Annotated in this window: 54 protein-coding genes and 3 pseudogenes (2 of these 57 cut by a window edge); 42 read left to right on the top strand and 15 right to left on the bottom strand. The window is 38.9% G+C overall.

The window, feature by feature from the left end; all coding sequences use genetic code 11:
- Together ACFRAK_RS09045 and ACFRAK_RS09040 are read left to right on the top strand one after the other, a co-directional pair.
- A protein-coding gene (locus tag ACFRAK_RS09045; protein WP_387597380.1) for an amino acid permease crosses the window boundary here: on the top strand, positions 1 to 483 show its 3' end. 933 nt of this gene lie to the left of the window's left edge; the window shows 483 of its 1,416 coding nt (coding positions 934-1,416); its start codon lies off the left edge, out of view; its stop codon occupies positions 481 to 483.
- A gap of 207 nt (positions 484 to 690) precedes the next feature.
- Positions 691 to 1,029 (top strand): VOC family protein, encoded by a 339-nt coding sequence (locus ACFRAK_RS09040; RefSeq protein WP_394571640.1) that lies wholly within the window; start codon positions 691 to 693, stop codon positions 1,027 to 1,029.
- 287 nt (positions 1,030 to 1,316) lie between these two features.
- Here ACFRAK_RS09040 and ACFRAK_RS09035 read toward each other — a convergent pair whose 3' ends face one another.
- The gene (locus ACFRAK_RS09035) at positions 1,317 to 3,149 is read right to left on the bottom strand and encodes a sigma-54 interaction domain-containing protein (protein WP_394571639.1); all 1,833 of its coding nucleotides are present in this window, start codon (positions 3,147 to 3,149) and stop codon (positions 1,317 to 1,319) included.
- A 169-nt stretch (positions 3,150 to 3,318) separates the two neighbouring features.
- Here ACFRAK_RS09035 and ACFRAK_RS09030 point away from each other — a divergent pair, with 169 nt between their 5' ends.
- The 10 genes from ACFRAK_RS09030 to ACFRAK_RS08985 all read left to right on the top strand — a co-directional run bounded on the left by ACFRAK_RS09030 (position 3,319) and on the right by ACFRAK_RS08985 (position 15,582).
- On the top strand, positions 3,319 to 3,549 hold the full coding sequence (locus tag ACFRAK_RS09030; RefSeq protein WP_387597371.1) for a hypothetical protein: 231 nt from the start codon (positions 3,319 to 3,321) through the stop codon (positions 3,547 to 3,549).
- Between the two features lie 84 nt (positions 3,550 to 3,633).
- Complete coding sequence (locus ACFRAK_RS09025; RefSeq protein WP_387597368.1) at positions 3,634 to 5,046, top strand: purine-cytosine permease family protein; 1,413 nt, start codon at positions 3,634 to 3,636, stop codon at positions 5,044 to 5,046.
- A gap of 46 nt (positions 5,047 to 5,092) precedes the next feature.
- Positions 5,093 to 6,079 carry a heme-dependent oxidative N-demethylase family protein gene (locus tag ACFRAK_RS09020; protein ID WP_394571638.1) on the top strand — a complete coding sequence of 329 codons (987 nt, stop codon included), beginning with the start codon at positions 5,093 to 5,095 and terminating at the stop codon, positions 6,077 to 6,079.
- A 16-nt stretch (positions 6,080 to 6,095) separates the two neighbouring features.
- The gene (locus ACFRAK_RS09015) at positions 6,096 to 6,614 is read left to right on the top strand and encodes a hypothetical protein (protein WP_394571637.1); all 519 of its coding nucleotides are present in this window, start codon (positions 6,096 to 6,098) and stop codon (positions 6,612 to 6,614) included.
- A 5-nt stretch (positions 6,615 to 6,619) separates the two neighbouring features.
- Positions 6,620 to 7,585, top strand: coding sequence for a PDR/VanB family oxidoreductase (locus tag ACFRAK_RS09010; RefSeq protein ID WP_394571635.1), 966 nt, complete (start codon positions 6,620 to 6,622; stop codon positions 7,583 to 7,585).
- 50 nt (positions 7,586 to 7,635) lie between these two features.
- The gene (locus tag ACFRAK_RS09005) at positions 7,636 to 9,129 is read left to right on the top strand and encodes an aldehyde dehydrogenase family protein (RefSeq protein ID WP_387597356.1); all 1,494 of its coding nucleotides are present in this window, start codon (positions 7,636 to 7,638) and stop codon (positions 9,127 to 9,129) included.
- Between the two features lie 726 nt (positions 9,130 to 9,855).
- A complete protein-coding gene (locus ACFRAK_RS09000) occupies positions 9,856 to 11,460 on the top strand; it encodes a sigma-54 interaction domain-containing protein (RefSeq protein WP_394571634.1) in 1,605 nt (534 codons plus the stop codon).
- Positions 11,461 to 11,591: 131 nt separating this feature from the next.
- Entirely contained in the window at positions 11,592 to 12,743 is a 1,152-nt protein-coding gene (locus ACFRAK_RS08995; protein WP_387597350.1) for an iron-containing alcohol dehydrogenase, read from the top strand.
- A 14-nt stretch (positions 12,744 to 12,757) separates the two neighbouring features.
- Entirely contained in the window at positions 12,758 to 14,146 is a 1,389-nt protein-coding gene (locus ACFRAK_RS08990) for a hypothetical protein (protein ID WP_387597347.1), read from the top strand.
- On the top strand, positions 14,143 to 15,582 hold the full coding sequence (locus ACFRAK_RS08985; protein WP_394571633.1) for an NAD-dependent succinate-semialdehyde dehydrogenase: 1,440 nt from the start codon (positions 14,143 to 14,145) through the stop codon (positions 15,580 to 15,582). Before ACFRAK_RS08990 ends, ACFRAK_RS08985 begins: the two co-directional genes overlap by 4 nt.
- A gap of 331 nt (positions 15,583 to 15,913) precedes the next feature.
- Here the strand turns inward: ACFRAK_RS08985 and anmK are convergent, their stop codons facing one another.
- Together anmK and ACFRAK_RS08975 are read right to left on the bottom strand one after the other, a co-directional pair.
- Positions 15,914 to 17,074, bottom strand: coding sequence for an anhydro-N-acetylmuramic acid kinase AnmK (gene anmK, locus ACFRAK_RS08980; protein ID WP_387597342.1), 1,161 nt, complete (start codon positions 17,072 to 17,074; stop codon positions 15,914 to 15,916).
- A gap of 149 nt (positions 17,075 to 17,223) precedes the next feature.
- Positions 17,224 to 18,834 (bottom strand): glycoside hydrolase family 10-like protein, encoded by a 1,611-nt coding sequence (locus ACFRAK_RS08975; RefSeq protein WP_387598187.1) that lies wholly within the window; start codon positions 18,832 to 18,834, stop codon positions 17,224 to 17,226.
- A 329-nt stretch (positions 18,835 to 19,163) separates the two neighbouring features.
- Here ACFRAK_RS08975 and murQ point away from each other — a divergent pair, with 329 nt between their 5' ends.
- The 10 genes from murQ (at position 19,164) to ACFRAK_RS08925 (ending at position 27,699) form a co-directional block, all read left to right on the top strand.
- A complete protein-coding gene (murQ, locus tag ACFRAK_RS08970; protein ID WP_387707773.1) occupies positions 19,164 to 20,048 on the top strand; it encodes an N-acetylmuramic acid 6-phosphate etherase in 885 nt (294 codons plus the stop codon).
- 41 nt (positions 20,049 to 20,089) lie between these two features.
- Positions 20,090 to 20,395 (top strand): PTS sugar transporter subunit IIB, encoded by a 306-nt coding sequence (locus ACFRAK_RS08965; protein WP_061463755.1) that lies wholly within the window; start codon positions 20,090 to 20,092, stop codon positions 20,393 to 20,395.
- Positions 20,396 to 20,444: 49 nt separating this feature from the next.
- A complete protein-coding gene (locus ACFRAK_RS08960) occupies positions 20,445 to 21,734 on the top strand; it encodes a PTS sugar transporter subunit IIC (protein ID WP_387597337.1) in 1,290 nt (429 codons plus the stop codon).
- Positions 21,735 to 21,804: 70 nt separating this feature from the next.
- Positions 21,805 to 22,089 carry a hypothetical protein gene (locus ACFRAK_RS08955; RefSeq protein ID WP_387597334.1) on the top strand — a complete coding sequence of 95 codons (285 nt, stop codon included), beginning with the start codon at positions 21,805 to 21,807 and terminating at the stop codon, positions 22,087 to 22,089.
- Between the two features lie 40 nt (positions 22,090 to 22,129).
- Positions 22,130 to 23,476 carry a 6-phospho-beta-glucosidase gene (locus ACFRAK_RS08950; protein ID WP_387597331.1) on the top strand — a complete coding sequence of 449 codons (1,347 nt, stop codon included), beginning with the start codon at positions 22,130 to 22,132 and terminating at the stop codon, positions 23,474 to 23,476.
- Between the two features lie 80 nt (positions 23,477 to 23,556).
- Entirely contained in the window at positions 23,557 to 23,886 is a 330-nt protein-coding gene (locus tag ACFRAK_RS08945; RefSeq protein WP_076365914.1) for a PTS lactose/cellobiose transporter subunit IIA, read from the top strand.
- Between the two features lie 15 nt (positions 23,887 to 23,901).
- Complete coding sequence (locus tag ACFRAK_RS08940; RefSeq protein ID WP_387597328.1) at positions 23,902 to 24,987, top strand: DUF871 domain-containing protein; 1,086 nt, start codon at positions 23,902 to 23,904, stop codon at positions 24,985 to 24,987.
- A gap of 58 nt (positions 24,988 to 25,045) precedes the next feature.
- Positions 25,046 to 25,942, top strand: a complete 897-nt coding sequence (locus ACFRAK_RS08935) for an N-acetylglucosamine kinase (RefSeq protein WP_387597325.1) — start codon at positions 25,046 to 25,048, stop codon at positions 25,940 to 25,942.
- Positions 25,943 to 25,967: 25 nt separating this feature from the next.
- Positions 25,968 to 26,834: a MurR/RpiR family transcriptional regulator gene (locus ACFRAK_RS08930; protein ID WP_192205229.1), complete on the top strand. Its 867-nt coding sequence runs from the start codon at positions 25,968 to 25,970 to the stop codon at positions 26,832 to 26,834.
- Positions 26,835 to 26,961: 127 nt separating this feature from the next.
- Positions 26,962 to 27,699 (top strand): GntR family transcriptional regulator, encoded by a 738-nt coding sequence (locus ACFRAK_RS08925; protein WP_387597323.1) that lies wholly within the window; start codon positions 26,962 to 26,964, stop codon positions 27,697 to 27,699.
- Between the two features lie 174 nt (positions 27,700 to 27,873).
- Here ACFRAK_RS08925 and ACFRAK_RS08920 read toward each other — a convergent pair whose 3' ends face one another.
- Positions 27,874 to 29,079, bottom strand: coding sequence for an MFS transporter (locus tag ACFRAK_RS08920; RefSeq protein WP_260287690.1), 1,206 nt, complete (start codon positions 29,077 to 29,079; stop codon positions 27,874 to 27,876).
- A 25-nt stretch (positions 29,080 to 29,104) separates the two neighbouring features.
- Positions 29,105 to 29,686 (bottom strand): TetR/AcrR family transcriptional regulator, encoded by a 582-nt coding sequence (locus tag ACFRAK_RS08915; protein WP_387707380.1) that lies wholly within the window; start codon positions 29,684 to 29,686, stop codon positions 29,105 to 29,107.
- Between the two features lie 422 nt (positions 29,687 to 30,108).
- Between ACFRAK_RS08915 and ACFRAK_RS08910 the strand changes: the two genes are divergently transcribed.
- Positions 30,109 to 30,849: a VCBS repeat-containing protein gene (locus tag ACFRAK_RS08910; protein ID WP_387598185.1), complete on the top strand. Its 741-nt coding sequence runs from the start codon at positions 30,109 to 30,111 to the stop codon at positions 30,847 to 30,849.
- Positions 30,850 to 31,040: 191 nt separating this feature from the next.
- Here the strand turns inward: ACFRAK_RS08910 and ACFRAK_RS08905 are convergent, their stop codons facing one another.
- From ACFRAK_RS08905 to ACFRAK_RS08895, 3 genes and pseudogenes are all read right to left on the bottom strand, one after another.
- A complete protein-coding gene (locus ACFRAK_RS08905) occupies positions 31,041 to 31,661 on the bottom strand; it encodes an NAD(P)-dependent oxidoreductase (RefSeq protein ID WP_387597315.1) in 621 nt (206 codons plus the stop codon).
- A gap of 230 nt (positions 31,662 to 31,891) precedes the next feature.
- A pseudogene (locus tag ACFRAK_RS08900) lies at positions 31,892 to 32,413 on the bottom strand (transposase); the annotation flags it as partial.
- A 128-nt stretch (positions 32,414 to 32,541) separates the two neighbouring features.
- Positions 32,542 to 33,360: a histidinol-phosphatase gene (locus tag ACFRAK_RS08895; RefSeq protein ID WP_387597312.1), complete on the bottom strand. Its 819-nt coding sequence runs from the start codon at positions 33,358 to 33,360 to the stop codon at positions 32,542 to 32,544.
- A gap of 239 nt (positions 33,361 to 33,599) precedes the next feature.
- Here ACFRAK_RS08895 and ACFRAK_RS08890 point away from each other — a divergent pair, with 239 nt between their 5' ends.
- The 8 genes from ACFRAK_RS08890 to tnpB all read left to right on the top strand — a co-directional run bounded on the left by ACFRAK_RS08890 (position 33,600) and on the right by tnpB (position 41,155).
- Entirely contained in the window at positions 33,600 to 34,235 is a 636-nt protein-coding gene (locus tag ACFRAK_RS08890) for an FMN-dependent NADH-azoreductase (RefSeq protein ID WP_387597309.1), read from the top strand.
- Positions 34,236 to 34,765: 530 nt separating this feature from the next.
- Complete coding sequence (locus ACFRAK_RS08885) at positions 34,766 to 35,995, top strand: NAD(P)/FAD-dependent oxidoreductase (RefSeq protein WP_394571632.1); 1,230 nt, start codon at positions 34,766 to 34,768, stop codon at positions 35,993 to 35,995.
- A 703-nt stretch (positions 35,996 to 36,698) separates the two neighbouring features.
- Positions 36,699 to 37,328, top strand: coding sequence for a fumarylacetoacetate hydrolase family protein (locus ACFRAK_RS08880; RefSeq protein ID WP_387598182.1), 630 nt, complete (start codon positions 36,699 to 36,701; stop codon positions 37,326 to 37,328).
- Positions 37,329 to 37,575: 247 nt separating this feature from the next.
- Positions 37,576 to 38,004 (top strand): MarR family winged helix-turn-helix transcriptional regulator, encoded by a 429-nt coding sequence (locus ACFRAK_RS08875; RefSeq protein WP_260287702.1) that lies wholly within the window; start codon positions 37,576 to 37,578, stop codon positions 38,002 to 38,004.
- A 411-nt stretch (positions 38,005 to 38,415) separates the two neighbouring features.
- On the top strand, positions 38,416 to 39,369 hold the full coding sequence (locus ACFRAK_RS08870; RefSeq protein ID WP_394571631.1) for a sporulation protein: 954 nt from the start codon (positions 38,416 to 38,418) through the stop codon (positions 39,367 to 39,369).
- Positions 39,370 to 39,984: 615 nt separating this feature from the next.
- Entirely contained in the window at positions 39,985 to 40,212 is a 228-nt protein-coding gene (locus ACFRAK_RS08865; protein ID WP_260287704.1) for a hypothetical protein, read from the top strand.
- Positions 40,213 to 40,586: 374 nt separating this feature from the next.
- On the top strand, positions 40,587 to 40,907 hold the full coding sequence (gene tnpA / locus ACFRAK_RS08860) for an IS66 family insertion sequence element accessory protein TnpA (protein WP_387597298.1): 321 nt from the start codon (positions 40,587 to 40,589) through the stop codon (positions 40,905 to 40,907).
- Positions 40,904 to 41,155, top strand: coding sequence for an IS66 family insertion sequence element accessory protein TnpB (gene tnpB / locus ACFRAK_RS08855; protein ID WP_394571629.1), 252 nt, complete (start codon positions 40,904 to 40,906; stop codon positions 41,153 to 41,155). The genes tnpA and tnpB overlap by 4 nt, the downstream gene beginning before the upstream one ends.
- 284 nt (positions 41,156 to 41,439) lie before the next feature.
- Here tnpB and ACFRAK_RS08850 read toward each other — a convergent pair whose 3' ends face one another.
- A complete protein-coding gene (locus ACFRAK_RS08850; protein ID WP_387597292.1) occupies positions 41,440 to 41,979 on the bottom strand; it encodes an ECF transporter S component in 540 nt (179 codons plus the stop codon).
- A gap of 207 nt (positions 41,980 to 42,186) precedes the next feature.
- Between ACFRAK_RS08850 and ACFRAK_RS08845 the strand changes: the two genes are divergently transcribed.
- On the top strand, positions 42,187 to 43,035 hold the full coding sequence (locus tag ACFRAK_RS08845) for a pyridoxamine kinase (protein ID WP_387597289.1): 849 nt from the start codon (positions 42,187 to 42,189) through the stop codon (positions 43,033 to 43,035).
- Positions 43,036 to 43,236: 201 nt separating this feature from the next.
- Here ACFRAK_RS08845 and ACFRAK_RS08840 read toward each other — a convergent pair whose 3' ends face one another.
- Positions 43,237 to 43,371 carry a hypothetical protein gene (locus ACFRAK_RS08840; RefSeq protein WP_387597287.1) on the bottom strand — a complete coding sequence of 45 codons (135 nt, stop codon included), beginning with the start codon at positions 43,369 to 43,371 and terminating at the stop codon, positions 43,237 to 43,239.
- Between the two features lie 194 nt (positions 43,372 to 43,565).
- Positions 43,566 to 44,801 carry a beta-ketoacyl-ACP synthase II gene (gene fabF / locus ACFRAK_RS08835; RefSeq protein ID WP_394571627.1) on the bottom strand — a complete coding sequence of 412 codons (1,236 nt, stop codon included), beginning with the start codon at positions 44,799 to 44,801 and terminating at the stop codon, positions 43,566 to 43,568.
- A gap of 121 nt (positions 44,802 to 44,922) precedes the next feature.
- Between fabF and ACFRAK_RS08830 the strand changes: the two genes are divergently transcribed.
- The gene (locus ACFRAK_RS08830) at positions 44,923 to 45,777 is read left to right on the top strand and encodes a helix-turn-helix transcriptional regulator (protein WP_394571626.1); all 855 of its coding nucleotides are present in this window, start codon (positions 44,923 to 44,925) and stop codon (positions 45,775 to 45,777) included.
- 413 nt (positions 45,778 to 46,190) lie between these two features.
- On the opposite strand, the pseudogene ACFRAK_RS08825 reads toward ACFRAK_RS08830, so the two are convergent.
- Both ACFRAK_RS08825 and ACFRAK_RS08820 read right to left on the bottom strand, forming a co-directional pair.
- A pseudogene (locus ACFRAK_RS08825) lies at positions 46,191 to 46,436 on the bottom strand (3-hydroxyisobutyrate dehydrogenase); the annotation flags it as partial.
- 93 nt (positions 46,437 to 46,529) lie between these two features.
- The gene (locus tag ACFRAK_RS08820; protein WP_394571625.1) at positions 46,530 to 47,921 is read right to left on the bottom strand and encodes a cytochrome P450; all 1,392 of its coding nucleotides are present in this window, start codon (positions 47,919 to 47,921) and stop codon (positions 46,530 to 46,532) included.
- 106 nt (positions 47,922 to 48,027) lie between these two features.
- On the opposite strand from ACFRAK_RS08820, the pseudogene ACFRAK_RS08815 reads away from it, so the two are divergent.
- Positions 48,028 to 48,105 (top strand): annotated as a pseudogene (locus tag ACFRAK_RS08815) (cupin domain-containing protein); the annotation flags it as partial.
- Between the two features lie 425 nt (positions 48,106 to 48,530).
- Positions 48,531 to 49,277 carry a polysaccharide deacetylase family protein gene (locus tag ACFRAK_RS08810; RefSeq protein WP_387597275.1) on the top strand — a complete coding sequence of 249 codons (747 nt, stop codon included), beginning with the start codon at positions 48,531 to 48,533 and terminating at the stop codon, positions 49,275 to 49,277.
- A 473-nt stretch (positions 49,278 to 49,750) separates the two neighbouring features.
- Here ACFRAK_RS08810 and ACFRAK_RS08805 read toward each other — a convergent pair whose 3' ends face one another.
- Positions 49,751 to 50,368: a cell wall hydrolase gene (locus tag ACFRAK_RS08805; RefSeq protein ID WP_387597272.1), complete on the bottom strand. Its 618-nt coding sequence runs from the start codon at positions 50,366 to 50,368 to the stop codon at positions 49,751 to 49,753.
- 420 nt (positions 50,369 to 50,788) lie between these two features.
- On the opposite strand from ACFRAK_RS08805, the gene ACFRAK_RS08800 reads away from it, so the two are divergent.
- The 4 genes from ACFRAK_RS08800 (at position 50,789) to ACFRAK_RS08785 (ending at position 55,067) form a co-directional block, all read left to right on the top strand.
- A complete protein-coding gene (locus tag ACFRAK_RS08800; RefSeq protein WP_394571623.1) occupies positions 50,789 to 52,963 on the top strand; it encodes a DNA topoisomerase III in 2,175 nt (724 codons plus the stop codon).
- A gap of 102 nt (positions 52,964 to 53,065) precedes the next feature.
- Entirely contained in the window at positions 53,066 to 53,494 is a 429-nt protein-coding gene (gene mntR / locus ACFRAK_RS08795; RefSeq protein WP_192205202.1) for a transcriptional regulator MntR, read from the top strand.
- Positions 53,495 to 53,676: 182 nt separating this feature from the next.
- The gene (locus ACFRAK_RS08790; protein ID WP_394571622.1) at positions 53,677 to 54,372 is read left to right on the top strand and encodes a class I SAM-dependent methyltransferase; all 696 of its coding nucleotides are present in this window, start codon (positions 53,677 to 53,679) and stop codon (positions 54,370 to 54,372) included.
- Positions 54,372 to 55,067 (top strand): AIM24 family protein, encoded by a 696-nt coding sequence (locus ACFRAK_RS08785; protein ID WP_387597262.1) that lies wholly within the window; start codon positions 54,372 to 54,374, stop codon positions 55,065 to 55,067. Before ACFRAK_RS08790 ends, ACFRAK_RS08785 begins: the two co-directional genes overlap by 1 nt.
- A 106-nt stretch (positions 55,068 to 55,173) precedes the next feature.
- On the opposite strand, the gene metA is transcribed toward ACFRAK_RS08785, so the two are convergent.
- Positions 55,174 to 56,082, bottom strand: coding sequence for a homoserine O-acetyltransferase MetA (metA, locus tag ACFRAK_RS08780; RefSeq protein ID WP_192205199.1), 909 nt, complete (start codon positions 56,080 to 56,082; stop codon positions 55,174 to 55,176).
- A gap of 168 nt (positions 56,083 to 56,250) precedes the next feature.
- On the opposite strand from metA, the gene ACFRAK_RS08775 reads away from it, so the two are divergent.
- From ACFRAK_RS08775 to ACFRAK_RS08765, 3 genes are all read left to right on the top strand, one after another.
- On the top strand, positions 56,251 to 56,784 hold the full coding sequence (locus tag ACFRAK_RS08775; RefSeq protein ID WP_387597258.1) for a hypothetical protein: 534 nt from the start codon (positions 56,251 to 56,253) through the stop codon (positions 56,782 to 56,784).
- Positions 56,785 to 56,861: 77 nt separating this feature from the next.
- The gene (locus tag ACFRAK_RS08770) at positions 56,862 to 57,338 is read left to right on the top strand and encodes a glutathione peroxidase (protein ID WP_394571621.1); all 477 of its coding nucleotides are present in this window, start codon (positions 56,862 to 56,864) and stop codon (positions 57,336 to 57,338) included.
- 136 nt (positions 57,339 to 57,474) lie between these two features.
- Positions 57,475 to 57,671, top strand: the beginning of a protein-coding gene (locus ACFRAK_RS08765; RefSeq protein WP_260288169.1) for a DegV family protein. 649 nt of this gene lie beyond the right edge of the window; the window shows 197 of its 846 coding nt (coding positions 1-197); the start codon lies at positions 57,475 to 57,477; the stop codon falls past the right edge of the window.

Genomic DNA, 57,671 nt, shown 5'->3' with positions numbered 1-57,671 from the left:
ACAAGGTTGCTTTGGTCGATGGCTCATGACGGTATGGCACCCAAGGTGTTTGGTCTATTATCCAAGAGGAAGGTGCCATTGAATGCCCTTCTTTTTACAATCTGTTTTTCGCTTCTATCGTTATTGACTAGCTTCATTGCGGCCGATACAGTGTTCGTGATACTTATGTCCATAGCTGGTATTTCCGTCACGATTTCATGGATGGGAATTGCTTTATCGCAATATATGTTTAGAAGGAAATTTATAAAAGCGGGTGGTAAAACGGAAGATTTACAATACATGGTACCCTTTTACCCATTTGTCCCGTTGTTTTGTTTAGGCTTTTGTTTGCTGATTCTAGTATTCCTTGCCTTTGATCCTACTCAACGAGTCGGGCTGTTTTATGGGATAGGATTTTTGATAGCCTGTATATTATTCTATAAATTTAAATTGGCTAAGAAAGTGGAGTCAAATACCAGCCTTGAAAATGAAAAAATATTGTAGTTGAGTTGCACCAAAGGCTAGCCAGTTTTTACTGGTTGGCCTTTTTAAATCTTGTAAATGCGGTCGCTTGGATGATTATTCACTGAATCGGAAGGAAAATACCAACATTTTAACGAAGAAGGAATACCTTACAAAATAGGAAGGGAAAATTAACTTCTTTTACCGAGAGACGGAAAGAAAACAATAAAATTAAAATGGGGGGAAGTAATGAAGATCAATCATATAAATTTAACAGTTAATGATGTTACAGCATCAAGGGAGTTTTTAGAAAGATACTTTGGATTGTCATGTGCAGGAAGCCGGGGAGATGGGTTCGCTGCAATGAAAGATGATGATGGTTCCATATTGACTCTAATGAAAGGAAGCGATGTACAATACCCGAAGACTTTTCATGTTGGATTCATACAAGAAAATGAAGAGCAAGTCAACAGGATCAATCAACGGTTGAAGGATGATGGATTTATGGTGAAACCTCCACAACACCTACACAGGTATACGTTCTATGTAGAAGAGCCTGGAGGATTTAACATAGAAGTACTATGTTAAAGAATTACTTGGAGATAAATCGTAAAACTACTATAAAAGAGGATAGTGGAAGAACAAGATATACTATAGCCTATAAGTGTGGTCAATATGGAAACACCAGTTAGATCCGAAAAATGGGTGGCGTTAATGCCATTTTAACTCCTGTATAACATTCATGGTGTATATATGGTTTGATCATACCGATAAAGCTGAATGCAAAAGCCTGTTCAAGAAGGCTTTTGCATTCAGCTTTTCTTTTTTTGCTTTATTCCCCAAACGTTTTGATCCTGCATGACTGCATCCTGAAATCAAACATGTATATTGAGTTGTTTACGGAGACGTTGCATTTCCGAATTGAAATAGGCTTTGCTGTAATCACAACCTACAATAGCAACGATATTGCCCTCATCATCAATAATAGGCGCAAAGCTTGTTTTCCACTCACCGTACCTGTCTTCATATATCGGAGTCACACCAGCCTTACCATTAAATGCCTGGTATGCAACATTAACCATTTCAGGGGGGCCAATATATTCTTCCCCCGGTTCAATTACAAAGCCTTTGTCTGCAACGAGGTGAATCAGACGTCCATCCTCCGTCATGATAAATATAAAGACCCATTCAATTACGCCTTCCTTTTCTTGAATCATGGTAAGTTTTTGTTTTAATTTCTGGGAATAGGAAGTTTGCCGGTTCATATTTTTTTGCAGACTGATAACCTCTTCAGCTGGAATGATAGCTGCCGTTACAACCGCAATGGAACGAAGCCGTTGATTTATTTGTTCTTCTAAAATGGCCCGTTTATCCACTGGTGAAAAGCGTGCCTCCTCAATTTTATTACGTAATTTTTTATATTTCCTGCTCATCGTAGGCTGGCTGACTTCCAATACCTTCGCTGCTAGTTTTAATGATTTGTATTGTTCCATCGCCATATTGATGAGCTGTTCCTCCACAAGCTCGACTGCTTCCTGCATAGGCATAAGAAAATCGATAACAGGTATTGAAGCGGGTTTGGGCCCTTTAAAAGGAAGGACTTCTTTAACCAACGCAACATCTACTTCCGGCATTCCGCTAGTAATCACAAGCCTTTCAACTGTATTTTCAAGTTCGCGCACATTACCGGGCCATTGATAGATACATAGCAAGTCGATTGCATCCGGGGTGAAAGCCACATTTCGATTGTATAGTGCATTGTACTTTTGTAGAAAAAACTGAACCAGGTGGGGGATTTCATCTACACGATTCCTAAGCGGCGGAAGATGGATAGGTACGACATGTAGGCGATAATATAAGTCTTCTCGAAATTCACCTTTTTTCACCATTTTTTCGAGCGATTTATTTGTTGCAGCAATCACCTGAATATCAACAGGGTGTGATGTCGTACTTCCAATTGGTGTGACAACGCGTTCCTGAAGGACGCGAAGCAGTTTTACCTGTACGTTAAGCGGTAACTCGCCAACCTCATCCAAGAATAAGATACCTTTATGGGCGAGTGTGAATTTCCCTTTGGCGCCGTCTTTCCGTGCGCTGGTAAAAGCCCCTTCTACGTAGCCAAAAAGTTCGCTTTCAATTAGGTTTTCCGGGATTGCACCGCAATTGACAGGTATAAACGGACCGTCGCTTCTGTTACTCATATTATGTATGGCCCTGGCGGCCATTTCCTTTCCTACACCGGATTCCCCCAATAAAAGGACTGTTGCGCTAACATCGGAAACCATTTGCATTTTATGCAGAACATCAAGCATCGGTTTACTGCGGATCACAAATGGAAAAGATGGCTTCTTCGATTCAAACAAAGGCCCCGATTGACCCCTTGATGTATCTGGATAAGAGTCTTTAATTTCTTTGTAGGCCCACACCCAGGCCCCAGTTTCAATCGGGTATGCCGTCATCAGCATTTCCGGACCCTGCCATGAGGACAGCATGGAAGATCTTTTTTCATTTTTGCCCATTATCTCTTCTGCCAAGCTTGTGGAAAACAAATCTTGTTCAACATCCTTGATGGAACCGCCGACATTAGCGGATTTGACTGTTTGGAATAAGGTGTTTCCTGTTCCGGTCGATTTCAGTATGGTGCCATTTTTATCTGTCACAATAAGCTGGTCGTAAATAGACAAGAGTACAGAGGTGAAGTGATCCATTCATGTCTACCTGCCTTTCATTTAACTTCCTAGCTTTTATATTACAGAAATTTCACAATTGTTCAATAGTTTCAAAAATGAATATTCTTCCTATTGGAAACCCAGTAAGCATGGTGTTTTCTGATTGGCATGTTTATTGCATTAAAGTAAAGAGAAGGGACTAGAAAGCATGATTGCAAAGGAGGGAGAAACGATTTTGAATAAAGAGAATCAGTTCCAACAGAATATCAATTCTGAAGATCCCTTTATTAAAAATCTATATTCAGATTTGAATGAGCGGATCAATGCGTATGAAAAGGAAGATGCCGTGAAAATCGACAAAATGAAATGGAAGGATGCGACAGGTTCAATTTTTCTCATGATATTAATCATCTTTTACCTGGTCTATACACTTGTCTAAAGTAGTTTATTTAGCTCACCCAAAACAATGACAGTCTTATTTCCAAGCGATACAATCATTATTTTATAGTTGGGAGAGAAGCGTGTGAGTAAAGAGAATGCCTCCATTTCAAAGGATGTGGCCTTTGGTTTTTTACCGGCAAGTAAAAGTGACCGGATTTTTAATCTTCGGGATTTAATTTTAGTTCAGGTTGTAATTGGCCTCTCATCTTTTGGGCTGTTAACTGGTGGATACACAGGTACAATGCTTGATGTGAAGCAGTCACTGGCAGCGATTTTATTCGGTAACGCCTTCCCTTTGCTGTTGATTGTTCCCATTACCCTTTATTTTGCGCGTTATGGCATAGATACTTTTGTAGGGTTTCGAAGTTCACTAGGGTATCTAGGATCCAATATCTTTTTCTTTGTTTTTCTTATTTTAACTCTCGGCTACATTTCCATTGCGCTTTTCATGTCCGGCCAGGCGTTAGCAGAGGCTGCTAATTGGATGGGGATGCCCGCCATTTTCTCAAGCCAAGCAACTGGAGCGCCGTTTTTCTCGATTTTACTCTTCATCTGTGCATTTCTAGTAACGGTGAAGGGACCGATAGCGATTCAAAAATATACCGCAGTAGCCGTTCCGGTTTTTATGGTTCTCATGTTTGGTCTTCTTGCAATAGTCTTGTTTGGCCAGGGATTCACTAAAGTCGCTCATATACTTCCTTCCGAGCCATTTGAAACGAATTCTCGTTCATTCGCGACAGCCCTGGAATTAAATATCGGTCTCGGCTTCTCATGGCTGCCATACCTTGGCCAATACAGCCGTTTATCTAAAACAGAAGGAGGAGCATTTAAAGCAGGATTCTACAGCTATGGAATCATCGTTTGTATCGCAGCTTTAGTTGGGGCCATTGCTGCATTAGTCGCTGGTTCACTTAATCCTTCTGACTGGATGTTTTCCATCGCAGGGAGTTGGGGCGGCTTCATTGGCTTGATTTTACTTTCAGTTGGGAATGTCGGTGCAGCCATTTTCCTTATGTACTCACAAGCTGTCAGCTTTAAAACTGTATTCCCGAAAAAGTCATGGATGATTGCGATGGGTACAACCGTACCGACCATATTCTTACTTCTAAGCTCGACGTTCTATGATGCATTTGGTTCATTCATTGCTGTCATTTCCTTTATCATGGCTGTTCTTGGCGGAATTGTCGTTGCAGATTACTTTTTTGTAAAGCGACAACGCATTTCAATAAGGGATTTGTATGACACACAGGGCTCTTATACTTATTGGAAAGGCCTTAACCCGTCGGCAGTTCTAACGGTGGTCATTGGAACGATCGTTTACTGGGCACTTTATAATCCATTGACTTTTGAAGCAAGTGACTTTTTCCTTCATACAGCTGCCGGAATTCCAACATACTTTGTCGCTTTAGTCACCTACTATGTTTCATCTAAATACATTTTCCGTTTTGAAGTTGACATGGAGCGTCCATCCGTTGAATTAAAGGAAGCTAAATAGAAAAAACGCAATTTAAAGAATCTAGGGAACGAGAGGAGATTGTTCAATGTTTACACAAAGTTTAGATTTCAAAACAACTGATTTAGATACATTCCCATTTCCATTCACTTCAGGTAACTATCGTTATTCAAACGATTTGAAAAGACTCTCAAACATTAACTGTATTGAAGTTACTCCAGAATATAGACTTCAAGTGGAAACGAAGCGTCGTCTCCTTCAAGAACAGCCGCATATAAGGTTTCAATCCTTTTCACACACAATGGAAATGCAATGGGAAATATTGGAAATGCTCATCGGCATGGCAACTGATCGCTATCCGGAGCATTTCGAGGTCATTAAAGATGGAGACAACTGGACTTTCAAGAACCACATTTTCGGGGAATCGGATTCATTCGTGTATGGCGATGCCAGCACGCTTCAATATGAGCCTCTTGATTATGTAGGGCGCCATTTCCACAATGATTTTGTTTTAATGGTTCATCGCGATAGTAATTTCTATTTGGAAGTGGGACAAGTTTCATACGCCGCACTCTTCTCAGCTAACTGGAATAAAGGCATGTCCTTTGATGAAATCCATGCACCCGTTCCATTTGTATCACGGAAAGGCGATGAACTGGCAGATCGCGTTCGTAAGTTTTTATTTTCCATTGAGCCAGGAAAGCCATGGACACGCATCAACTGGAACCTGATGGCTGACCGTTGGGATGTCAACTATGAAACGATGGATGTCTGGGGACCGCAGCGTTCTGGGATAACACCGGAAAATGCAGGTAAACTTGTTCGTTTGCGTGTTGAAGAACAAAAATTTTATCGCATGCCAAGAAGCAACGCCATTCTATTCGTATTGAATACGCAGTTCCTCCCACTGGAGGATTTGACATTGCGCCAGGAGTGGTTTGATCTGACATATAGCGTACTGCAGGATATTCCGGAACCTATGGCTGCATACAAAGGAATAGCCCCGTTTCTTCCGCAATCGGTCGAATATTTGAGGCGTATTGATGAAAAACAAAAAATCGAAAATAAACAATAAGTAGGAGGATAGGGCCTTGTACAATAGTCCAGTATTGTTTGATAAATCAATTACGATCGTAAATCAATTTACTCCTCGGAATGAACGAAGAAAGTTTGTCGTCATTTCTGATCAAGCCGGATATGAAAAGGCGAAAAGTTTTATATCTGAGCTTGCAGGTACAGTGCATTTTGAATGTATTTACATTAACGGAATGGAGGATAAAGAGGAGATTAAGAGATTCATCTTGTCACAAAAGATGGGCACCCAATTTTATATTGCGGCTGCATGGAACAATGCTGTTATGATCTTCTCGCTCGGGGTGGAAGCTGGTCTATCTGAAGCTGAGATCCAGACGGTGATTATCGGGCCTAAACGGCGGTACGTATATTGCATGAAATGTTTTGAAGTGTCGGAAGTCGAAGAAGAAGCAGAGATTGCCGAATGTGACCATTGCAGAGCAAGTCTAGAAATAGGACCTTTTTATTCCATAGTACGGGAAGGTTATATTGGTTACCCATTCATTCCAATCGGAAAAGAAGAAGTAGGGAGCTGATCATCATGCGGGTAGTAGGAAATATTCCAATGAAAGTAAACAAGATCATTCAAGAAACTCCATTCGTAAAACAGTTCGAATTGATTCCAGTTGACGGAAACCCATTGCCTGCGTTTACAGGCGGTTCGCATTTGACCACATTCATGCCGGCCGGGGATACGATCTTCGAAAGGGAATACTCCCTTATCAGCAACCCAAGGGAACGTGAAAAATATGCAATTTCCATTCGGCGTGATGAGGCGTCACGCGGAGGTTCCGCTTTCTGGCATGATCATGTACAGATAGATTCCAGGTTGGAAGTCAGTTTCCCTAAAAACAACTTCCCTCTCAGCTTTCGAGCAAAGCATCATGCTTTTTATGCAGCTGGAATCGGCATCACCCCATTTCTGGCAATGATGGAAGACATGGCTGCCGAAGGCCAAACCTTCGAACTCCATTATTCAGCGCGCACACCGGAATTATGTGCTTTTTATGATCTGTTGAAAGCCAAATACCCTGATCAATGCACCTTTTATTTTTCGCAGGCAGAAGACAAACGCAGAATGATGCCTGAGACGATGAAGGATCATCGCATTGGCACGCATGTATATTTTTGCGGACCAATCGAGATGGTTCAAGAGTATCGAAAAGCCGCCAGTTCCTATGGTTATCCGGAACATGCGATCCACTTCGAATTATTTGCGACAAAAAATGATGGGCCGCAAGATCCTTTCATTGTCGACCTTACAGACAGCGATCGTTCCATCCATGTTCATGAAGGTGAAACACTGCTTGATGCGCTATTAAGGGAAGGAATTGATGCACCTTATTCTTGTAAAGTGGGAGGGTGCGGAAGTTGTGAGGTAGATGTTGCAGTAGGTGAAGTGGATCACCGGGATTTCTTCCTTAGCGAACAAAATCGCCAATCACGTAAGTCAATCTTGACATGCTGCTCACGTGCGAAGGACGACAGACTTGTATTAAAACTTTAACGATTCCGTACAGACTTACAAAAAAATAATGAAAACCGGAGGCAAAAAACATGACAATTTTAGAAACGGCAGTTTTAGAGCTTAAAAATTACATCGACGGTAAGTGGAAATCCTCATCTTCAAATGAAGTAATCCCGGTAATCAATCCTGCAACACAGGAAGTCATTGCAAGGGCTCCTCGTGCCACCAAGGAAGATACTGAAAAGGCAATCTCAGTTGCGAAAGCAGCTTTTGAAAGTGGAATCTGGTCAGGACTGACGGCACAGGAGCGAGCTTCCTATCTATATAAAATCGCTGATAAAATTGATGAACGTGCGGAAGAGTTAACGATTCTCGAAACAATGGACAACGGTAAACTTAAAGCAGAGGCAGGTTTCGATATTGCCGATGCCGCCGCGTGTTTCCGTTACTACGCTGGTTTGGTCCTTCATCCGGAAGGGGAAACTTATCAAGTTCCCGCTCCCGTGCAAGCGATGGTCGTTCGTGAGCCAGTAGGTGTAGCCGGTTTGATAGTACCTTGGAATTTCCCTCTTCTAATGAGTGTCTGGAAAATCGCACCGGCCCTTGCGGCGGGTAACACCATTGTATATAAACCGGCTGAAGTGACACCTGTAACAGCAATGAAATTATTTGAAATTCTAGAGGAAGTCGGCATCCCTAAAGGTGTGGCTAATATGGTGATGGGGCGCGGCACTGTTGTCGGTCAAACCATTGCAGAAAGCAAGGACGTTGACATTGTATCATTTACGGGAAGTACGGATGTTGGCCGCACTATCATGAAAGCGGCCGCGGGCAACTTAAAGAAAATTTCCCTTGAGCTTGGCGGTAAATCACCTAACATCGTTTTTGCCGATGCAGATTTAGAGACAGCCATCGATTACGGATTATTTGGCATCTTCTTCGGTGCCGGCCAAGTATGTTCATCAGGTAGCCGCATCCTGGTTGAAGAAAGCATTTATGATGAATATGTAAAACGCTATGTGGAACGCGCGAATAAAATCAAAGTTGGACCTGGTCTTGCAGAAGACAGCAACATGGGGGCAATTGTCAGCGAAGCGCAAATGAATAGCATTTTATATTATATTGAAATCGGCAAACAGGAAGGGGCGACACTTGCAGCAGGCGGTTACCGTCTTGTTGATGACGGCCTTGATAAAGGATACTTCATTGCACCGACTGTCTTCACCGATGTAACACCTGACATGCGCATCGTACAAGAGGAAATCTTCGGTCCGGTCGTTGTCATTCAAAAGTTTAAAGATGAAGAAGAAGCTATTAAACTTGCAAATGATACAGACTACGGCCTTGCAGGGGGCGTCTTCACTAACGATGGCGCAAAAGGATTGCGTGTGATCAAGAAAGTGCGGGCGGGGATTACATGGGTGAATGATTATCATCCAACATATGTCGAGGCGCCATGGGGCGGTTACAAACAGAGCGGGATTGGACGCAGTTTAGGAAAATACGGCTTGGATGAATACCAGGAAATTAAGCAAATCAACATTAATCTCGATGTAAAACCTGTAGGCTGGTTCCCAAATTAAGCATATGATTGGAAATGAAGCAACTTACCTTCTTTAATCAAACCAAAAACCTAATCCAAATACGGATTAGGTTTTTGGTTTGTAACAAAAAGGAACGGAAATAAAAAATCCGACCCCCTTTAGGTTAATCAATGGCAGCCTAAATATTACGAACCAAATGGTTCGCTTGCATTAGTTGGTCTCGCTGAATAGAAATATGTAAAAAAAGCATCCTCATCATCTCAGGTCTTAACCCTTCTATTTTAAATAATAGTTCTGTCTAAATGTTAAAACAATGTTGATTGGAGTGGGTGAGCGAGACTCCTGCTTAGAAAAGCGCGTTCAATGGAGAACCTACAGGCGCAAAAGCGCCGAGGAGGCTCCCGGACCGCCCGCGGAAAGCGAGCGCCTGGAGCGGAAATCAACGGACTAATTGTAAAAAAGCCATATGTGGAAAGATGGTCAAAATACATATGAACACCTTCAACTCCTTAGATATGGTTTCTATCAAATAATGGAGAGTTGAGGATCCAAAGGAACAGGCTTTTTCGTACAACAAAAGGGGAATTTTTCCTTTGGTGATTGAAAATGGATTTGAGCATAAAAAACACCATTGGTATGATTAAAGTGTCATTCCGGTGCATATTTATCGCTTTAATCAGAAATAGCATATATGGATTGATTTGTTTTATCGGTTTAGCATTTATACATAGTATCATAAAGGGATCAGGTTAGGAGTGGATATTGATGACTAAGTTTTATTCGGATATGACAGTGGAGGAAGCAATATCATGTTTTCCCATAGGAAGCACAGAAGTGGAAGTTTTGGATGATTCAGAAGTTTTCATCGGATTTTTGACAATAGAGGCGTTATCTGCGGCAGTGCAACAGAGTGATTTGACGAAGCCCATTTCCCATTTCATTACTGTGAATGCACAACTACAAAATTTACGCAATTACTCCATACCATATGAACAATTTCAAGCATTCTTTGAGAGTGATTTATGCAGGGTTGTATTTAATGCCCTGTATGACGGCGTATATATCACGGATGGTGCTGGAACGACATTATTTATCAATCAAGCTTACCAGCGTATTACCGGAATAAGAGAAGAGGAAATTATCGGAAAACCGATGAGTTATTTAATTGAGCAGGGTATGATATCCGTTTCCGCTTCATTGGACTCTATCCTGACGAAAAATCAAGTTACTTTGACGCAAAGAATCCGAAATGGAAGAAAGATTATCGTATCGGCCACACCTATTCTATCGCCACAGAACGAAGTCATATTTGTCATAAATAGTGTAAGGGATATAACTGAATTAATCCGGATGAAGTATACGATTGACAGTCAAAAGCTATCCTTCCAACCTATTTCTCAATTATTGCCTGGCTCGGAACAGGTCAATTTACAAGAAATAATCATTGGGCCTTCTACAACTCCCTTATTTAAACTGGCAGATAAAGTAGCTAAAACGGATGCGAAAATCTTGTTACAGGGGGAAACGGGAGTAGGGAAGAGTTTAATCGCCAAGTACATACATGCCAAAAGCTCCAGGAAGGAAAAAATTTTCCTTGAATTAAATTGCGGGGCGATCCCTGCGAGCTTGGTGGAATCTGAACTTTTTGGATATGAACCAGGGGCGTTTACCGGATCCCTTAAGAATGGGAAAATGGGGATTTTCGAGAAAGTGAATGGTGGCACGTTATTTTTGGACGAAATTGGGGATTTACCTTTAGAGTTACAGGTGAAACTTTTGAAAGTGGTAGAAGAAAACAAGTTCATGAGAGTAGGTTCTACCGAAATGAAAGAGGTGGATGTCAGGTTAATTACAGCCACCCATCGGGATCTTGCCTCCCTCGTTCAAGAAGGGTCTTTCCGCGAAGATCTATATTACCGGCTTAATATCGTATCATTTGAAGTCCCGCCCTTACGCCAGCGAAAGGAAGAAACGATCCCACTTTTAGAAATGTATTTGAAAAAATTCAATGAAAAATATAATGAAAAGAAAAAGATGACACCTGAATGCTATGAATGGCTGACGAACTATTCGTGGCCTGGTAATATACGTGAGCTCGCGAGCCTTGCAGAGCGACTGGTCGTCACGACTTATGACGATACGATTGATTTGCCTAATTTACCATCTTTCATCCAGCCGGTCATATCAAAAAAAACTACAAAACATTCATTGAAGGATGCCGTTTCCGAGCTGGAGCGATCCCTGATCCTGAATGCGATGAAAAAATATGGGACTACAAGGGCTGCGGCCATCTCATTGGATATCAGTCAAAGCTCTTTAGTGCAAAAAATGAAAAAATTTCACATTCGATTAGAAAACGAATCGAATTAGTTTTTTTGATTTGATTTCTACTCGTAATTTCTCTTGTTATCCACGAAAAAAAGGCTATCCCCCTGATAAATTAAGCGTTTTCACTTTGGCATGATTCCTGCATTAGTAAAAACATGAAAGGGGAGATGACCATGAATATTTCTATTTTTTCAATGGCTAACAAATTGGTGACAGGATCAGATTCTTTACAGCAGCTGACTGATGAGGTCAAGCGATTAGGGATGAAGAATCCGTTGATAGTTACAGATAAAATTTTACTGGATGCCGGGGTGGTGCAAAAGGTTGAGGATCTACTTTCATCAGCATACGGTATTTTCTCGGATGTGAATCCTGAACCGGAAATTGAAATCGTTGAGCTATGTGTACGGTCTATCAGGGAGGGAAATCATGATGGACTGATTGCGGTAGGCGGGGGTAGTGCGATGGATATTGCGAAAGCCTCTTCCGTCATGGCTACAAATTCAGGTAGCATCGAGACATATTTCGGTACGAATTTGATTGAAGTTCCGGGTCTGCCTTTAATAGCCATACCGACGACGGCCGGAACCGGGTCTGAAGTGACGAATATTTCGATTTTATCGGACAAAAAAGAACAGGTGAAGAAGGGGATTGTTAGTACATATCTTTTACCGGATGTAGCGATCGTATCGCCTGTCATGACGCTGACTTGCCCGCCAAGTGTGACGGCTGCGAGCGGAGTGGATGCACTTGTCCATGCGGTAGAGGCTTATATTTCCAAATTTGCTTCGCCCGTTACAGATGCTTTGGCAATTGGTGCCATGAAGTTAATCGCAAAAAATTTACCAAAGGCTTATGCTGCACCAGATAATCTGGAAGCACGTGAAGCCATGATCACGGGAAGCCTAATGGCAGGGTTAGCTTTTGGAAATGCAGGTGTTGGAGCTGTCCATGCCTTAGCTTATCCTCTTGGAGGCCGCTTCCATCTATCACATGGAGTCAGCAATTCATTATTACTGCCATTTGTCATGAAGTGGAATAAAATTGCATGTTTGGAAAGGTTCAGAGACATTGCTGAAGCACTTGGAGAGAAAGTCAATCATTTAAATGACGATGAGGCAGCGGATAAAGCTATAGAAGCGATGACCAGAATATGCCGTTACGTAGATATACCTGAGTCACTAAGAGAATTTGACATTCCTGAATCGGCTTTAAGTGAAATGGCCGCTGAGGCCATCAAACAAGTCCGTTTACTTCGCAATAATCCCCGTGCATTAAACGTTCGGGATATCGAAAAAATTTATCGTTCAGCCTATGGCTTTTAAGTGGAGGAAACAATATGAAATGGAAAAACCGTCGCTACGGAGATGAAACATCGTATATACCTGCGGGACCTTTTAAGATTAGACTTCCATTTGTCCATTATCGTTTTGAGTGGCCTGACTATGTTCAAGGGTTATTGATGTGTGCAGTTGACCTTGGAGCGATTACGCTGCTTGCAGACCATCTGGGGATGCCTTTTGATGTAGCTCTAGCCGTCGTTGTCTTGAATGGATTATTGTATTTAGCACATCATTTACTCGGGGACCCAGTAATACCAGGTTGGATTACACCTGCAGTTCCACTGCTTGTATTGTTCGTCGGGCAATTTCCGGAAGGACCTGATCGAGTCTATGCACTCGTTGCATTTCAATTAACATTAGGTATTTTATCAATAGTGCTTGGAATGACCGGACTTGCGAGTAAGGTCGTACGATTAGTGCCGAATGCAATTAAATCGGGCATCATTTTAGGGGCAGGAATTGGTGCTGTCGTATCCATTTTCGAAGTGGGTGGAAAGTTTGATTTATTTCCTTATACAATAAGCATTTGCATCGGATTTGCCTTTTACTTGCTTTTTTCAAAAAATTTCGGGAAATTAAAAATGCGAAATAAAATTTGGGTATTCATAGGCAATTTAGGGATATTGCCAGCAATCTTGCTTGCTGTTTTTGTAGCCCCTATTTTTGGTGAAGCAAAATGGCCTGATATTCAATGGGGTTTCAGCAGTCCGGACTTTGCTACGCTTTGGTCGGACTATACTGTGTTCGGTTTAGGTTTCCCTGCCTTGACCTTCTTTTTAAGTGCGATTCCAGCTGTTTTTGCCACTTATTTAGTGGTATTCGGGGATGTGCTGAAAACAAAAGCGTTGCTTTCTGAATCCGATGAGGTCAGGGAGGATGAAAAAGTGGACTATAATCCAAACAGAGCTCATTTAATTTTTGGCGGCCGAAATGTGATCATGAGTTTTATCGGACCTGATATAACGATGTGCGGTCCGTTGTGGGCAGCCATGCAGGTCGTGGTTGTGGAACGGTTCAAAAATGGCAAGAAAGCGATGAATTCTTTCTTCGGCGGTGCGGGCTCGTTCCGTTGGGGTACGAATACAGGGTTATTCTTATTGCCGGTAGTCAGCTTGGTTGAACCGATTCTCGGTGTGGCCTTGGCCCTAACGCTTTTGGTTCAAGGGTATGTTAGCGTACGCGTCGGTGTGATGCAGGCGAAGAGCCAACGCGACCTGGGAATTGCAGGGGTCGTCGCTGCCATCCTTGTTATAAAAGGTGCTGGAATGGCGTTTGCAGCGGGAATTCTATTATGTGTCCTTCTATATGGCAGGGACTTTTTCAAAGGTGAGAATGATAAGACTTTTACAGAGCATGCAGAAGAAGAGGAGATTAAAGCAGGATGAAAAAAGTAGTGGAAAAATGGCCAATTTATATAAACGGCGAACCTGTTCATACAGAGCGTCATTTTGTAGTGGAAAATCCAGCAACATTGGAGCCTGTGGGTTATGTTCCGGACGCTAACGAAAAAGAGGCAAAGGCCGCTGTGGATGCAGCTCAAGCTGCTTTTCTGACTTGGTCGAAAACCAGTGCTTACCATAGGGCGGAATTACTTGAGAAGTGGTACACGATCATTGAGAACAGGCTGGATGAAATCGCAACGATCATGACACTGGAACAAGGAAAGCCATTGGCCGAAGCAAAAGGTGAAATGAAATATGCTTCAAGTTTCGTGAAATGGTTTGCTGAAGAGGCAAAGCGTAACTATGGGGAGATCATTCCAGCCTCTGTTGCTTCAAAACGTATTTTAGTGCAAAAGCAGGCAGTCGGTGTCGTCGCTGCCATTACCCCGTGGAACTTTCCTGCTGCCATGATCACGAGGAAAGTGGCTCCAGCCCTTGCTGCAGGATGTACAGTGGTCATCAAACCAGCGGAACAAACGCCTTTGACCGCTTTGCTATTAGTTGAAAGTGCCCAGGAAGCAGGCATTCCGGCCGGAGTGATAAATATTGTGACAACACAAAAACCGGGAGATGTGTCAGACGTCTGGATGAATGATTCACGTGTTAAAAAGATCACATTTACTGGCTCCACTCCTGTAGGGAAACATTTAATGAAAAAGGCAGCAGAAACAGTAAAGAAAGTCTCGCTTGAACTCGGTGGATTGGCTCCGTTCATCATTGCTGAAGATGCGAATATCGAAGAAGCAGTAACCGGTTTGATTCAATCGAAATTCAGGAATGCGGGACAAACATGTATTTGTGCGAACCGAATATTCGTCCATGAGACAATTGAACAGCCGTTTTTACAAGCTTTTAAAGAAGCCGTTTTAGCTTTGAAGGTTGGAAATGGTATGGAAGGGACCGACCTTGGTCCATTGATAGATGGAGCCGCAGTTGAAAAAGTCCAACATCAATTAGAGGATGCTGCAAGTAAAGGGGCCATCATCCATAAAACCTCAAAAGTCGATGAAAAACAAGGCTATTTTATCGCACCAGCCATACTTTCCAATGTTACGGATGATATGCTGTGCATGCAGGAAGAAACGTTTGGGCCAATTGCACCGGTCAGTACATTCAAAACCGATCAAGAGGCGATCGATCGGGCCAATAACACGAATTTTGGCCTGGCAGCTTATGTGTATACAGAGTCATTAAATAAGGCAGTTGCCTATTCGGATAGTCTTGAATATGGAATCGTCGGTATTAATGACAGTGCCCCATCCACTGCCCAAGCCCCATTTGGAGGCATGAAGGAAAGTGGTATAGGCAGGGAAGGGGGACACTACGGCATGGATGAATATTTAGAAGTGAAGTATGTCTCCATGCTGCTAGGCAAGTAAATAAATAGAATGGAATAGTCCACCATGATTTTCAGGTGTTCAAAAAGAGCAGAAGGCACATCAAATATTGATGTGCTTTCTGCTCTTTTCCAATGGTTAAAAAGCATACATACCTTCAATGGAAAATCCAATCGTGACGTTATTTTCTTCAAATAGCTGCTTCAGGATAAATAAACCAAGTGGGTGGTCCATTTACGGTTATATACGGGGGGCATCGCTATCATACTAGGTGATTGCCATAATAGTGAATTTATGACGGATCAAATGAAAAAACCCCTTAAGAAATCCAAGGGGGAAGGGAGGCTTTTATTAAACCTATTTTATCTTATGTTTATTTGCTAATCCGATGTAAAGGAGGGAAGGTCATGTTTCCAAGGATGACATTGAATTCAGCTCCGGTAGCCTTGGGAACGTTACTTGTATTACCATGGAAGGTCTCATTTGCAAGTAATGCAAAGGCCACCGCTTCTTTCGCTTCGGAAGAGTATCCCAAATCTTCTTGAGTCAAGACTTGTATGGAATTCCCAAGCATTGATTGAATCATATTTAATAACGTTTTGTTATAGCTTCCACCTCCGCCAATAATCACTTCTTCAATATTGGTTTTTGGAAAGATGAAATTTCGATAGTTCTCCACAATGGACTTTGCTGTAAACATCGTTACTGTTGCTAAAATATCTTGACTTGGAAGTGATTCAAACATCTTTAATAGTTTTACTACATATTCCTTGCCAAACAATTCCCTGCCAGTTGATTTTGGTGGACGGCTCATAATATAAGGATGACTGATGCAATAAGATAAAAGTTCTTCATTGATTTTTCCTTGTTTAGCTATGTTACCACCTTCGTCATAGCTTATATTGAACAATTGGCGGCATACTTCATCAATGATCATATTCCCAGGCCCTGTATCAAAAGCATACATGTCATCAAGAGATGCTTGCTTGGGTAAGACGGTAACATTTCCAATGCCCCCTATGTTTTGAAGTAATCTTCCCTTCCCTTCACTTCTATAAAGAATGTATTCGGTAAAAGGAACAAGAGGAGCTCCTTGTCCACCAGCTGCCATGTCCATCGTACGAAAATTTGAGATAACAAGTGTGTTTGTATCGTGAGCAATTACTGCAGCTTCCCCAATTTGCAAAGTGGAGGGTATATAATTTTGGTCCTTTAAAGGCTGATGGTAAATGGTTTGTCCATGGGATCCAATAAGATCCAGATTATTAATGGGAAATCCAGCTTTATGACAAACTTCCTTTACCGCATTGGCGAATAATTTTCCTAATTTAAAATTCAAACTGCATATTAATTGAACATTGGATGTGTCTGCAGATAAAGACTGCATAATTTCTTTTTCAATATCTTTTGGAAAAGGGCATGTCATGAACTCAATCATTTCCATTTCAGTCTCGAGTCCACTATTATTCACCCGAACAAGTGCGGCATCAATTCCATCCAGTGATGTTCCGGACATTAATCCAACTATGTACATCGTCATTCCACCTACTTCGATTCTTTTATAATCCCAATTTAGCATCATAAACAGTAAATGGTACTAAGTTAAGACCATTTCTAACATATTGTTTTATATATAACTTATGTCCATTGTTCACTGACATGCTTCTTGAACCGTAAAGCTATTTATTTTACCTTTATATTAATCTGTTTAGTTTGTTTACTTTCATTGTGGGTTCGGTCTAAGGCAGTCACAACATATGTGTATGTCTTTCCTTTCTCTACACTGTTGTCAATATATAGTTGACGTTTATTTTCTTTATGCACTGTGGCAAGTAAGTTCGTTGAGTCTTCTATGTTTCCTTTTTTCTTCCCATCAAAACGATAAATGGCATAATAGGATGCATCTGATTGCTTGTGATCGTGAATTTCAAATTGTATTCCATCTCCTGCTTGTGTTGCCTTGCTCACCTTTGGAGCCTTTGGGGCATGATCATCGACCCAAGGCATGGCAGGAACCAATGCGGGATGCTTATAAATATCCTCACTTAAACGATCCGCAATCCCAAGGGGGTTTTTCCGTAAATCTTTGGCACTGAAATGCATGCTTCCATCAAATTCCTTATATGTTCGATTCAGTTTTAACTGGTTTGGCATTTCTTCGGGATTGAACCAGTTTTGGACACCATTGGACTCTGTATTAATTTTATAGTCTCCTTGTCCAATATAGAGTTGAACATTTTTACCTTCGACTTCTTTTGTCCACCAATCAAGAAGTTTGGCATAGTCAGCTACTGGCAATCCTATATTCCAATATAATTGAGGTGCAATATAATCAATGTATCCATTATTGATCCACGTCCTGGTATCCGCATATAAATCATCGTAATTCGTTTGTCCAGCGGCAGTGTCAGATCCTGTGGGATCAACTGCTTGGTTGCGCCAAACTCCAAATGGACTTATACCAAACTTCACATATGATTTTTCTGCCTTGATTTCTTCATTTATATTCTTAACAAGGTTATTTACATTATCCCTTCGCCAATCTTCCACATTTGTAAATCTACCTGCTCCATATTTTTGATAGGAAATTTCATCTGGGAATGGTACTCCTGCAATCTTGTAAGGATAGAAATAATCGTCCATATGGACTGCATCAATATCATAATTCTTAACAACTTCCATTATTCCATCGATCACAAACCGTTGTACGCCAGGAATGCCTGGGTCAAAGTACAACTGTTGCCCATAAGGTAAGACCCAATCAGGGTGCTTTCTAGCAGGATGAGATTCTGGAAGGTTATCAATATCCGATAATTCAGCTGTCTTGCCTAAAGGCATAGTAATGCGATATGGATTAAACCATGCATGAAATTCCATATTACGATCATGTGCTGCTTCTACCATGAATGCAAGAGGGTCATACCCAGGATCTTTTCCTTGGATTCCTGTTAAATATTTTGACCAAAGACCGTAATCAGATGGGTAAAAAGCATCTGCAGTTGGTTTAATTTGCATAACGACAGCATTCATCCCCATTGCTTTTTGTTCATCCAAATATTTTATGAATTCTTCTTTCTGTGCTGATATGGGTAAACCTGGTTTGGACGGCCAGTCAATATTTAACACAGTTGCAATCCAAGTTGCGCGCAGTTCCTGTTTTACATAAGTAGTTTGCTGAGGAATCGTCCCCGTTTCTGCATGTGCAATCAAATCGGATGGAAGGAGAAGTGATCCTCCCACTAAAGCGGCTAGCGCCAGTGAACCAAATCTTGTCTTTGTAATTCTTTCATTCATCAATAGTAAAACCTCATTTCATTAAATAGTTATATTTAATTATTTGTAAGCGTTAACAAATAATGAATATATGAATTTGTTACATATGAATAGTGAGATAAGATCTAAACAATAAAAAGAATCGGAGGTTTGGTTCATAAGATGGCTAGTCAGTTTACATTCCAATTTTAGTAGAAAGATAATAATCATTTAGCTATCTCCATTTATTTTAAAATTAATTTTTAAAAATGTATACACAATATTGAAATTAATTTTTAATAATGATATATTCTCTATAGCTAAAAAAAGTTTCACCACTTTCACCACTGAAATAAAAAAGGATGATATGTATGCTAGAGCATTTAACGACAGAGCGTCGTAATGAAAAGACCATGAGTTTGGATGAAATGGGAACACTTGAGTTTTTAGAGGTAATGAACGAAGAAGACATCAAAGTTGCCCATTGTGTAAAAAAAGAACTTCCGCAAATTTCTAAAGCCGTGGAGATGATCGTCGAAGCCATGAAAAAAAACGGCAGATTAATTTACATGGGTGCAGGAACAAGCGGGCGCATCGGTTTATTGGATGCGGTAGAATGTCCCCCGACATTCAATACCGATCCTAGTGAAGTAGTGGGTCTTATAGCTGGTGGGGAAAAGGCTTTCATTAAGGCAGTGGAAGGTGCTGAAGACAGTTTTGAATTAGGTCCTGAAGATTTGAAGAAAATCGAATTAACAAACAGGGACGTCGTAGTGGGCATTGCAGCCAGTGGTCGCACTCCATATGTTATTGCTGGATTGGAATATGCCAATCAAGTTGGTGCAGGAACTGTGTCGATAAGCTGTAACAAAGGTTCTGAGATAGGTAAGATTGCAAAAGTTGCGATTGAAGTTGTAAACGGGCCTGAAGTCCTGACGGGTTCTACACGTTTAAAAGCTGGAACATCGCAAAAGTTAGTATGCAACATGCTTTCCACCGCTTCAATGGTTGGAGTTGGAAAAGTTTATGGAAATTTAATGGTAGATTTACAGTTAACTAATGAAAAGCTAGTTGAACGTGCAAAACGTATTATCATGGATGCTACTGAATGTAGCTATGAAATTGCAGGTGAATTTTTAGAAAAGGCACATGCCCAGCCTAAGATCGCAATTGTCATGATTTTAACGAATGTATCATATGAAGAAGCCTCAAATCGTTTAGTGAAGGCACAAGGATTCATAAGAAAAACGATTTAACGCTTTTTATAAAAAAAATAAAAAAATTGGAGGAAAAAAGAATGAAGGTATTATTCGTATGTTCAGGTGGAATGTCTAGTGCAATCGTTGTAAGCGCTTTAAAGAAGGAAGGGGAAAAACAGGGTGTAACCATAGAAGTATTGGCAGTCGGCACTCAAGAATTTGATGCGGAAGTACGAAATGGCTGGGATGTTGCAATGGTAGCTCCGCAAGTCAAACATCGTTTCGATGGCTTTAAGGCATCGGCAGATGAAGCGGGCGTCCCATGTGAAGCCATACCAGCCCAAGCTTACAGCCCTCTTGGCGGACCTAAACTACTAAAACTGGTAACGGAACTAGCAAAATAATAAACTAATTACTATTTCTTTTCACTAAACGTAAAAGGGGAAAACACGAATGGACAAGTTTGTAGCTTTTTTAGAAAATAATCTTTCAACACCTATGGCTAAATTGTCTGAGCAAAAACATTTACGCGCAATTCGGGATGGAGTGGTTTCTGCGTTACCTTTCATCATCTTTGGCAGTTTATTCTTGATCATCGCATTTCCGCCCGTTGCAGCAGATACTGCATTAGGTGAATGGTCTGCAAAACATATAGCTGAAATTTTAATACCATATCGATTAACGATGTTCATCATGACGCTATATATTACTTTTGGTATAGGCTACAGTTTATCTCAAAGCTATAAACTTGATCCGCTATCTGGAGGTTTACTATCATTAGCAGCCTTCTTGTTCACAATTGGTGTAAAGACGATGGATGATGTGGGATTTGTTCTGCCAATGACAAATCTCGGCGGCCATGGTCTTTTTGTAGGAATGATTGTATCCATTTTTGCTGTCGAAATTTTACGTCTTTGTAAGACAAAAAATATCACAATCAAAATGCCGGATTCTGTTCCAACTTCAGTGGCCCGTTCATTTGAAGCATTAATACCAGTTTCAATTGTACTGCTTGTTATGACTTTAATTACAGTCGTTTTTGCTGTTGATTTACACTCACTTGTCGATAAAGCGGTTGCACCACTCATCAGTGCAGGCGATACATTGCCAGGTGTATTAATTCCAGTATTTTTGATTACATTCTTTTGGTCATTTGGTATTCATGGCGTATCAGTCGTAGGTGCCGTAGCTCGTCCGGTTTGGGAAGTATACTTGGGAAATAACTCTGCTGCGGTTGCTGCTGGAAAGGCAATTCCCCACATCGCTCCTGAAACATTTTTCCAATGGTTTATTTGGATTGGCGGGTCTGGTGCAACATTGGGTTTAGTAATAGCCATGCTCTTAACGGCAAAGTCCACCTATAGTAAAGCAATGGGGAAAGCAACAATTGTACCAAGCATTTTTAACATCAATGAACCTGTCATCTTTGGGATGCCGATTGTACTGAACCCGGTACTGATTATTCCATTTATCATTACACCGCTAATTGGTGCAACACTTGCCTATATAGCAACGTCCATCGGACTGGTGAACCCGACTTATGTAATGGTTCCCTGGACACTGCCCGCTCCAATAGGTGCCTACCTTTCAACAGGCGGTGATTGGAGAGCCATTGTTCTGGTGATGGTGAATTTAACCATTTCCGTTATTATTTATCTGCCATTCTTTAAGATGTACGATAAAAAGCTTTTAGCGCAAGAAAACATGGTAGAAACAACGGATCATAAAAATATCGCTTTATAAGGAATACCTAAAAGGGAGTTTGGGACTAAATGCTCCAAACTCCTTTTATGAATTGAGAGGGGGAATGAACATGAATTCAACTTCCAGAATCCACTTTTTTAGTTACAAAAGTGCCTTACTATTTTTTAGCTTCATTCTTGTTTTTAATTTTATCTTTAACAGATTAATGGATGCCTTTGAGATAAATGAACAATTATCACTATACATGGGAAATACCTTTGCCATAAGCGCAGGATTGACGATGGTTGTTTGTTTTGTTGAAGGTAAGTTTAAAAACAAGAAACAAGCAGGACTATTATTCTTGTCTTTATTAGCGGTAAGCGCATTGGTTTGTTATGCAATCATCTATAAATAAATGAAGAATTCAGATTAGCTTACAATGAGGTGTTAGGGGAATGGAAATGAAAAACGGGTTGAAGATTGCCACGATTGGTGGAGGCTCCAGTTATACACCAGAATTAATAGAAGGTTTTATTAAACGATATAAGGAGTTGCCTATTAGGGAATTGTGGTTAGTGGATATTGAGGCAGGAAAAGAAAAACTGGAGATTGTAGGAACTTTAGCAAAACGTATGGTTGAAAAAGCAGGACTCCCAATGGAAATACATCTAACGTTAGATCGCCGTCAAGCCTTGCAAAATGCCGATTTTGTCACAACGCAAATGAGAGTGGGTTTACTTGATGCACGAATCAAGGACGAGCGGATCCCATTGGAATTAGGCTTAATTGGTCAAGAAACAAATGGCGCAGGAGGATTGTCCAAAGCATTACGAACTATCCCCATTCTTCTGGAAATTGCAGAAGAAATGCAAGAGCTCTGCCCGGATGCATGGTTAATTAATTTCACAAATCCAGCTGGGATGGTAACGGAAGCCCTTCTCCGCTACAGCAAGCATAAAAAAGTCATTGGGGTATGCAATGTTCCATTTAATATGCATATGTCTATTTCCAACATGCTTGGTGTTGATATGAAGAGAGTGCACATGGATTTCGCCGGGTTAAACCATATGGTATTCGGGATGCATGTGTTCGTTGATGATCAAGAAGTCACGGATAAAGTGCTTGAAATGCTTGGCAATCCTGAAATTCAACTGACGATGAAGAATATTGCCCCATTGGCTTGGAACAGAAGATTTTTGAAATCTTTAGGAGTGGTGCCTTGCCCGTACCATCGTTATTATTACAAAACAAAAACGATTTTAGAAGAAGAGTTGGAAGCATTCAAATCTGGGGAAACTCGAGCGGAAGTTGTGAAAAAACTGGAAGAAGGTTTGTTTGACCTATACAAGGATGAAACCCTTGACATCAAGCCTCCGCAATTAGAGCAACGTGGTGGAGCTTACTATAGTGATGCAGCGTGTAACGTCATTTCTTCCATTTATAATGATAAAAAAGACATACAAGTGCTAAATGTACAAAACAAAGGATCGCTAACGGATATAGATTATGATTCAGCAGTCGAAGTAAGTTGTATCGTCACCAAAAATGGACCAATTCCTTTGTCTATGGGGAAATTACCCATACAAGTGCTTGGCTTAATTCAACAAATCAAATCATTTGAAAGAATTGGTGCTGAGGCAGCCGTTACAGGTTCTTATGATAAAGCGTTATTAGCTTTAACGATTAACCCGCTTATTCCAAGTGATGACTTGGCGGAAATTGTTTTACAAAAACTTTTAAAAGCGCATCAAGAATATTTACCACGATTTTTCAGTGAAAATGCTGTACCGAACATCAAGTGAATGGTGTTTTAAACAGTAAATTTGGATTACAGTATTCCAATGAACCTTCAAAATCTAACATAAAATAGGAGTGTAATGATATGTCAACTGAAATGAACAATAACGAAATGGAAATTTTTGAAATTATATCACATAGTGGAAATGCGAGAGGTTTAGCATTCGACGCACTGAAAGAAGCGGAAGAATTCAATTTTGAAAAGGCAGAGGATCTAATTAAACAGGGTCAGGAGGAATTGAACTTGGCCCATAAAACACAAACCAAACTGATTCAAGCAGAATTGAATGGAGTTCCAAGTGAGAAAACATTATTAATGATTCATGCTCAGGATCATTTGATGACGGCAATGAGTGAACAAAAGCTAATTGAACATATGATTCGCATTGTAAAAAAGCTAGCTCCACAACAGTAAAGAGGTGATTAAATAATGGGTAAACTCGGTATTTCTATCTATCCAGAGCATTCAACCGTTGAGAAAGACATGGAATACATTGCACTTGCACACAAATATGGATTCAAAAAGATCTTTACTTGCTTGCTATCCGTCGAAGGTGACAAAGAGAAGATTTTAAAAGAATTTAAAGAATCGATTCGTTATGCCAATCAATTGAATATGGAAGTGATGGTCGATATTGCTCCCCGAGTATTCGGTTCGCTAGGCATTTCTTATAATGACTTATCGTTTTTTGCAGAATTAGGTGCGTATGGGATCAGGCTGGACATGGGCTTTACAGGTAACGAAGAGTCGATTATGACACATAATCCATATGGTCTCAAAATTGAGATAAATATGAGCAATGCAACAAAATATTTAGAAAATATTATCGATTACAAACCAAATAAAGAGAATTTAGTAGGATCGCATAACTTCTATCCTCATCGCTATGCAGGGCTGAGCTATCCTCATTTTATAAAATGCTGTGAGTCATTCAAAATGCATAATATCCGCACGTCAGCTTTCATAAGCTCTCATGCAGCAACGTACGGACCTTGGCCTATAATGGAAGGATTATGTACATTGGAAATGCACCGGGAATTGCCCATTACGACACAAGCGAAACACTTGTATGCGACAGGGTTGATTGATGATGTAATTATTGCAAATGCCTACGCATCCGAAGATGAATTGAAGCAGCTTAGCCTGTTAAACAGCGGTCTGTTAACATTTAATGTTAACCTTCACGACACCATAACAGCTTTAGAGAAAAAAATAGTATTGGAAGAATTCCATTTTTACCGTGGTGATGTTTCCGATTACCTTATTCGCTCGACTCAATCACGCGTGAAATATAAGGGTGAAGAATTTAAACCAACATATACGCCTGATATTAGACGCGGTGATATTTTAATTGAAAATGAGCTCTATGGACAATATAAAGGGGAACTGCAGATTGCATTGAAGGAAATGAAGAATTCGGGGAAAACAAATGTAGTTGGCCGAATAGCGGAAGAGGAAATTTTTCTCCTCGATTATTTGGAACCATGGGGTAAATTCCAATTCAATGTTAATTGAGAATCTTCAAGGAAGGAAGGGTAATTTCCTTCCCTTTTTTACTGAATAGGAGAATGATATGAATTATATTATCGGTGTTGACGGCGGTGGCACTAAAACTGAAGCAGTGGCCTATGATTTAAAGGGAAATAAAATAAGTGTAGGCAAAGCGGGGTATGGTAACCTGCTTATAAATGAAAAACAAGCCATCTCTAACATTATACAGGCAATTGAACAATGCATAACCCCTATTGATAATGGAAGCTGCCATTACATTTGCTTAGGTTTAGCCGGGTATGGAGGAGTTGAAAATCCGCAGGGCATAAAACGTGCATTAAGCAAGGCCTTTAATGCCCCGTTCACGATTGTAAATGATGGAATTATCGCTCATGCTGCTTTACTAAAAGGAAATGATGGCATTTTGACCATATCCGGAACTGGATCTTTAAGTATCGGCATCCATAAAGGTATCGAGAAATCAGCTGGAGGCTGGGGACACATTCTTGGGGATGAAGGAAGTGGCTACTGGATCGCCATGCAGGCTTTTATAAAAATGACGAAAGAAGAGGATGAGGGATATGAATATAGCCATTTAACCGAGACAATACTTAAAAAACTTGGCTATCATAGTGTAATGCAACTGAAGAAATTCATTTATTCCGCCACGAAATCAGAGATTGCCGCGTTTGTTCCCCTAATTGTCCAACATGCGGAGAAGGGCGATGGTTTCTCGCAAAATATTCTGAATCAGGCCGGGTACCACCTTTCAAAACAAACGCTTGAGGTTATCAAGAAGTTAAAGTTAAGTGAGAATGTTACAATTGCAATAAAAGGTAGCATATTGACAAATATACCATTGGTGCAAAGCTCTTTCATCAATCATATTAAACTTAAAAAACCAAATGTGAAATTTGTTTTGGATGACGTATCAGCTACCTTGGGTGGTTACTACATAGCAATGAAGCAGTTAAAGTAAGTAAAGATCAAGGAGAGTAAACCATATGCCCGTTGAAAATATTTTATTGAGAATTGAAAGTTTATTGAACCAGTTGCCTAATTCAGAAAGGAAAATTGCCCAATATATCTTGGAAAATCCACAAGATATTATAAGAATGACGATACATGAATTAGCTGACCATGCCAATGCCAGCAGTTCTGCAGTAACGAGATTCTGTCATTCGATAAAAGTTAACAGTTTTTCTGAACTGAAGGTATCCCTATCATCACTGATTTCCCAACCGGAGAAAAAAGGTTTCCATGATATTGAGCCTAATGAAACAATAGCGTCCATCAAAAATAAAATAGTGTCCAACTCTGTCCAAGCTATACAGGAAACGGCACATTATTTGGATGAGACCGTTCTTGACAATATCATTGAAACCATGAGAAGTGCAGATGTGATTTATGTTTATGGATTAGGGGCATCATGGCTTGTTGCTGAAGATATTACACAGAAATGGTTACGGTTAGGAAAGATAGTAAGTGCTAATCAAGACCCGCATATTACGGCCACAGCACTCGCTGCATCATCAAAGAATACCGTTTTTTTCTGTATTTCCAATAGTGGCGAAACTGAAGAAGTTCTGGAACTCGTTGATATTGCTAAAGCATATGGAATTAAAACAATTGGTTTATCACGATTGGGGAACAATGGGCTAACTAAAAAAGTTGATATGTCCCTAAATCATGTACGTGCTCCTGAGGCAAAATTCCGAAGTGCTGCAACAAGTTCGCTTTTTGCACAATTTCTAACGGTCAGCATTATTTTCTATGCGTACGTTTCAAAATTCTATAATGAAAATAAAAATGAAATTGAACGTTCAAGGGAATCGGTATTGAAATTCACAAAAAGGAATTTGGATACTTAAATATAAGTCTTGTCTTATCGTGTTTATTAGCATGGATAGGGATATCGAACGGAATTTTAGCTTGAGATGTTTCCGAACAGTATGCCTTGTAAAATTTACATCACGATGAAAGGAAGATGTACGCTAAATGATCCAAAAGAATTCCCCGAGTCCCATTTATCATCAACTTGAAGAGGAGATTAAAGGAGCGATTCAAAGTCTTGAATTGGTGCCAGGAGAGATGATTCCTTCAGAAAAAGAATATACTGAAAAATATGGAATAAGCAGGATGACTGTGAGACAGGCGATTTCTAACCTCGTAAATGGCGGTTATTTATACAGGCAGCGCGGAAAAGGAACTTTTGTTGCCCAACAAATATTGGAGCAGCCCTTGCAAGGATTAACAAACTTTTCGGAGGATATGATATCAAGAGGACATAAACCAAGTACACGAGTCATCAGTTTTACAGAGGTCAATGCTGATCATGAACTTGCTGCAAAGCTTGAGGTTGAAGAAGGAACTCCTATTTTCGAACTGGAACGTGTAAGGCTTGCTGATCAGTTGCCGATGGCATTTGAAAGGCTATACATCTCAAAAGATATTGCCCCGGATCTAACGGAAGAAATGGCCGTGAGTTCCATACATGACTATGTTAAAAAAACCTTCGGCTTACAAATCCAACATGGCAGACAGATAATTGAAGCCTCCATCGCTCAAAAAAAAGAGGCGGAAATGCTCGAGGTAGTCGAAGGTTCCCCTATATTGCTGATAGAACGAAGAATTTTCCTGGATACGAATCGACCCCTTGGGATTGTCAGATCTTTCTACCGTGCAGATCGATATAAATTCAGAATTAATTTGGAGCGTATATCACCAGTAATATAAAACAGAATCCCACTTTTTAATAATAATAATAGCAAAAATGACTAATCTGGATAAGTTAAACCCCTTGCCCAATATGGACAAGGGGTTTTTTAGAATATCATTTTTCAAGTTTGAGAGTTTTCCAGCCCGAAAAGGAAAGGTGCTTTTAAAATCTAAGAAATTCGATCCGGGACATTAATATTTCGCTAAGCTTTCTGTCAATCGGTTTTCTTTCCAAATGACTGTAATGCCAAGGCCAATGACGATAATGACAGCAGCGAAAAGATAAGGGTAGTGAATGTTTATGTCAAACAGCAATCCTCCCATGGATGGACCGGCGATATTTCCTAAGCTCGTATAGGTGGAGTTCATTCCAGCAACGAATCCTTGTTCTTTCCCGGCAGCTTTTGATAAAAATGTCGTCAAAGCCGGACGAAGCAGGTCAAATGCAAGGAAGATGAAGCAAGTTACCACTAGAACTGCCAAAAAGCTGGAAATCATAGTGGACGCTACCGCAAAAATGGCACCGACAATTAAACATAATTGGATAAGCTTCTTTTCGCCGAGAATATCCACCAGTTTTCCAAACATGAATACTTGCACAATAACTCCGAAAATAGAGCTTATTGTAATGATTATTGCAATATCCTTCGGCGTGAAGCCGAATTTATGATCAGAAAATAGGCTAAAAACAGTTTCATAGGCTGATAAACCAAAAGCGAGTACAAATACGATGATGAACGCAATAAAGTAAAGCGGGTTTAGTGATTTTTTTAAATCGCCTATAAAGTTTGTTTGGTTAATATTTGCAGAAACTTTTGCAAGCTGTTCCTTTGTCATCGGCTCTTTTAAAATGAATATTGATGAAAGGCATGCTAAAAAAGCAATGGCCGCTGCAAGGAAGAAAGGCAAGCGTATACCATATTCTGCAACAAAGCCACCGATCCCTGGTCCAATTATAAAGCCCAAGCTAATGGCGGCTGAAATATAGCCCATTGCTTTTGGCCTTTCCTGAACGGATGTAATATCCGCAACATATGCAGTAACACCTGGCATGATAAAGGCGGCACTTATTCCCCCTAGGACCCTTGATAAATAAAACACCGATACGTTTGTCCCTACACCGAAGATAAGTTCTGAAACACCAAAAAGGAATAAGCCGATGATGATGATTTTCTTTCTCCCATAACGGTCAACCCAACGACCTGCGAATGGAGACATAACAAGCTGTGATACCGCAAATACGGCAACAAGATAGCCCATCGTACTTCCTGATAAATGCATGATATTCATAAATGACGGCATGACGGGGATGATGAGTCCAATTCCCAGAAAAGCAATGAATATATTGCTTAGAAGAATAATTAATACCGCCTTTTGTTCTTTAATTGGTTTATTCATGTGTTAACACCACTTTCTTTGTGAATCATTCTTGTGAAATACCTCTCCAAAACACTTTCCAAGAGGCTGCCAATTTATCCTTCAGCCGTTTCTCATCATTGCCGTATACAAGCTCAAGCAAAATGGAATCCACTACTCCCAAGAAAGCATATGTCGGAGTTATGGCTCCATCTTCGACGATTAATTTGGCATTGATCCAATCCTGGAATTTACATTCCAGAATTGCCTGCACCTTTTCCTCGATATCTATGACTTCCTGCTCGATTTCTTTTTCAAGATGCGCTGGCGGAAAAAAGGACATACGCAGCCAAAACTTTATATGCTCATTTTTTTGGAAAAGATCGATGACCAATTGCAGGAATCCGTATAAATCTTTTTCAGGATTTTTTGAATCGACTTTACTGAAATATTGGAGTTTCGAAGATAGCTCCGTCTCTTTCGCATCACGTAAAACTTGCAGAAAAAGATCATCCTTGCCTTTAAAATGGGCGTAAATGGATTGCTTTTTCATGCCGACTTCTTCAGCTATTAGAGAAAGGGACGCTCCTTCATAACCATGAATCGTGAAAAATTTTAGAGCGGCTTCCTTGATTTCATTACTTTTCAATAATATCACCTCATATTTTAACGAACGTTCGTCAGTTATAATAGCAAATTAAATAAATATACGCAAGTAAAAAAAGTTCATAAAATGGTATTAGTCAACAGAAATCATTCATAATAAGGGCGCTAAATTTGAAAAGGACAATATTGTTGTTTCCAGCAATAGATATGTACTCAAGATTATTCACTAAATTCTCGCATATAATTCAATAAAGTGAGACAGGTGGGATGAAGTTGGATACGTATGACATAAGAAAAGTGATTCATTACTATTACACAAAAATACAAGGAACGAATGATCCCTATTATTGGTACTGTTTGGCTGAGACTCAAAGAAGAGCCGGTTTAACAAGTGAAGCGATGCATACGATCGATAACGCCTTGTCGCTTACAAATCCTTATCCTTCAAAGCAGGAACTGCTAGACATGAAATTGAGCCTCCAATCTGCTCTTTCAAGGGAAATGAACTTGTACAGAACAGTTACAGTGACCTCAAAGCAAGGCGATATTGATGGGGATGGGATAAAGGACAATGTTTTTCTTACCGCAAACAAAACTCCTGATAGCCCCTTTTGGAGGAATGTAACTTTGGTTATCCAAAATGGGAGGACTAATCAATATGAACAAGTTCCCATGAAAAATAACGCAGGATATAATCCGACCCTTTTTCTTGGTGATCTTACAGGTAACAAAGGGGATGACATTTTAGTGGTCATTGATACAGGAGGAAGCGGTGGTTCCATCTATGCGTATGTTTTTTCATATCTTAACGGTCAACTCATGACCATTTTTAATTCAGACGCATTCAATGAAACCTATAAATACGCTGTTAATTATGAAAACCAATACAAAGCAAAGTTGAACAGTTATTATCTAAAAGAAAGGTACATTCTTGACCTTACATATAAGGGTAAGGAATATTTATCTGAAATTTATAACAAGGATGGTGTATTGAAGGCGCCGATAGAAGGATGGGTAAATCCTTTATCTGGTTTATATCCGGTTGATTACAACAGGGATGGCATATATGAGCTAGAAGCATATCAGAGGATCGCGGGGAGGTACAATGCCGACTCACTAGGATTTGTACAGACTGTATTGATATGGAACGGGCTAGCGTTTGCGCCCGACAGGCAGAATGTGGCTATTTTTGGAGGGGAAATATAGCACATTGGCATAGAATGTTCATGAACTTGGTACAGGCGAATTTTTCTTTCGTCCAAAAGTAACCGGTAAATATTCTTGGCAATTGTTCAGAGATTGTGTACATTTACGAAGATAATTGAACGGGCTAAGCGGACGTAATGGTTCCTGCACTTCATCTGCGATTCCAAGTGGAGTAATGCAAGTAGGAATGTTTAGTAGGCAATACCTACTCGTGATTTTAAATAAGCACTACTTTTTATTTGGTTAAATGCAAATTCCGCTGTATCCGGCACGGATATTTCAACCCCATTCTCCGGTAAAAAGTCACCTTCCACACGATATGTGCCAACACTTTCTCCATCCGGCAAATATGTAGGACAGACAATGGTCCATTGAAGTGTTGATTGTTTCAGCATTTCGTAAACTTGATGATGTTCTTTCGCTGCGCGGGTAGATTTCTGCTTAGATTCACATGACTGATAACGCAAAATATTTGGGGTTGTTCTACTTTGCAGGATACCTGCTGTTCCAATCGTAATAATTCGTTGGATACCTTCGTTTTCCATTGCTTCAATAATTAGTGGCATACTTTTTGATAAAGTGGTTGTCCCATCAGTATTCAGTGCACTAAAAACTACATCAATCCCCTGCATGGCACGTACGATATCATCTTTATTTAAAACATTACCTTGAATAATGGTTAAATTGGCATCGTTCATTCCAATCTTCTCAAGAGTGCGAACCAAAACTGTAACATGATGCCTGTCTTGCAGACTATAAGTAACTAATTGCCCCCCAACCCGACCAGTTGCACCCAAAATTAAAATATTCATGAAACGAACCTCCTTTTGCGAATACAATCATTCCACTAACATTATATCGTCATTTTCAACAAATGGGGGCTTTAGTGCATGAAGACATCATAATTCAGCGCTTGCTGGCGGTACCCCATGCCCATCAAGCTAACAACGTAAATTAATAGCACAAAATGATATTGTTCCAAAACTACCTAGTTCTTGAAAACCAGGCAAGCCAAAGAAGCCTATCAAATATGCGCTTTTTTCTAGGCAGCTTGTCTATCCTTCACCGTCGTTTGATACACAACCCCTAGAATATCAAAGACAGTCATCTTCTTATACCTATGGCATTTTCGACCGTTCTTTTTGAGTAGCTGAAAAAGGCGATGAAGAATTTTCAAAAGCTGTTCTGAACCAATTGCTATTGCTTGAAACAATAACGGAAAGGAATCTTTAATCATATAAATCGCTTTGTATTCACTCAACTCCTGATTTTTCTTTTCAAGCAAAAGCTGTCGCATTTGAAACATGGTAGAAGAACAGAGGAGAATGCCAATAAGTTGGCCGTATAAATGGCACTCTAGGCGTTCTTTTTTGATTGTTTTGCATTCATCGATTTCAAAGAATGACTTCCATGTTTTAAATAAAATCTCAATCTGCCAACGCAGGGAATAGAGGGAATGGACATAATCAGTGGGAACTTCTTCTGGCGATGAATTCGTGATATAGACATTCATCCCCATCAAGTGCTTACTTTTCTCCTTCATGACAATGCCTTTCTTCTTTTCTCCTTAATATAAAAGGACAGATTAATTGAAGAAGCCGACCAATAAAAGGTCGGCTTTTTTTATTTTTAGCAGAAAATTGCATATCCTTGAACGAATGGAACCAGTTCTATTCCTATTGACTAAGAAGATCAAAGTGGAGTGAGAATCCTTTGCTTGTTAACAAAGTAAGCCCACTCAGAAAAGCCGATTTCCTTTAGTCTTTTTTTAACTTGTTCAAATTCATCGCCAATACGTTCAGGTGTATGCGAATCTGATCCAAATGTTACCTTCACATTATAGAAAAGAGCTCTTTCTAAAATGTCATCTGCTGGATACCACCCACCACACTCTTTTGTTTTACCAGAGGTATTAATCTCAATGGCGATATCTTCTTGACTAATGATTTGTAACGTTTTTTCAATACTGTCTGTTTCAATGGATGAAAAGGCAGGATAAAACCCTTTCATTGCATCAATATGGCCTAAGATTTGAAACACTCCGCTTTTTGCAGATTTCTGTATTAATTCATAGTATTCATTCTTTAATTTTGACTGTTCTTTAGAAGTTAAACCATTCCAACGCCCTTTTTTAAAAATGCTAATGTCTTGAACATAATGAACAGATCCAATTATATAGTCAAAAGGGTGTAAAAGATATTGATCACGGTAGACTTCAATGTGATCAGGGAAGAAATCACTTTCCATTCCTAATAACACGTGAATTTTACCTTCATATGTTTCTTTTAAGCGAAGAACTTCCTCAATATAAGGGACAAGTTCACTTTTTGCCATTGCGATAGTTGGGTAGAGATGGTCGTCCTCACTATAGAAATATGGAGAATGATCAGAAATCCCAATATATTGCAAACCGTATTCAATGGCTTGTTTTACATAATCCTCAATTGTGCCGATAGCATGTCCACATCGTTCATGGTGAGTGTGCAGGTCAAATTTTATTGAATTCGTCATTTTATAAAGCCTCCTAAAAATAACCGGATTGTCTTGTTATATCATATCCCAAATTCACATTCTTTCTCAAAACTTGAAAGAAGATTTATACCTTCCTTAAATCTGCGATTTATGGGCGGGTAACGGAGAATTTTATACTTATCAATTAAAGTTATTTTAGTTCGAGTAATTGTATAAATGTTTAATTTCCGAGACAAACTAGAATGTTCAAATATGTTAAAAGAAAGGAAAGATACAGAATGACTAAGGTATTGTACATCACAGCTCATCCTCATGATGATAAACAATCTTACAGTATGGCCGTTGGAAAAGCATTTATTGACACTTACAAAGAAGTAAATCCTAGCCATGAAATAGTGAATATTGACCTTTATAAAGAAAATATTCCTGAAATTGATGTAGATGTTTTCAGTGGTTGGGGGAAACTTCAATCAGGAAAGGGCCTTGAAGAACTTTCGGCGGATGAGAAAGCAAAAGTTAGTCGACTCTCAGAGTTATGTGAGCAATTTATAGCTGCCGATAAATATATATTTGTAACACCTTTATGGAATTTTTCATTCCCGCCAGTAATGAAAGCATATATAGATTCTGTAGCTGTTGCAGGTAAATCATTTAAATACACCGAACAAGGCCCAGTTGGTCTTTTAACTGATAAGAAAGCCTTGCATATTCAAGCTCGTGGTGGTATTTATTCAGAAGGACCTGCTGCTGAAATGGAAATGGGTCACCGGTATCTAAAAATCATCATGCAATTCTTCGGAGTGCCTTCCTTTGAAGGTGTATTCGTTGAAGGACATGCAGCAATGCCTGATAAAGCACAAGAAATAAAAGAAAATGCTATAGCACGATCAAAAGATTTAGCTTCTACTTTTTAAATCAAAGAGTCAACAACTTGTTGGCTCTTTTTTTTGTCAAAATAAATGGATTTATTCTTACCAATCAAGGACATCTCCAATAAAGGACTATGGTTTTTTATTATGTGCGGCTATTCGTTGCTTTTGAATTCTGGCTTTTTAAAATTCCCCCTGATAATACATATCATGTAATCCTAGAAGTAGCACTACTTATTACACTTTACTTGAAACCGATTTGGAAATATGGACTGTTATTTACACTTGGTGGTATAAAGATGCAAACAATATACCAATGCTTTTTTGTATATGCTAGTGGGGTAGGGGAAGTGCCTTTGTAATTACTCTAACCAGTGGGATGAAATCCTTAATTAACTGAGGGAGTTCTAAAAGAAGAAGTAAAAATTGACCATTAACATAGATGAGATCGACCTTGGAATTCTCTGTACTTTTTTTGTTTTAACTTCCATACTTTTATGTATGTAGTATATTTTTATCAAACTCTGCTAATGGATAAGCAAGTCAATCATGGTACTTGAAAAAGGAGTGATCCGATGAATAAGATGTATGACGTCATCATTACCGGTGCTGGATGTGCCGGCTCTGCTCTGGCAATTTATCTTGCTAAGGCAGGTTTTCAAGTGTTGTTAGTTGACCGATCGACTTTTCCAAGGGACACATTATCAACCAATACCTTTTTCAATAATACTGTCGCTCTTCTTCGAGAAATTGGTGTAATGGACAAGTTAGTGGAAACAAATGCACCGCCGGTACGGGATATTAAATTTCAATTTGAGGATACCGTGATAGAAGGACTCATCCCTGTGGTTTACGGTGAGGACAATTGTTATTGCATTAGGAGAACTTATCTCGATCATATCCTACTTGAACAGGCCAAATCTCAAATGAATGTTACCGTTTTAGAAGGATTTCGTGTGACGGATGTCATCCGTGATGACGAAACAGTAATAGGCGTGAAAGGTTTAGACGGCAACAACAAGAAGCAAGAATTTTTAGCTCGCCTGGTAGTGGGGGCAGACGGCCGATCCTCTATTATTCGCAAGCTGGTAAAAAGTGAACTCATAACAAGTATTTCGGCAACAGTCGGCATCCATTTTGGGTATTTTTCTGGATTTCGCCATGATCATGTCCCTAAATTTGAAGTATACAAGAGAAAAGATAACACAGCCATTCTCTTTCCGACGAATGATGATTTATATGTTATTGTCGGCATTTTCCCATTAGAAAATAAGGAATTGATAGAACGGTTGAAATCAAATCCGGAAAGCTGTCTGCGCAATCTCTTGACAGATAACTTTCCTAATACAACAATTGGAGCTCGCTTGAAAGATGCTGAAATCGCTGAACCTGTCAAAGGTATACTGGGATATGATAATTACTGGTATAAGGGAATGGGAAAAGGATGGGCGTTGGTTGGTGATGCGGTTTGTTTTAAAGATCCTGGCATGGCGCAGGGGATCCATGATGCTATATGTGGAGCACGTATATTATCCAATATTCTATTAAAATATAAGGGGCAATCCAATAAATCAAATCAAATGTCTGAAGAATATCAAAAGGCAATAGAAAATGTGTTTATGGTTCGGTTTCACATGGGATGCCAAATTTCGAAGAATGAACGCATATCTGAACAACAGGAAGCTGTCAACAAGCTGATCAGTTCCCATCCAGAGGCTATAGAGAAGTTTTTAGGGATTTACAATTACGCAAACGAGCCCGCTGTTTTAGAAAAAGAACTCGCACGAATTATGCAGTCGAACTAGCCATGATTTAATGGATCCAAGGACAAAAATATTTCGCTATAAATCGCCTTGGATGGAAAAAGTTACAAAAAATGAATGGGACGATGTTATTTGTGCAAATGAAGAATTGGTTCTGAAGGTTGTTTAAACACTTTATAAAGCAAAAGAAGAGAATGCAATAAATCCGGTATGTTCCATCAAAGAACGTGAAAAATTTCTTTATAGCTATTCTTCTAATCCGTTATGATTATTTTTACATATTGTACGGAAATGGAATTATGTTATCGAAATGGATTTTCTTTTAACAGGTATAACGGTTGTATAAAGAGTCAGAAAAATATAAAATATACTTAAATCAGAGGATTTTTTCTTATTTAAATTTGTGATTATTAATCTGGCTGACTATTAAACGACGATTGCCATGACAAGGGAAAGTGGCAATCATTTCTTAATATTTACCCTTTACTATTCATTAGGCTGGTTTCGCATATTTTGTTGCTATTTACCAAGTAAAGCGGTGTGGTTGATTTCCCCTCCAGATGCGGCGGGCGGTGAGCCTTCTCGGCTAAACGCCTGTGGGGTCTCGCCTGTCCCGCTGCTCCCGCAGGAGTCTCGCACTTGCTCTCCAATCAACCTTAAATCGTTTTGTTTTAAAAACAACAATCTTTACGAAAAGAGCCATTCATTAATTTTAATTTCTAAAAAGAAAAGAGTGAGCTTTATGATGAAAGACATTAAAAATATCTATTGTGTAGGTCGAAACTATGCCTTGCATGCAAAAGAATTGAATAATGAAATACCAACTTCCCCTTTTTTATTTTCAAAACCGACTCATTCGCTTGTGGAAGCAAAAGGCCAGTCAATTACTTTGCCGGGTAATCAGGGTTCCGTTCACTTTGAAACTGAACTTGTCATACATATCGCAAAGCAGTACGAATCAGGAATGAAAGTAGACGAAATGGTAGATGCGATGGCCATTGGGTTGGATTTAACGCTTAGAGATGTTCAATCACAGTTAAAACAAAAACAGCACCCTTGGCTTTTGGCTAAAGGTTTCAAAAATTCTGCTGTTGTTAGTGAGTTCATTCCATTTCCAGGTGTCGAAGCATGTGAACAATTAGATTTTTCCTTGTTAAAGAATGGAGAGCGTGTACAAGTCGGAAATATTAAAGACTTACTATTTGATTTGCAAACGATTATAGAATTTACAGAAGAGCATTTTGGACTTGGGAAAGGAGATATTATTTTTACAGGTACTCCAAGTGGTGTAGGACCTCTTTCAGACCAAGACAAGCTTTCACTAAATTGGGGTGGAAATGAAATTGGATCCTGTTCAGTTACACTGAATTCATGAAAAAAGGAGCAGTCATTTTGACTGTTTTTTTATGGAGTAATTCAAACTTAGACAAAAAGAAGAAACTCGTCTAAAATGAAGAGAACAATTTAACAACATGGAAACTGCCAATATGGCACGTACTTTTTCAAAAAGTTAAATCATTAAATTTAGGCTTTGGAAAATTAATTTTTAATGAATTAGAACAATTTAATTGAATGAAGATAATCAATTTTAATTATAAAGGATAGAACAGGGTGGAATGTGCATGAAGAACAACCAAGAAAAGAAGTATTTAGATAATTGGCTATCTCTTACTAATATTCAAATGAGCATTACGAATGAGCTGGAAAGTGCTTTGCAAAAAAATCATAACCTTTCGTTAAAAGAGTTTTACGTTCTATACTTTTTATCCAAAACAAGCGAAAAACAATTGAGGCTACAACAATTACAAGAAATGGTAGGATTAAGTCAAAGTGCTATATCTAGGCTGGTAGTCAGACTGGAAGCAAAAAGCTGCGGCGTTTTACAAAGGCAAATATGCGAAGATGATCGACGAGGTATTTACACACGTTTAACTAGAATAGGTGAAGAAAAACTACAAATTTCCTTAAATACTGTTCATGAAATTCTGCACTCTGCTTTTTCGAAAGGAAACCTTCAAGATGAGTTACAATCCTTAATAAAAAAATTATAATATAGTTTCTTACATCCTTTAAGTACTAAGTGAAGACGGTTATTTCTACATATCTTAGATAGGAATATTCCTTTGCCCTGTAAGATTTAAATGAACTTAAATTATTTAAATCTTAGTGTTGCCTTTCGTTTTTATTTTGGACGGAACTGTTGACAAAAAGAGAAGTGTCAATGCGGAAATAAATGTAAGCGCATGCATTCAAGAGGGTGTTTTACTTACTCCTTTTTCATATGAAAATCACCTACTGCAGTAAATTCATTTGAAACTATTTTCCTTCTTCGACGTATTACATCAAGAGTAATTTAGAAATTTCATGAAATGCGAATGGATTTCTTGTCATTTCTTATTACTCCCCATTTTACTTACATATTCTTAAGACGGTTTGAGATAATTTCGAAGGGAAGAAGAAGCATGTTCAAAAAGATTTTAGCAAGTTTAGGAAAAGGAGCCGCAACTGTAGATTTACAATGCGGTAATCGTAATTATCAAGCGGGAGAAAGCATCCAAGGGGAGGTTGTCATTCAAGGGGGTGAGGTGGAACAGAACATTAATCAATTGACTGTCCGGCTTATGATGAATGTGGTATTAAAACAAGAAAGCGTTTCTAAGGAAGTTGCCCATATACCATTAGTTAATCGAGAGTGTATTCACCCCAAAGAACGTAAGGTCATTCCTTTTCATTACGTCCTGCCTACGAATATACCTATTTCAAGGGGAACTGTCTCATACTATCTGGATACACATCTTGATATTGAGGGGGGGGTTGACCGCAAAGATGTAGACCGGCTAGTCATCCAACCCCAGAATTCTCTTCAAGCCATTTTTAATGCAATGACTCAATTAGGTTTTCGCGAGACAGCTGACTCCGGTAAACTCGACAAATATGGACAGGAATTTGCTTTTTTTCCCACTCAACAATTCATGGGACAAGTAAATGAAGTTGAAATGCGTTTTGCCAATGAAGAATCAGGTATCCGGGTTTGGATGGAAGTTGACTGTAAAAGCGGATACAAGGAAATTGAAGCAAAACGTGAGTTTCATTTAAATCAAAATGTTCTTGAAAATGAAGCCGGACTTGAAAAACTACTAGGAAAATATATATCGGAAGCCATTGATCAGCCTTATGCTTTTACACAGCCTTTCTCTTATTCCGCAAACCAGCATCATGGTCGCGCTTCCCAATTAAACGCTATACCTGGCGCTATACCTGGAATGGTTGGTGGATTAGCAGTGGGTGTTTTAGGGACGATGCTATTTACTGAGATGATGGAAGGTTTTGATATTGAGGAAATGTTTGAAGAGGCAACAGAGGATTTTGATGGGGGATTTGATGCATTTTTTGATAATGGAGATGGGGAATCCTAATAAAGCCATTAGTTAGTTCCTATGTTAACGTAGAAAAGAAAAAGTACCCACTAATCATTGCTTGGGTAAGGATTGGAGAACAAGCGTTACTTACTTTGATCAGTAAGTAACGCTTGTTTTATTGTTGTTTGGTTTATAAGAAAAACCAGGAAGAGGACATTCAACAGTGCAATTTGCTTCCTTTTGCATATGCTTCGATTTTCCCCTAATCCTATTTATCTTCCTATATTAATAAAAGTTCTATCATCAGCCTGAAATCTCCATTCTTCATAGTCAAGCGCTCCTGGAACAATTCAGGAAAAGAGTCTATAAAAGAAAAAACATGTGGGTAACCTAATTCATTCTTAATAAATGATTGAGTTAATATAAAGTAAATTAACCTATAAGGGTTTTTTGGTTATATAACCTTTTGGGGGGATTATTATTATTTGAATAATGAAGAACCGAAGGAGAGAAAATATGAATGCTCGATACCTAGACCTTTTGATTTCTGAATGGTTTTAATGCTTTCATCACCTGAAATAAACCTTCGGTATTTGATTTGCTGTAAAAAATGAATAAACAATCATATAAAGCCCATTCTATATACAAGAATGATAAAAAGGAGATTACATCGTGAAGCCATATGAAATAAAAAATATGATTATTGATGACGAGTTTGATGGTGAAGAATCGGTTACAGCCGATTTTACTCACAATGAAAAAGATTATAGCATTACTTTTAAAAAAGAAGATCTTGAAATAATTAATACATGGGTTTTTGAGGATGGTTCATCTCTTCCAGCAAATTTATCAGGTACTATCATTGAATCGATAAGGGAAGATATTAAAAAGAGAATCTAGTCATTTGCACTAGATCTTTTTTATGGTCAGTTTCTTAATAGAAGAAAAATTTAAACCTTGTTTATTTATGATAAAAGATAATGAAGAATCATTGTTTGTGGTGCAATACCAATAAGAGTGAGAGTGATAAGGCTTAAATTTTTTTACTTCGGAATCTTAACTGTTTTTAACTAAATTAATCGATGTAGCTAATAGGTATTTGAAAAATATGGCTTTATGAACATAAGAAAAGCCCTTAAGAAAAAAGGGCTTTTTCGTTGTGACTGATTATGGTAACTAACTAAGTTTCTCTGTAAGCGCCAAATATTCCCCACCTACAATTTGTAAATAAGGCATGAGATAATCTCCTTACATCCTATATGTGGAGGTTTTTTATGACAAAACCACTTATAAAGAAGGAATGGGAAGCCCACATCCAAGATTTTAAAGAAAGTGGATTATCCAAAGCTGCTTGGTGTCAAAAACAGAATCTACCGGTTCATCGGCTCTATTACTGGCTCAAGAAATTATCACCTCAAGTGAAAGATCCGAATGAAAGTAAACGTACAAAATGGATATCTATGAATGTCCCTCCTATAGAAGAAAAAATACATACCAACATCCGCATTCATTTTAAAGAAGCTACAATTGAAATAGATGCACCTTTTACTCCCCATATGCTTCTACAAGTGATGCAGACGGTTAAAAAGCTATGATGTCAGAAGAAACAGCCATTGGAAGGGTATGTATCGCACAAGGAGTTACAGACCTACGTAAAGCCATTGATGGACTGGCAGCCATTGTGAAGGAAGAGTTTGACTTAGATCCCTTTTCCTCTTGTTTATTTGTCTTTTGCAATCGCTCACGCGATAAACTAAAGATTCTCGTGTGGGAACATAATGGGTTTTGGTTGCACTATCGCAGATTAGAAAAAGGGGAATTTGACTGGCCAACTCAACATTGAATGTCCCACTCACCAATTCAAGAAGGCAACTGAGGTGGCTTCTTGATGGATTTGCTTTTCATCAAAAACAAGGACATCAAGCCGTATATGCGAGAACAATCCTGAAAAAAAACTCTTATGGATCTTACGAATAAAAAAGAAATAGATAAAGTCTTGCCGTGGTCATCTAGTTTACCCTCTGCATGCAGAGTACCGATAAAAAGGGAAGCAAACAAAACATAGTCCCCAAATACACCATCCATGTAGTATTTGGGGGCTACTTGACGTTTACCTTTATAGCGAATTTACTTAAAATAAGGAACCTTTTTCAAAGCCACACAAACTGGAACGGCAACGATAATTCCTAATATATTTTGAACGAGATCTCCAGGTATCGAAGCTAAAGGTGCAATCCAATTACCGTATAGAATCCCTTCACCAATATAATAAACAGCTATCATAAATGGAATGGAAACGATTGTTGCTATTACATTGAAAGCAATGCTTGTACCGTTGCGACCCTTTGACCAAGCGATTTTACCAACTATATATCCTTGCAAACCACGCGCCACAATGGTGATAGGTGCCCACAATGCCCACCCTCCAACTATATCAAATAACCCCATTCCTATCGCACCAGCAAGAGCTGCTTTTTTAGGACCAAATAAAATAGATGCAATAAAAAGCATAGCTGTTCCTAGATGAACTAACCCTCCATTTGCGGAAATTGGCAGTTTAATATTCAAAAAGAAAGTAGATAGGAACACAAGTGCAATCAACATTGCGGTAATAATTAGATCCATAGTTTTTTGACTTGACTTTGAATAACTTTGTGTATTTTGCATATCTGTAAACCTTCCTAACTAGAATTTTCCTATGATTTTAGCAAAAGACTGGTGTCTATAAAAGTGTCAATTTATTAAAAAACTATGAGGTCAGTTTAAAAAATACAGATATTATACGTATTGAAAAGAGAGAGGAGATGACTGTTTTTAGCTGATTTATGATAAGATAAATAAAGTTTAAAGTGGATAGGCCATATGGAGGTTATTATGAAAAAAGTTGCTGTACTACAGGATTTATCATCTTTTGGAAAATGTTCATTAACAGCTGCAATTCCGGTTCTTTCGGTCATGGGCGTGCAGGCATGCCCTTTACCAACGGCCATATTGACTGCGCAAACCGGATATCCAAGTTTTTTTTGTGAAGATTTTACATCCAAAATGAAATACTTTATAGAAGAATGGAGCAAGCTTAATGTAACCTTTGATGGAATCTATACCGGCTTCGTTACTGGTGAAGAGCAAATTAATAATATTTTCCATTTTTTAGATAAATTTTATACAAAAGAAACCATTTTACTTGTTGATCCAGTAATGGGGGATATAGGAGAAGTCTATAAACTTTTTACCGATGAATTACTGGTACTTATGAGAGAACTGGTGAAGCGTGCAGATGTCATTACACCAAATGTTACAGAGTGCTGTTTATTAACCGGATTGCCTTATGAAAAGCTGCATAGCTATTCAAACGAAGAGGACTATATTAAAGCGATAGAAGAAGCAGGGAATATGTTGCAGCAAGAAACGGGAGCCCAGGTTATCATCACTGGAATGAATCCACCGTCAGCAGATTCAGAGAAGCAGTTTATCGGAAATATGTATTTGGACGGAAGTAGAACCTTTTATAGTGCGACGCAGTATAACGGTGAAAGCTATTCAGGTACTGGTGATTTATTTGCATCTGTGATTATGGGAAGCATGATGCGTGGAGAGAACTTAGAAAAATCCGTACAGCTCGCAGTGGCATTCCTGACAGAGGCTATCAATGATTCCTCCTTGGAGCAAATTCCTAAAGTAGAAGGAGTTAACTTCGAAAAATATTTACGAATGTTATTATGAATGCTTTGGAAAATGGAAAAAATAGAGTAACAAAAGCTCGGCTTTTTGACTAACCGAGCTTTTTGTATAAATCAAATAGTACTTAAATTTTGCCGAATATTGTAAAAAATCACTTAAATAATAAGGAAACTTTCTATTTACCTCACAACAGCCAGTATTTATGTTCGTTAAAGTTTGAAAATATTTAACTTCCATAGACCTTTACAATTGAAGCATTTTCTTTATTATTTCTGATCTATCCTTATCAGGAAATAGAGCTTCTAATTCCTCGATTGTAGATAATATTGTTTTTTCTTCAAGTAATTTTTCTTCATCTTTAGTCCACTTTATCGCCATTACATTATCCTTTCTTTATTTAGATTTCTTTTTTTCATTCTTAAGTCTTTTAACGTGAGCTCTCATTTTATCTAATTCCTTTTGTTTCCCTTCTTCATCATTTGCCAATGCAGAAAATAAAGCTATCGTGCCTAATTTGTAGAATTCGTTTCTCTTGAGGATCTTTAATTTAAAAATATGATGCAAAAGTTAATTCACTCATATTTTTTTAAAACGATTGCTGCGTTATGGCCTCCAAAACCAAATGAATTGGATAGACCAGTATTTATTTTCACCTTACGGGCAATACCCGGTACATAATCTAAATCACATAATGAGTCAGGCTTTTCCAAGTTGATGGTTGGAGGAATGATTCCTTCCTGTAAACTTTTTGCCAAAGCAATTGCTTCCACGCCTCCAGCTGCTCCTAACATGTGACCAAGCATAGATTTATTAGCTGTTATTGGGAGTTGATAAGCTTTTGATTCAAATAGTTTTTTAATTGCCAGTGTCTCAGAACGATCTCCAACTTCTGTACTTGTTGCATGAGCGCTAATGACATCAATCTCTTCAGGAGAAATTTTTGCGTTTTTCAAAGCCATTTTCATTGCAAGATAGGCTCCTTTACCTTCTGGGTGTGTAGCCACCATATGATAGGCATCAGAACTTGCACCATACCCAATGACTTCAGCGTGAATTTTTGCGTTTCTACGTAAAGCGTGAGACAAAGATTCCAAGATTAAAATTCCTGCTCCTTCTGACATGACAAATCCATCTCGATTTACATCAAAAGGACGGCTAGCTTTAGTTGGATTATCGTTTCTCGTTGATAATGCTGTAGCATTGCCAAAACTAGCTAACGATAAATCTGTTATAGCTGCCTCTGCTCCTCCTGCAAAAACGGCATCAGCTTCTCCAAAGCGAATAAGTCTGAATGCTTCACCAATAGCTGTATTACCGATCGCACAAGCGGAAACAGGTGACATAGTAGGTCCCATTGCGTTCCACTTAATACTAATTTGGGCCGCGGCAGCATTTGAAATCATGGCTGGTACCAGGGTTGGACTGACTCTTCTAGGACCTTTCTCTCGAAGAGTATCCACATTATCAATAAATGTTTCAATTCCTCCTATCCCCGAACCAACATATACGCCAAGTCTTTCCAGATTGACATCATCAATATCTAAATAAGAATCAGCCCAAGCTTGTTCAGCAGCAGCCAAAGCAAATTGAGTAAAGCGATCTAGACGTCGTGCTTCATTTTTTCCCAAGATCTCATCTGCATTAAAATCACGAATAATTCCTGCAATTTTTGCTTTATGATTGCTTACGTCAAATGTATCAATAGAGGAAATGCCAGACTTCCCTTCAGTCAGATTCCTCCAAAATTTTTCTACGTTGTTTCCAATAGGAGAGACTACTCCCATTCCTGTAATAACGACTCTTTCCATTTTCCATCACTCCAAATGAATAGTATACTTGTATTATACTTCGGGGTTATCCTATTACAAGTGAGTGTTTATCCTGGTATAATAACTACTAGTTTAATTTGTTATGAAGGTGGTTTTAGAAATGAATGATAAAACCAGGCTTGAAGCTTTGTCTTCATTTTTGAAATCGAAGCGATCCCAAATAAAGCCTGAATCTATAGGTATACCTGCTGGTACACGGAGAAGAACACCTGGCTTACGAAGAGAAGAAGTTGCACATTTGGCGGGAGTCAGTACTACTTGGTATACGTGGCTAGAGCAAGGGCGGGATATAAAGGTCTCCACAAGCGTATTGGATTGCATATCTACAGCTCTACAATTAAATAATGATGAACGGGAGTATTTATATGATTTAGCTTTAGAGGTGAAATCATCCATTATTCATCGAAAGAAGGATCAGCCAAAACTAAGTCCTTCTTTGGAAAGAATTTTAGCTGAGTTAACGTATTGCCCTACTATCATTACAGATCGACATTGTCATATTGTAGGCTGGAACAATGCTGCTTCTCATGTATTTTTAGATTTTGAACAACTCCCGGACGACCAACGAAATTTGATCCATCTAATATTTACAAGAAAAGAATTAAAAGCATTAGCTGTGAATTGGGAGCATTTTGTTAAAGGGTTTCTTGCCATTTTTCGTGCCTATTATGGTCACTACTTAGGGGATGAATGGTATAGCCTATTTATTAATGAAATGAGTGATTCCCACCCGGAATTTCAATCTTTATGGCAAGAAAGTCAAGTGAGCAAAGCTCCAGAAATGATGATTGAATTTAGACATGCTAAAGCGGGAAAGATGCTGTTTAATTTAACTTCTCTCCAAGTCCAGGGGGACATGGACTTAAGGTGCAGTATCTATACACCAGTAGAGGGAACAGCTACAGAAGATAAATTAAAACGATTGATGAAGAAAATCTCCATTGAAAGTTCATAACCAGTATATTCACTGTCTTTTATAGATAGATTATCATGGTCAAACCTTACCCAAACTAATCAACATTCCCGATCTTATCCGAAGTAAAGCTGTCATTTCATGCTTTTCCGGAACAGTTCGAAATTAGTAATAAAACCAGAATTTCAATACTCTGTTTAAGTCTTCCGCTTCAATTTCCTCGTTGATACATCAATGTTTATAGAGGGAGTTTAGTAGAAGAGAGATTTAAAATACAATCATACTTAGATTATGTATTGAAAAAAATTGAATCGGACTGGAAGGACTTTTGTAATCTCTCAGAATTACCAATAATATTTTGGATTGTTTGGCGGCATAAAGGAAAGAGGCAAAACTTTATGGGGATATATGGATATGCAAAAAGGTGCACTTTAAACTGAGTGCACCTTTTTGTTTTATGAATTATATATTTCTCTGTTCATATTCACAATATCTTTACTTGAGAGGGGTTTGAGGTTAGAAGCTGATAACTTTTCTATTACCTTATCCCGTAGAAATGGGGCTTTTTCTTTATTTGCTTTTTCCAATGCTTTTGTTGGTTCTTCTTTTGTTAGTTCTGTGCATTATGCAGGAGTTCCTGGCTGTTGTCTCCGCGAATCACTTAAAGAACCACTTTCTACTGTGTCGAAGCCTAGCTGGTTTACTTCAAAAACTAGTTGATGCGGCAGTCTTTTTTATGGAACTAAGGGGGATCTTCCCTAGGTGTAGAGTGACAACTTTGTTCATTAATTCCTTTAAATTTCAGAATCTTCTTGTTGGATACCTCCTATATTCCTCTCTTCGACTACCATGCGCAATCCACGCTTCGGTCTGAGAGTAATAGACGGAAGTGGCTTTACTTCATGATGGTCCGGCGCCAGCCTTATCCGATATCGTTGAGCAATGCACGCTAGGACAAGCACAGCTTCCATCATTGCGAAATGATTACCGATACAAACTCTTGCCCCTCCGCCAAACGGAAAGTAAGCGAACTGAGGTAGAGTTTTCACAAAGTTGTTTTCAAATCGCTCTGGATTAAAAGACTCTGGATTATCAAAATACTCTTGCTTGTGGTGCATCACATACTGACTTAACAGGATCATATCGCCTTTTTTAAAATGATATCCTCCTATTGCCACATCCTCCTCCACTTTCCGTGATATGATATAGCCAGGAGGGTATATGCGCATTGATTCATTGATAATATTTTGTGTGTACGTTAATTTCATATAATCGCCAGGAGCAGGGTTACGATCGCCGATTACGTTATCTATTTCATTGAAAAGTTTAGTTTCCACTTCAGGGTGTTGTGAAAGCAAGTATAAGGTCCAGGAAAGCACGTTTGCAGTTGTTTCGTGACCGGCAAGGAAAATGGTCATTAGCTCATCACGTACCTGTTGGTTTGTCATACCTAAGCCATCCTCATCATCTCGAGCATCCATTAAAATCCCAAGCATGTCCTCATGTCTCTCTGAATCTGCCCTACGTTTTTCAATAATGTTAAAAATCACTGTATCAAGTCTTTGTATCGAATTTTTATATTCTCGGTTATTTTTAGTTGGAACCCATAGTGGCAAGTGAAGAAGTGTTCTCATCCTTTTAACAGCAATTCTCATAGATGCTTCTATAGGTTCCCCGAGCTCGTCATATCCTTCTTTGAGGTTCAAACTGAACATGGTCTTGCTGATGATACCGAGAGCAAGGCTCATCATATCCTCCGTAATAATCCGTTCTTCCCTGTTTTTCCAAGTGGAAATATAGTTCATTGTTATATCAATCATATCCTGTGCATAATTGCTAATATGAGATTTTTTGAAAGAAGGTTGAATAAGCCTTCTTTGGCGCATGTGAATTTCCTTTTCACTTGTAAGAAGGCCTTCTCCGAGTAATGGTTTTAAAGCTTGGAAGTCATTTGATTTCAAGAAGGATTTTTGTTTTGTTACAAGTACCTGCTTAATTAAATCTGGATTTGAAATGAAGTAAACATTTTGGAAAGGTCCAAAACGAATTTTAGCAACTTCTCCATATTCATTTGCTAAACGGGTAAGAAAGCCAAGTGTATCTGAAGTAAACTCATTTGAATGGCCAGTAATTAATCTTCCTTTTGGGCCCTTGGGAGAATCATTTGAAAAATCTGTGTCACTCACTGGTTTGTTTCCTCCATATCTTATAATCATTTATATTCATTCTATGATGAAAGTATTGATTGGTTTGGACGAGTTGTTAATAAGAAGACCAATAAATACAATATTTTGGCATAATGTAACCAATTCAGGTAATATTCCGCTAAACCTTTACTCGATATATGCTCCTCCTAACCATCAGCACGGGCCACGTGTACGTGTTGGGCAATATCCACACCAACAACTAGATGTTGATCCGTAATTCTCTCAATTAGTTTATTTTGTTTTGCATTTTAAAATTCATAGTAGGGCTACCTCCTTAAGACTTTGAGTTAGATTGGTCTCTATACTCGTATCTTACTGAGGGGTTCCATTTTTTTTAAACCTGATATTTAACAATCAACAGGAATGCTAAGGGAGTTGCTTTGGCAGCTCTTTTTCTTATAGAGCTAATGTGGCAGTTAGTCTGATTCATTAGTGTTTTAAGAAATTAGTTTTTCATATGGGATTATCAAAGTCACCATTGATCAATGGGAGATAAAATTAAAAATGGGAGAAATCATAATAGAACCATGCTTCCTGAGGCACAATAAATTGAAAAGATATAAAAAATGATGCAAAGCGAGGAATTTTATGAAAAAGCTTGTAATGTTTTTCCTATGTCTTCTTATTTTAATTCTTCCATCACAAGTTTTTGCTCAACGAAAAGTACCTATTTTAGTTTATCATTCGATTGACGAGTTTACTGGGCAAGGTTCTAAGGAGCTATATGTAACTCCTGATAATTTCCAGAAACAAATGATTTATTTAAAAGAACATGGCTACACATTATTAACTTTCGATCGTTGGCAAGACATTTATAAAGCAAATAAACCCATTTTCATTACCTTAGATGACGGATACAAAAACAATCTGAATGCATTCGCTATCTTTCAAAAACTTAAAGACGAACGTTTTAAACCAAGTGGTACCATTTTTGTTATTTCTGACTTTATCGGTCGTTCAAACCGATTATCTAAATCGGATTTAAAAATGATGGCTGATTCGGGTATAATCTCAATCCAGTCTCATACTGCTACACATCCTGATTTGACGGAAATAAAAAATTATGAATATGAACTGAAAGGGTCCAAAGATAAAATTCAAAAAATAACAGGCAAACCAGTTAATGCTCTTGCGTATCCATACGGAAATTTCAATGACAAAGTCGTAGAAGAAACGAAGAAATATTATTTATTTGGACTTACGACAACACCTGAACTATTTTCTGTGAAGGGCATTAAAGACGAACTTTATCTTTTACCACGAATTTATATCAAGTATTCAACTACTCTTGATGAATTTGCAAAGATTGTTGAAGGCGGTTCCTATACCAGGTAATCGCTTTTTTCTTTTGGAACCAAGGGAAAAGTACTTACTATTGTTTATAAGCAAATGGGTACGGAAAATAAGGGGAAACATCAAATATAATTCAAAAGTTTAAGGAGATAGATATTGAACTAAATGGCTGATTTATGATTCAGTTCTTTAAAAACAATGGAGTTGATGAATATCACCTTCATGTGTCACCTAGTAACAAGCAAGCAATAGCTTTAAAAAAAGCAATGCTAGAACTTTGAGTTAGGTGTGAAAGTAATTAGAATGAAAGGTACAATTTAACTTTCACTCTTTTCAACTAGCGGGTGCGTTAGCTGAAGATCGTAGCTGTCTTTAAGGCAGTTTTTTCTTATGGGGGTGCCACCAAAAAGGTCGGGCAAATACTGCCCGACCTTTTATACCACACGACATAGTTAATGGGATATTTATAATACGAAACTATAAAAATATCATTCCTCAATATGTATGTAATAGTTTTACTTTGCAAATAAGTGGTTGCCTATTCTAATGACTGTTTGCCTTGTGAAAATCCATTCATCTGTTGCCAAGAACGGATTATAATAATAAACAGAACCATGAGTAGGATCCCAACCCTGTAATGCATCAATAACAGCTCGATAAGAATAGCTATTTGGGGTCAAATAATATTGCCCATCATGTACAGCTGTAAAAGCATTTGTCTGGAAAATAACATCGTAAGTATTTTTAGGAAAACCTGGCGTTGACATTCGGTTCAAAATTACTGCAGCGACAGCTACTTTTCCTTCATAAGTTTCTCCTCGAGCTTCTCCATAAACAACCCTGGCCATCATTTCAATACTATTTAATTTTTGTTGTGTTTGGAATCCGAAAACTCCATCTGTTAATATTCCAGAATCTTGTTGAAGTTGTTTAACTGCATGATCAGTAATTGAACCATAATACCCTGTTGGTTGACTTTTAAAATAACCCATTTTCTTTAAATTTTCTTGTAAGTCATAAACTGCTTGTCCTTTACTTCCATTGTGTAAAATTTCTTGAGCAAAGATTGAATTTGGTATAAAAAACAAGAAACAAATAAAAACAACAAACGACATTTTTTTTACATTTAACATCAAATATTACCACATCCTTCGATTCATTTTCCTACTATTCTACTTTATCATACAAGAAAAATAGATTTATCTTACATTATTCCTATTTTAAACCAAAAACTGAAGATATTTTCAGGCAATTCGGAATAACAAAAGAAAGTTATATACATTTTGTAAAGTAATAAGTTTTTCTTTAGTTCTTTTGCCAATTAACGTTCCGGTTGGCCATCCATTAATGAAGCTAGTTTTTTTGTAAATTAATCTGCCTATTCGACTGCTTTTATCATCAGCCGGAAATTCCCAATCTTCGTCGCAGTAAAGAAATCATTTCATGCTTTTCCGGGACAGTTCAGTAAAAACGAAGTCATATCTAGCCGATTGTGATAATTAAGGTATAATGATAGGGGAAGATATTTTTTTACGGATTAGGTGAAGATGAACATGAAGCTAATCATTGCGGAGAAACCCGATCAAGGTTCAACGCTTGCGGCTCAATTTAAAAAGAAGAAACAGCAAGGTTATATAGAAATCATGCCGAATGAAATTTTTCCCGATGGAGCTTATGTAACTTGGGCCGTCGGGCATTTATGTCAACTCGTTTCGCCGGAAACCTATCATTCAAAATGGAAAAAATGGTCGATGGAAACATTGCCGATGATTCCTGAGAAATTTCAATATGAAGTGACACGACAAAAGGCAAAGCAATTCAATGTTGTGAAGACTTTGCTTAGGAAACCGGAAGTCGATGAAATCATTCATGCAGGTGATGCCGGGCGTGAAGGAGAATTGATTGTACGCAACATCGTTAATCTATGCAATGTCAATAAACCGATGAAACGGTTATGGATTTCCTCTTTGACCCCAAAAGCGATTTATGAGGGATTCCAAAATCTGAAGAGTGAGGAAAAAACCAGGCCGCTCTATTATGAAGCGTATACTAGAGCTTGCGCGGACTGGGTTGTGGGAATGAATGCGTCGAGAGCGTATAGTATTTTATTGAAACAAAGGGGCGTTTCGGATGTGTTTTCAGCTGGAAGGGTTCAGACACCGACACTCGCCCTGATTGTGAAGCGGGAAATGGAAATTGAGCAATTCAAATCCGAACCGTTCTGGGAAGTGTTCGCTGACTTCAAGATGGATGGGAAGAAATATAAGGGAAAATGGCAGCAGAACAATGATCCGAGAATCAAGACAAAAGAAATGGCTGATAAAATTGCCGCTTTTTGCAAGGATAAGGAAGCTGAAATAGCTGAAATGGATACAGAAAGGAAAGAATTTCAGCCGCCTTTGTTATTTAACCTCTCTTCATTGCAAGCGACTGTGAACAAGATTTATAAATATTCACCGAAACAGACGCTTGATATCGTACAAAGTTTATATCAAAAAGGGATCGTTTCTTATCCACGTTCAGATTCCAATTATGTGACGGAGGGGGAAGCTGAAACATTTCCCGATATTTTGCAAAAACTAAGCGGATTTTCGGAATATGAATCCCTGTTTCCCTTGCCACAACCGAACATCATGAATAATAAACGGTTTGTAAATGAAAAGAAAGTGACTGATCACTATGCTATCATCCCGACGGAGCAGGTAACCGATCCAAAGCGACTTTCAGCTGAAGAACGGAATATTTATGACTTGGTGGTACGCCGCTTGATTGCGGCCCATTATGAGAAAGCCATTTTCGATTACACCACCATTAAAACGCTTGTCGATAAGCGTGCCGAATTCATTTCTAAAGGAAAGCAGCAGATTCAAGAGGGATGGCGCAAAGTGATTTTCCAAAATGACAAAGAAGACGATGATATCATTTTGCCGTCCGTCTCAAAAGGGGATTCTGGAAAGGTCGCCAATATAAAGGTGAAAGAAGGAAAAACCCAGCCTCCTAAGCGCTATACAGAAGGTCAGCTGATCACTTTAATGAAGACTGCCGGAAAGCATCTGGATAATGAAGAGTTAGAAAAGGTGCTGATGAAAACCGAGGGTCTTGGAACCGAAGCAACCCGGGCTGGCATCATTACCATGCTAAAAGACCGTAAATACATCAATGTTAAAAAAAACCAGGTGTTTGCGACAGATAAAGGGAAAGTGCTGATTACTGCGATTGGGGAGAAAATCCTGGCTTCACCCGAGATGACAGCCAAATGGGAACAGCGTTTAAGGGAAATCGGTGAAGGAAAGGCATCAGCTGGCGGATTTATGGAAGCTGTTAAAAAGATGTCAGCAAAAATTATCAGTGATGCCGTGGAATCATCGGAAAGCTGGAATTTTCAAGGGCTGGACACCGAGTCGATTCAACGAAGCGGCCCAAAAAAGAGAAGTTCAGCATCTGTGGGCAGCTGTAAACTATGCGGTTCTAAGATTGTCGATAAAGGGGAATTCTATGGATGTGTAAGTTATCAAAAAACAAAGTGTAACTTCACTATCTCCAAAAAAATCCTTAATAAGAAAATCAGTCAAGCAAATATAAAAAAGCTGTTGGCGAGCGGTGAAACGGATTTGATAAGCGGTTTTAAAAAAGGGGAAAAGACCTTTGATGCCATTTTATCCTGGTCCGACTCTGAAAAGAAGATCAGTTTTACATTCCCGACAGAACAAAACGTCAAGCAAACTTGAGAAGAAACTTCATTAAAGGCGCCCTGAGACTTATATTTTCTTGTTTCGGGGTCGTTTATATAGTAAAATTTTTAGATATGCGTTTGAATGGGAGGATTCCGAATGCCTACACCAAGCATGGAGGATTACATAGAACAAATTTATTTACTTATCGAAGAAAAAGGGTATGCAAGAGTTTCCGATATTGCCGAAAACCTTTCCGTCCACCCTTCTTCTGTTACAAAAATGGTTCAAAAACTTGATCAGGAAAAATATTTGATATATGAAAAGTACCGGGGTCTCGTTTTAACTGCAAATGGGAAAAAAGTTGGTAAAAGGCTCGTATACCGTCATGAACTTTTAGAACAGATGCTAAGGTTGATTGGGGTCAAGGAAGAAAATATTTATCATGATGTAGAGGGAATCGAACACCATCTTAGTTGGAATGCCATCGATAGGGTTGGAGACCTGGTTGAATTCTTTGAAGAATCCCCTGACCGTGTCGAGGATTTACGAAAGATACAAAAAAGAAATGAAGAAAATTCGAAATAAGCTGCCGTCGGCAGTTTTTTTTATATATTTGCAAATCACCTGTATTCCTGAACGGATTATATAAAAGAGGATTTTTAAATTTTGAGCAGAATAGCTATATAGAAGCCCCGGTAATTTGATTCTGGAAACTGAGTGTTATTAATATAGTAGGTACTTGCCTAGTTAGGAGGGTGGAATTTCTGATGAATTTACATACATGGCATAATGAATCGAAAAAGGAATGGGATGTTTTTGCACCGATGTGGGTGAAGAATTCGCAAGAAATGTGGGAAACGGGGAGCCGGAAAAACATTATTCCTTTCTTTTCTGAATATGTACCTTCGGGAGTGAAGGTGGCTGACATTGGCTGTGGAGATGGAGTTGGTTCCTTGAAATTGGCCGAAGCGGGATTTGAAGTAACCGGAGTTGATTTATCCAATGTGATGATCGAATTTGCAAAGGGGAAAACCGCTCAACAACCAGAACTTTCTTTCCTGCAAGGGGATTTTTATAATCTTCCATTCAATAATGAAGAAATGGATGCGGCAATGGTCATTAATTCTTTGGAATATACGGGTGAACCATTAACGGTGATGAAGGAAATTCAACGGGTAATAAAGCCTGGCGGTTATGTCTGTTTTGGAATACTTGGTCCAACAGCTGAACCACGAAAAAAATTCAGTTTTCAACGGTTATTAGGAGATAAGGTCATCATGAATACAATGCAGCCTTGGGAATTTGAAAAAATGGCTTTAGAAACCGGATGGAAGGCAGTGGCAGATACCGGCGTTGCAAAGAGAGGGGTGGACTATACAAAACTAGGGCATTTTTCAAAGGAGTTAAAGCAAGCTGTATCGTTCATGTGGCTTTTCCTCCTTCAAAAAGAGGTGGGGCAGTGATGGAGAAGTATCAAATCGATCAATTCGTTGAAAAGACGAAACAGCAGGATAAAGGGCAAGGTTTATTCGAACTTGAAACGGAACGGATTTTGGAGATTAATTTGGAACAGCAGATCTGGGCAAAGATGGGGACGATGATTTCTTATCGCGGCCATATTAAATTCGAGCGGGAAGGTATCTTGGAGCATGGTCTTGGTAAACTCTTCAAAAAGGCTTTGACAGGTGAGGGTGCATCTTTGATGAAGGCGACTGGAAGCGGCAAGCTGTACCTCGCGGATCAAGGAAAGAAGATTTCCATTTTACAGTTAAATGGTGAATCGATCTGTGTTAACGGAAATGATTTACTTGCATTTGAGCCGGGGATTCAATGGGATATAAAAATGATGCGGCGCATTGCCGGGTTATTGGCGGGTGGATTGTTCAACGTAAGGCTCGAGGGGAGAGGCATGGTTGCCTTCACTTCCCATTATGAGCCGCTTACTTTAATGGTTGAACATGGGAATCCGGTCTATACGGACCCGAATGCCACAGTGGCTTGGTCAGGGGAATTGCAGCCTGAATTCGTAACGGATGTTTCACTGAAGTCGTTTTTTGGAAGGGGAAGCGGCGAATCCGTTCAAATGAAATTCGAAGGTCAAGGATTTGTGGTCGTCCAACCTTTTGAAGAGGTTTATTTCGGCAATAAGGAATCATGAAACAAACAACCTGAGTCAGAAACTCAGGTTGTTTCCCATGATAATCGGAAGTGGCTGCCCAATAAACGATTCACTTAAAAGTGAAAGCTTCTTTTTTCTTACCCTTTCAATCCCACTCATAAGGGGTTGATTGGTAGACATAATAGTTCAGCCAATTCGAGAACATCAGGCTGCAATGGCTTTTCCATCGGTGAAGAGGAACCTTGGTCGGATCGTTATCAGGAAAGTAATTTTCAGGGAGTTGTGTATTGATTCCACGCTCCCTATCGCGCTTGTATTCTTCACCAAGGGTATCGGCATCATACTCGAAATGACCGGTAACCATAATTCTTTTTCCATCAACTGAAGCAGCAATCAATACACCGGCTTGATCGGACTGTGCAAGAACCTTCAGTTCCGGATGGTTAACTAATTTTTGATAGTCAATATCCGTATGGCGAGAATGAGGGGCCATAAAATAATCATCGAATCCGCGGACTAGATTTTCATTCGGTTCAAGGACCTCATGGGTGTATATCCCGAAGCATTTCTCTGGAAGTTCGTATTTGCCTATTCCATAATGATGGTACAGGGCAGCCTGTGCCCCCCAACAAATATGTAGGGTTGATGTGACATTTTCGCTTGACCAATCCATGATACTCTGCAGTTCTTCCCAATAATTAACGTCTGAAAATTCCAGCTTTTCTACTGGAGCGCCTGTAATGATCAAGCCGTCATATTTCTTCGTGCGGATATCATTAAATGATTTGTAAAATTGATCTAAATGAAATTTACTTGTGTTTTTTGATTCATGTGTGCTCAAGCGCAGGAATGATATATTTACTTGAATCGGAGTATTGCCTAGAAAGCGCAGTAACTGGGCCTCCGTTTTTTCTTTCTCTGGCATTAGGTTTAAAATTAATATATTCAATGGACGGATTTCCTGATTGGTAGCCCTTTCCTCATCCATTACGAAGATATTTTCCTGTTCTAAAATTTCCCTTGCTGGCAGTTGCCCCGGAATTCTGATTGGCATGATTAGCCTCCTTCTTCAAAAATCATAATATTTTAATTATATAGAAAATTATTGAATAGAAAAGCTATTTTAATAATTTCTTGTAAATCCCAAAGGAAATGGCCTGGGAATGGTAAAATGGGAAGATCATGAATACATAAACTATGAAGTTGGAGAGGTGTTTGGAGATTGTTTGATCCTACAGCATTTGAGAACATGAAAGTGGTATTGGAAGGAGCGGTTTACGACCGTGACTTCATTGGAGATATATTGGTCATAAAACGTGATGATATAGTGAATCTCTCGACTATGTCCAGATCATATAAGATTGAGATGGAATTGAAAAAGCCAATCGCGCCTATTTCGATTAGCGGTGCCATTGAGTTACAGGCTTCACTCAAGAACCTAAGTTCGGAGTTACTCGATGCAGCTATTGATGATGTGCATTCGGGCTGCACCGTCGATATTTTCATTACTTTTCCGAAAAAACTCGATGAAGTGAATGCTGAACAATTGTTGAATGACCTGGAAAAAATTTGGGGAGATCAGAGAATCATTACAGTGACGACCAGCGATACGGTCAGTAAAAAAATGCAACTCGTTACTTCTTCTATATATAAAGTTTCATTTGGAAGGCTTGTAAAAGAAGAGCAAATGGATGATTTGGAAGACATGGTAGAGTATTTGATTCAATCCATACAAGCAGTGAAGATTCAGGGCTGAAAGGAAAGGATAAAAGTTGGTAAACCTACCTTTAAATACGGTAAAATGAATCATCATACTATAGGGAGTGATCATACATGTCCATTTACGAATTTGAAGTCAATAAAATCAATGGCGAAACCATCTCGCTTGAGGAATATAGAGGGAAGGTGATGATTATAGTGAATACCGCAAGCAAATGCGGTTTTTCGCCACAGTATGATGATTTGCAAAGCCTGTATGTGCAATATAAAGAGGATGGGGTTGTCGTGCTTGGTTTTCCTTGTAATCAGTTTTTGAATCAGGAGCCTGGTGATGATCTGGAAATCGATTCATACTGCAAATTGAATCGTGGCATAACATTCCCGATGTTTGCAAAAGTGAATGTCAATGGCAAGGAAGCCCATCCTTTATTCAGCTACCTGACTGAAAATGCTCCTGGAGTGATGGGGTCCAAATCTATAAAATGGAATTTTACAAAGTTCTTGATTGACCGTAATGGAAATATAGTGAGCCGGTATGCACCTAAAACAAAACCTCTGGAAATGGAAGAGGATATAAAAAAATTATTATGAAGAAAGAAATTGAGTCCAACCGAAGTTCCAGTTGGGCTCTTTTTATGAAGTAAGATATTTATATGCATCCGTATTCAATTGGGGACAGATGATTGGGATGTTGAATATAATAGAAGACACAACGAGGGGGGAAACCATGGAACGAATTGCATGGGTAACAGATAGTACGGGAACTTTGGACGAAGAATTATCATTGAATGAACATGTATACGTTGTTCCGATGGTCGTCATCATTGATGGGAAGGAATATGAAGATGGTGTCGACCTATTACCTGAGGAATTATACCGGCGGATGAGTGAGGAAAAAATTACAGCCACTACGTCACAGCCTTC

Source organism: Peribacillus sp. NPDC056705 (assembly GCF_043656335.1).
Note: the sequence above shows the minus strand (reverse complement) of the source record. Positions and strands in the feature narration are given on the sequence as shown.

Excerpts from the sequence above, each read along its gene's own strand:
- ACFRAK_RS09040 (WP_394571640.1), top strand. The coding sequence starts at position 691 with ATGAAGATCAATCATATAAATTTAACAGTTAATGATGTTACAGCATCA.
- ACFRAK_RS09035 (WP_394571639.1), bottom strand. The coding sequence starts at position 3,149 with ATGGATCACTTCACCTCTGTACTCTTGTCTATTTACGACCAGCTTATT.
- ACFRAK_RS09030 (WP_387597371.1), top strand. The coding sequence starts at position 3,319 with ATGATTGCAAAGGAGGGAGAAACGATTTTGAATAAAGAGAATCAGTTC.
- ACFRAK_RS09020 (WP_394571638.1), top strand. The coding sequence starts at position 5,093 with ATGTTTACACAAAGTTTAGATTTCAAAACAACTGATTTAGATACATTC.
- ACFRAK_RS09010 (WP_394571635.1), top strand. The coding sequence starts at position 6,620 with ATGCGGGTAGTAGGAAATATTCCAATGAAAGTAAACAAGATCATTCAA.
- ACFRAK_RS09005 (WP_387597356.1), top strand. The coding sequence starts at position 7,636 with ATGACAATTTTAGAAACGGCAGTTTTAGAGCTTAAAAATTACATCGAC.
- ACFRAK_RS09000 (WP_394571634.1), top strand. The coding sequence starts at position 9,856 with ATGACTAAGTTTTATTCGGATATGACAGTGGAGGAAGCAATATCATGT.
- ACFRAK_RS08995 (WP_387597350.1), top strand. The coding sequence starts at position 11,592 with ATGAATATTTCTATTTTTTCAATGGCTAACAAATTGGTGACAGGATCA.
- ACFRAK_RS08990 (WP_387597347.1), top strand. The coding sequence starts at position 12,758 with ATGAAATGGAAAAACCGTCGCTACGGAGATGAAACATCGTATATACCT.
- ACFRAK_RS08985 (WP_394571633.1), top strand. The coding sequence starts at position 14,143 with ATGAAAAAAGTAGTGGAAAAATGGCCAATTTATATAAACGGCGAACCT.
- anmK (WP_387597342.1), bottom strand. The coding sequence starts at position 17,074 with ATGTACATAGTTGGATTAATGTCCGGAACATCACTGGATGGAATTGAT.
- ACFRAK_RS08975 (WP_387598187.1), bottom strand. The coding sequence starts at position 18,834 with ATGAATGAAAGAATTACAAAGACAAGATTTGGTTCACTGGCGCTAGCC.
- murQ (WP_387707773.1), top strand. The coding sequence starts at position 19,164 with ATGCTAGAGCATTTAACGACAGAGCGTCGTAATGAAAAGACCATGAGT.
- ACFRAK_RS08965 (WP_061463755.1), top strand. The coding sequence starts at position 20,090 with ATGAAGGTATTATTCGTATGTTCAGGTGGAATGTCTAGTGCAATCGTT.
- ACFRAK_RS08960 (WP_387597337.1), top strand. The coding sequence starts at position 20,445 with ATGGACAAGTTTGTAGCTTTTTTAGAAAATAATCTTTCAACACCTATG.
- ACFRAK_RS08955 (WP_387597334.1), top strand. The coding sequence starts at position 21,805 with ATGAATTCAACTTCCAGAATCCACTTTTTTAGTTACAAAAGTGCCTTA.
- ACFRAK_RS08950 (WP_387597331.1), top strand. The coding sequence starts at position 22,130 with ATGGAAATGAAAAACGGGTTGAAGATTGCCACGATTGGTGGAGGCTCC.
- ACFRAK_RS08945 (WP_076365914.1), top strand. The coding sequence starts at position 23,557 with ATGTCAACTGAAATGAACAATAACGAAATGGAAATTTTTGAAATTATA.
- ACFRAK_RS08940 (WP_387597328.1), top strand. The coding sequence starts at position 23,902 with ATGGGTAAACTCGGTATTTCTATCTATCCAGAGCATTCAACCGTTGAG.
- ACFRAK_RS08935 (WP_387597325.1), top strand. The coding sequence starts at position 25,046 with ATGAATTATATTATCGGTGTTGACGGCGGTGGCACTAAAACTGAAGCA.
- ACFRAK_RS08930 (WP_192205229.1), top strand. The coding sequence starts at position 25,968 with ATGCCCGTTGAAAATATTTTATTGAGAATTGAAAGTTTATTGAACCAG.
- ACFRAK_RS08925 (WP_387597323.1), top strand. The coding sequence starts at position 26,962 with ATGATCCAAAAGAATTCCCCGAGTCCCATTTATCATCAACTTGAAGAG.
- ACFRAK_RS08920 (WP_260287690.1), bottom strand. The coding sequence starts at position 29,079 with ATGAATAAACCAATTAAAGAACAAAAGGCGGTATTAATTATTCTTCTA.
- ACFRAK_RS08910 (WP_387598185.1), top strand. The coding sequence starts at position 30,109 with ATGAAATTGAGCCTCCAATCTGCTCTTTCAAGGGAAATGAACTTGTAC.
- ACFRAK_RS08905 (WP_387597315.1), bottom strand. The coding sequence starts at position 31,661 with ATGAATATTTTAATTTTGGGTGCAACTGGTCGGGTTGGGGGGCAATTA.
- ACFRAK_RS08895 (WP_387597312.1), bottom strand. The coding sequence starts at position 33,360 with ATGACGAATTCAATAAAATTTGACCTGCACACTCACCATGAACGATGT.
- ACFRAK_RS08890 (WP_387597309.1), top strand. The coding sequence starts at position 33,600 with ATGACTAAGGTATTGTACATCACAGCTCATCCTCATGATGATAAACAA.
- ACFRAK_RS08885 (WP_394571632.1), top strand. The coding sequence starts at position 34,766 with ATGAATAAGATGTATGACGTCATCATTACCGGTGCTGGATGTGCCGGC.
- ACFRAK_RS08880 (WP_387598182.1), top strand. The coding sequence starts at position 36,699 with ATGAAAGACATTAAAAATATCTATTGTGTAGGTCGAAACTATGCCTTG.
- ACFRAK_RS08875 (WP_260287702.1), top strand. The coding sequence starts at position 37,576 with ATGAAGAACAACCAAGAAAAGAAGTATTTAGATAATTGGCTATCTCTT.
- ACFRAK_RS08870 (WP_394571631.1), top strand. The coding sequence starts at position 38,416 with ATGTTCAAAAAGATTTTAGCAAGTTTAGGAAAAGGAGCCGCAACTGTA.
- tnpA (WP_387597298.1), top strand. The coding sequence starts at position 40,587 with ATGACAAAACCACTTATAAAGAAGGAATGGGAAGCCCACATCCAAGAT.
- tnpB (WP_394571629.1), top strand. The coding sequence starts at position 40,904 with ATGATGTCAGAAGAAACAGCCATTGGAAGGGTATGTATCGCACAAGGA.
- ACFRAK_RS08850 (WP_387597292.1), bottom strand. The coding sequence starts at position 41,979 with ATGCAAAATACACAAAGTTATTCAAAGTCAAGTCAAAAAACTATGGAT.
- ACFRAK_RS08845 (WP_387597289.1), top strand. The coding sequence starts at position 42,187 with ATGAAAAAAGTTGCTGTACTACAGGATTTATCATCTTTTGGAAAATGT.
- ACFRAK_RS08840 (WP_387597287.1), bottom strand. The coding sequence starts at position 43,371 with ATGGCGATAAAGTGGACTAAAGATGAAGAAAAATTACTTGAAGAAAAA.
- fabF (WP_394571627.1), bottom strand. The coding sequence starts at position 44,801 with ATGGAAAGAGTCGTTATTACAGGAATGGGAGTAGTCTCTCCTATTGGA.
- ACFRAK_RS08830 (WP_394571626.1), top strand. The coding sequence starts at position 44,923 with ATGAATGATAAAACCAGGCTTGAAGCTTTGTCTTCATTTTTGAAATCG.
- ACFRAK_RS08810 (WP_387597275.1), top strand. The coding sequence starts at position 48,531 with ATGAAAAAGCTTGTAATGTTTTTCCTATGTCTTCTTATTTTAATTCTT.
- ACFRAK_RS08805 (WP_387597272.1), bottom strand. The coding sequence starts at position 50,368 with ATGTTAAATGTAAAAAAAATGTCGTTTGTTGTTTTTATTTGTTTCTTG.
- ACFRAK_RS08800 (WP_394571623.1), top strand. The coding sequence starts at position 50,789 with ATGAAGCTAATCATTGCGGAGAAACCCGATCAAGGTTCAACGCTTGCG.
- mntR (WP_192205202.1), top strand. The coding sequence starts at position 53,066 with ATGCCTACACCAAGCATGGAGGATTACATAGAACAAATTTATTTACTT.
- ACFRAK_RS08790 (WP_394571622.1), top strand. The coding sequence starts at position 53,677 with ATGAATTTACATACATGGCATAATGAATCGAAAAAGGAATGGGATGTT.
- ACFRAK_RS08785 (WP_387597262.1), top strand. The coding sequence starts at position 54,372 with ATGGAGAAGTATCAAATCGATCAATTCGTTGAAAAGACGAAACAGCAG.
- metA (WP_192205199.1), bottom strand. The coding sequence starts at position 56,082 with ATGCCAATCAGAATTCCGGGGCAACTGCCAGCAAGGGAAATTTTAGAA.
- ACFRAK_RS08770 (WP_394571621.1), top strand. The coding sequence starts at position 56,862 with ATGTCCATTTACGAATTTGAAGTCAATAAAATCAATGGCGAAACCATC.